Below are 57,671 nucleotides of genomic sequence, written 5' to 3'. Positions count from 1 at the left end.
CCGGATTGCAGGATTATCCGGATTACCCTTTCATCAAACCGTACATCAACCAGGAAAAGAAGGATGCCGGCTGGACAGGGGTCAGAAAATTCGAAGAATTCAGCATCAAGGGACCGAACCGGGTTGTTACTTTAGCATTGAAAGCCCCCTTCCTCAAAACCGGCCAAGGTTTCCTCGTCGTCAACGTATCCGCCGATGCAATCAATAATTCTATTGAAAGCATGTACAGCCAGGATGTCAGCTATATCCATATTCTTGACCAAGGCGGCAGCGATGTTCTTCCGGTCTCCGAAGCAGAGAAGAAGCAAAATGTCGTTTCACAGGCCATTTCTCCCGTGACCGGCTGGGAGTACCAGAGCGGGCTGATTAACGGAAAGTGGGTTAACGTGGCGAATCAGCTTTTCAACATCTGGTTTATGCTGGGAATCTTGATGATTTTAGCTGGAGTGGCGTGGATCGTGTATGCTGCCAAAAAAAACTATAAGCCAATTGAGCAGATTGTGTCCCAGGTGCAGAAATTTTCTCAAAATAAAGCTACAACCCTGCTGCATGGGAACGGGCAGGACGAATTTACCTTTCTCCAGTCGGCCATTAACCAGATGCTGGAGCAATCCAACAGCTACCAACGGCAGCACCGCGAAGATCTTCATGTGAAAAAGGCTTATTTGTTCCAGCAGTTGATGGAGGGACAGCATTTCTCAAGACCTGAAGAATGGGAGGTCATGCGGGATGCGATGCAGCTGAATGATTTTGCTGAACGACAAGTTGCATGCGTCATCGAAATCGATAAATATACGCAGTTCTGTGGCCAGTTTACCCAGCAGGACCAGTATTTGATGAAATTTGCGCTGAAAAGCGTCATCCAGGAAACAGCCCAGGAGCATGGGGGTTTTGTGTGGACCGAGTGGATCGCGAATGACGCATTGGGAGTGCTTTTGCAAATCGAAGAGCTGCAGGACCCACAGAAGCAGGTTACAGAGATTTTGGATCATGCCAGGAAGTGGGTGGAGGAGCATTTGAAGCTCACGGTGACGGTTGGTGCGGGCGGGGCCGCCTATAACCTGGAAGAAATTCCGGACTCTTATGCTCAAGCGCAGCAGGCTTTGAAATATAAAATGATTCTGGGTAATAACCGGATCATTTTCTATAATCTGCTCGCTAAGGAGGAGCACGGCGCCATGTTCGATTATTTTCAGCTGGTGCATTCGATCGCTCAGTCATTCAGGCTTGGAAAAGAGGAGTGGCGGGAGAAACACAAGACGCTGATCCGCAGCATTGAACAAAATATATTGAGCAGCGATCATATCATAAGCCTGGCGGATTATTTGATTTACTCCATCGGACGCGAAATGGATAAAATGACAAAGGAATACCAGGAGCTGTGGGAACATAAAGGGCGGCCTTCCCTACTGGAGGCAATTCAGTTATCGGATACGCTGGAGCAGGTAGAGGTGAACTTCGAGCAGACTCTGGAGCAATTTTACGGGGAGCTTCAGAAGGCTCAGGTGACACGGAATCATTCCGAAACGATCCGAAGTGTACGTGAATATATGGACCGGGAATTTGCCAATCCCGATCTGTCCCTGGACTTTTTAAGCGATCTGTTCAACCTTTCTTCCAAAATGCTCAGCAAATTATTCAAGGAGGAAACCGGACAGAAGTTTGTGGATTATTTGATCGAGCTCAGAATCGGCCATGCCCAGACCCTTCTTACGGAAACGGATCAGACAATCCAGGAAATTGCCGAAGAAGTAGGATATGTGAATGCGATATCGTTTGGACGGATGTTTAAAAAGATCGTGTGCCTGTCTCCAGGCGAATACCGTGACCACATGATCCGGAGAAATAAAGATATGACCGCGCTTTAATAGCCGGAAGGCAAGCTTCCGTCCGATTTTCTTTGTCCCGCTGGATGCTGTCCTTGCGGGATTTTTGTTGTTTACGCAGGATTGGAAAGGAATGAAAAAAGGTTTGCCGGAGAAAAAAGTTTACCAGAGCGGAACAGTCGCTTTTAGCGGTATCTATGACTCTCTTAGGGAAATAAGTTGGCTCCGAGAAACATGTATATTGAACGGAATCAGTCCATGCCTATAACATGAGAGCAACAAAACGTGAAGGAGAGTCGGCAGGTATGGAAGTGACAAGCAGCAAAGCGGTTCCGCCGAATCCGTCTGAACGGGTTGCCCCGCGGAAGAGGGCAGGGACAAGCGCAGGCCGGAAAATCATGAAGCATTGGCAGTTTTATTTGCTGGTCTTTCTCCCTCTGCTTTACATCATTATTTTTAAGTACATTCCCATGTTCGGCGTGATCATTGCTTTTAAGGAGTACAACGTCGTACAGGGGATACTCGGAAGCCCATGGGCCGGACTGAAATATTTCAAGCAACTGTTTGAGGTTCCATTCTTCTGGCAGTATTTTAAAAACACGCTGGAAATATCGCTTTACGGCATGGCCATCGGATTTCCCGCACCTATTATTTTGGCTCTCGCCCTTAATGAAATCAGGAATGGCGTATTCAAGAAATCGGTACAAATGGTTACCTACGCTCCCTATTTCATATCAACGGTGGTTATCGTGTCCATTTTGATCGTTAATTTATCCCCTAATGTGGGACTGCTGAGCAATGCCTTCAGGGCGCTCGGATGGGAACCGATCGATTTTATGGGCAAGGCCGGATTTTTCAAAACGATTTATGTCTTCTCCGATGTATGGCAGTTTACAGGCTACGGGGCCATCATTTATATTGCTGCTTTATCCGGCGTGAATCCGGATTTATATGAGGCTGCCAAGGTGGACGGGGCTTCACGGTTTCAAAAAATTATCAATATCGATATTCCAAGCCTGATTCCGGTCATCGTCATTTTGCTTATCCTGAACCTGGGACAGATGATGAGCCTTGGCTTCGAAAAGATTTATTTGATGCAAAATCCTTTAAATCAGAATACATCCGAGGTCATTTCCACCTATGTGTACAAGGTCGGTCTGTTGGGAGCCAATTTCAGCTTCTCGGCCGCGATCGGATTGTTTAATTCGGTCATCAATTTTGTTCTGCTGATCCTGGTGAATTTCATTTCCAAAAAAATATCATCCAACAGTTTATGGTAAGGAGGGCTGCATGTTGAATAAAACATCGATACGGGATTCAGTAACAGACAAGTTCTTTCTTGGCATCGTCTATATTTTTCTATCTCTTGTTCTCCTTCTGATTTTGTTCCCGCTGCTGCATATTTTAAGCGCTTCATTCAGCTCGCCATCGGCTGTGACTTCAGGAAAAGTATGGCTCTGGCCGGTTGATTTCAGTTTGATTGGATACAAGGCCGTTTTCCAAAATTCCGATATTCTCGTTGGCTTCGGCAACTCGTTTTTTTATACCATCGTGGGTACGCTGGTCAATGTTTCCTTTACCGCCATGCTTGCCTATCCGCTCGCCCGCAAAACCTTTTACGGACGCGGTCTCATTATGATACTGCTCGTCTTCACGATGTTCTTCGACGGGGGGCTGATCCCCAACTATTTGCTGGTCAAATCCCTTGGCATGGTGAATACGAGATGGGCGATGATCATTCCTGGGGCGCTTGCCGTATTTCAGGTCATTATCGCACGGACCTTCTTCCAATCAATTCCGGAAGAGCTGGCCGAAGCCGCTGACATGGATGGCTGCAGCGATATGAGGTTTTTTCTGCGGATTGTGCTGCCGCTCTCCAAGCCGATTTTGGCCGTATTGTTTCTCATGTATGCCGTCGGGCATTGGAACGCTTACTTTAATGCACTGATTTATTTGAAGGACAGCAGCATGTTCCCGCTGCAAATTTTCCTGCGGAACATTCTGATCCTGAATTCGGAAAACTCAGATATGCTGACCAATGTGAACAGCCTGCTTGTCCAGCAGGGACTCAAAGATTTGCTTAAATATTCACTAATCGTTGTATCCACCGCTCCGGTCCTGATCATTTATCCATTTGTCCAAAAGCACTTTGTCAAAGGGGTCATGATCGGATCGTTAAAGGGCTGATTTTCTTTGATTAATTTAAGGAGGTGTGTGCCGGACATTTTGGAGCGAAGGGGCCTTTTCTTGAGGAGGCAGTATTTGAGATCATTACTCATAAGGGGGAGTTCTTTTGAAAAAACGGGTATTTATCGGAATCAGTATCATGATGATTTTATCTCTTCTACTATCTGCATGCGGCAGTTCCCAAAAGAAACAGGAAGATGCCGTGACTTCTTCATCCGATCCGAACAAACCGACAACGCTGACCGTATTTGCTCCGCAAAACGTGGGCATTGAGAACCTGGACGTGAACAAGCTTTCCAAATACATCGAAGAGAAGCTGAACATCAAATTCAATTGGAATACGGTGCCGGATGCAGCCTTCAGCGATAAAAAGCTGCTGCTTCTGGCAAGCGGAGACTATCCCGCCGTCATTATGAATGCCGGAATATCCAAAGCGGATCAAATTAAGTACGGTCAGCAGGGTGCTTTTCTTCCGTTAAACGATTTGATCGATCAGTATGCCCCGAATATCAAAAAAGCAATGGAGAGTGTGTCCTACCTGAAGCAGGGGATGGTGGCACCGGACGGAAATATATATGCGCTGCCCAAGCTGAATGAATGTCTGCACTGCACGTATGGGCAAAGAATGTGGATTAATACGGAATGGCTGAAAAAGCTCGGGCTGACCATGCCGACGACTACGGATGAATTTTATAATGTCCTGAAAGCTTTCAAAGAAAAGGATCCGAACGGCAACGGCAAAGCGGATGAAGTTCCTTTTACAACTTCAACCTCGGATAACGTCTGGGGCGGCGGCGTCGATACATTCCTGATGAACGCCTTTATTTATGACAACAGTTCGGATTATTTAAGTGTGAAGGACGGCAAGGTTGTCTTTTCACCGGCCCAGCCGGAATGGAAAGAAGGGCTTAAATATTTGCGGAAGCTGTTTGCGGAGGGTCTGATGGACAAAGGCGTCTTCACCCAAAATAATGATGCGGTGAAGCAGATGGCCAATAAGCCGGACGCGGATGTAGGGGCTGTAGGTTATGCCCTGATCAGCAGCGTTTTCGATGTTAATGATGCCCATCCGAGACATAAGGATTATGACGTGGTTCCACCGCTCAAAGGACCGGATGGAGTGCAGTTGGCCGGATACAGCGTAGGAGCGGGTGACGGTCAGTTCGTCATCACGAATAAGGCAACCAAAGAACAGCAGATTGCAGCGGTCAAGCTGGCAGATTTCCTCTGGTCCGAAGAAGGGACTGTTATGCAATCCTGGGGCTTTGAAGGGGAAGGCTGGAAAAAGGCAGACAGCAGTCAAAAGGACTACAATGGTGAACCAGCGAAATACGAAGTGATCGCCAAAGCGGCTTCAGATAATGGGGAGACCAAGCCGGATGACTACTGGTGGCAGCTTGGAACGATGCAGATGCTCAACTCTGTACGTGAGTCTTTTGTAGCGCCTGCTGATCCGCTCGGGAACGGGGCTTTTGAATACCGCTTATGGCTAGCAGCCAAAAAATATGAGCCATTTGCAAAGCCTGAAGTGGTGTATCCGTCCGATACCTTCGTAGATCCTACGGATGCGTTAACGATAGCCCAAATGCAGAAGACGCTATCGGACTATGTTAAATCGAATCTGGCCCAATTCGTGACGGGCAATAAAGATCTCGATAAGGATTGGGATAGTTATTTGGCCGGGTTTAAGGGGCTGCAGCTGGAACAATATTTGGCGATTTACCAAAAGTCGCTAAAGAAATAGGGGATGAAGTCTAGGATACCTGCGGTATGCGGCAGGTATCCTGTTTTTCTGAAGAGAATGTAATAGGCAAGCATAAAAACTGGAGGGATGGAACGATGAATGAAAGCATTAAGTATGCCGCACAGGTAAAACCGTCAGAAAGACAGCTGGCGGTACAGGAAATGGAATTTTATTCGTTTATTCATTTTACGATCAATACATATACCGATGAAGAGTGGGGAACGGGGGAAGAGGATCCGTCGATCTTTAATCCTGCTGAGCTGGATGCAGATCAGTGGGTGGAGGCTGTTAAATCTGCGGGTATGAAGGGACTGATTCTGACCTGCAAGCATCATGATGGTTTTTGTTTGTGGCCAAGCCGTTATACAGAGCATTCCGTCAAGAACAGCCAATGGAAGAACGGACTAGGAGATGTGGTTCGTGAAGTATCCGATGCCTGCCGTAGGGGAGGAATCAAATTCGGCATCTATCTTTCTCCATGGGACAGACATGAACCTACCTATGGTGATTCGGAGGTATATAATCAATATTTTAAAAACCAGCTGCGCGAGCTCCTTACCGAATATGGAGATATTTTCTGCGTCTGGTTTGACGGTGCTTGCGGGGAAGGGCCAAACGGCAAGCGGCAGGTCTATGACTGGGATGCGTATTATGCACTGATCCGTGAGCTTCAGCCGGAAGCCTGCATTTCGGTATGCGGTCCGGATATCCGCTGGTGCGGGAATGAAGCAGGGCACTGCCGGAGCTCGGAATGGAGTGTCGTTCCGGCCTCCATTCAAGACAACGAGAAAATCCATGAGAATTCGCAGCAGCAGGACGACCGGGAGTTTGCCCGGAAATTCAGCTCCGAGGACGAGGACCTGGGCAGCAGGGAGATCATTCTTGATACCCCGAAACTGATCTGGTATCCGGCGGAAGTGAATACGTCGATCCGTCCGGGGTGGTTTTATCATGCGTCTGAGGATGACAAGGTAAAATCACTGGAGGAGCTTTTGCATGTGTATGAGGGATCTGTTGGCGGCAATGCAACATTTCTGCTGAATTTGCCGCCGGATCGCCGCGGACTTATTCATGAGAATGATGTAAGAAGACTGCAGGAGCTGGGAGATGCAATCCAGCATAGATATAGCGTCAATTTGGCGTCGGAGGCTGCTGCAAGTGCGTCTGAATCGGCAGAGGGACATGAAGCTAAGCAGGCAGTGGACGGCAGCCGCGACTCATTCTGGGCGCCACTTCAAGGTACGGAGCAGGCTTGGATCGAAATTGACTTAGGACAGGAAACGGCGTTTGACAGTGTCATCCTGCAGGAGTACCGCTACAGCCAGCGGATCGAACGTTTCACGCTCGAATGCAAGACCGGCGGTGAATGGTCAACGATTTATAACGGAACCGTGGTGGGCTACAAAAAAATATGCGGATTCGAAGCCGTCAGCAGCCGCTATCTGCGTCTGAACATCTCCGTATCGCGGTGGTGGCCGAATCTTTCCACGTTTGAGGTGTACAGCAGCGATACGAACGCATGATCTGAGCGGGCTGATATGTTATGATAAAGGGACAATTATAGTTTGCCTAGATTCATAACGAAATTAGCTCGAGGGACGTGAATACAAATGGATTTATTCTCTTTCCAGCAGGAGTCAGAGCCGAGCAGCAGGCTGCTAGCTGACCGGATGCGTCCGACCAATCTGGATGAATATATCGGGCAGGAACATATTATCGGCCCCGGCAAGCTGCTGCGCCGGGCGATTGATGCGGATCAGGTATCTTCGATTCTTCTGTATGGCCCGCCGGGATGTGGTAAAACAACATTGGCCAACATCATTTCGCAAAAAACGCAGGCGGATTTCGTTAAGCTGAACGCGGTCGATGCATCTGTCAAGGATGTGCGCGAGATTATTGACCGCGCACAAAGCAATAAAGCGATGTATGGTACGAAGACCATATTATTTCTGGACGAGGTACACCGCTTTAACAGCTCGCGGCAGGATGCGCTGCTGCCGGCTGTCGAGAAGGGTACGATTATTTTTATCGGGGCAACGACGGAGAACCCGTTTCATTATGTGAACGGGGCCTTGATGAGCCGCTCCACCTTGTTCCAGCTGCAGCCTCTGACGAAGGAGCATTCTCTGATCGCGATGAAGCGGGCGCTTTCAGATTCGGACAAGGGTCTCGGTTTCATGAAGCTGAAGGTTGACGATGAAGCGCTGGAACATATTGCTTCAATGGCGAATGGAGATATCCGGAGAGCACTTAATGCGCTGGAGCTTGCAGCCATGACTACGCCACCGGAAGAGGATGGCACCGTCCATGTCACGTTAGAAGTAGCGGAGGAGTCTATCAGGCGCCCAACGGTACGAGCGGACGAGTCGACGCAATACGATGTGTTGTCCGCGTTTCATAAAAGTATCCGCGGATCCAGCGATGCTGCGCTGTTCTGGTTTCTGTACGCGGTCGAGAAGCTGGGGATGGATCCGATGGTATTCATCCGCCGTCTGATTGCTGCCAGCAGCGAAGATATTGGTCTTGCCAATCCCCAAGCCATGGTCCAAGCGGTAAGCGCGCTGGATGCATATCGGAACAACGGTTGGCCGGAAGCAAAACTCAATATTGCCCAGGCGATATTATTCGCAGTGGAGAGTCCGAAATCTAATGCCGTATATACGGCAATTTCACGTGCGATGACAGCAATTGATGAGCTGAAATCGCCGGAGGTGCCGATGCATCTGCGGGATACTCACTACAAAGGCGCCGTGAAGCTTGGACATGAGGGTTATAAGTACCCGCATGACTTCCCTGGTCATTACGTTAAGCAGGATTATCTGCCGAAAGAGATCTCACGGCGGGTATTTTATCAGGCGACAGAACAGGGGAACGAGTCCAAAATCCAGATCAATCAGCAGCGCCGGCGTAATCAGTTTCTTTCCGGGGAAGAATAATAGCTTTACAGGGAAATATTCAAAGAATGAGCAGGATTCTATCGTATTCATAGAGAATATTTTGCACAGACGAAAAAGCCACTGCCGCAGGTTCACTGGGCAATGGCTCAAGGTCTGTGCATTATTTTTTTTGTGTAACGGGAATCTTGTAAGGAATTTTCTCCACTTTATCAATGGTGCCTCCACCGAGACAATCATCCCCATGGTAGAAGACAACAGCTTGACCGGGTGTAATGGCTTTTTGCTGCTGAGCAAACTGTACATGGACAGTTCCATCTTCCAGCCATTCCAGCGTAACCTGCTGATCGGGCTGCCGATAGCGGAACTTGGCCGTGCAGCTGAAAGGTTCTTTGGGCACATTCCCTTCACCTGCAATCCAGTTCACGCCTGTGGCAATTAGACCTGTTGAGTACATGCTGGGATGCTTGTCTCCCTGTACGACATACAAAATGTTCTGCTGCAAATCTTTGTCGGCCACGAACCAAGGCTCGCCGTTACCGGAACCACCAATACCAAGGCCCTGACGCTGACCAAGGGTGTAATACATCAGGCCGTCATGGCGACCCTTGATTTCACCGGTAGCAATATCCACCATTTTCCCGGATTGGGCAGGGAGATACTGGCTTAAGAACTCCTTGAAATTGCGTTCACCAATGAAGCAGACGCCGGTGCTGTCTTTCTTCTTGGCTGTATACAGACCTGCGGCTTCCGCAATGCGGCGCACCTCCGGCTTGGGTAAATGACCGATCGGGAACATGGCCTTGGAAAGCTGCTGCTGATTGAGCGCATTCAGGAAGTAGGTCTGGTCTTTGTTGCTGTCCACGCCGCGAAGGAGTTTTAAGACGCCGTCTTCTTCAACGACACGGGCATAGTGACCTGTGGCTACATAATCAGCACCGAGATCGAGCGCTTTATTGAGAAATTCACCAAACTTGATTTCACGGTTGCACATCACGTCAGGATTTGGTGTGCGTCCAGACTTATATTCATCCAGGAAATAGGAAAATACTTTATCGAAATATTCCTTTTCGAAGTTGACCGTGTAATAGGGAATATCTATCTGTTCGCAAACACGGCGCACATCCTCTGCATCCTGCTCAGCGGTGCAAACCCCGAATTCATCGGTGTCATCCCAGTTTTTCATGAAAATCCCGATGACATCGTAGCCTTGCTCCTTCAGCAGGAGTGCAGTGACCGAGGAATCGACGCCGCCGGACATACCGACGACAACGCGTGTATTTTGATTGTTGTTTGACAAGAGTAATCACCATTTCTATTTGAAATTGTGCCCATATCGTATTTTAACACAACCTGCACCGGATCACATCAGAAAAGCTTTGTCCGCGGCAGGAGAACATTTTGCAGTTTTGTCATTGTTGATTTAAGATTAAAGAATTGATCAGTCTCAGCGAAGTTGAACGATTATTTCATCGAAAGAAAAAAACCGCAGAAAACAGTCTGTCTACTGAGGAGATACTCCAATAGACGTTTTTCTTACCAAATAGCTGCCAGGTATGTTAACATAAGCAAAGGGTTATGATCGGAATACGCAGATATGTTTTTTATAACTCAGGTCTGTCTATTGATCCGTTTATATACTATGGGTTAAACTAAAGTTTCTTTTGCCATCAACCTGATCAAAGGCATTATTTTGTGATGGTTTTTCGCATCTTTAGTTCATTCTATATAGAAAACATGAATTTTTGAAAGAGGTGCCACCTTTGAAGATATCAACAAAAGGGCGTTATGGCCTGACTATAATGATGGAGCTTGCAGCAAAATACGGTGAAGGCCCCATCTCTCTGAAGAGCATTGCTGAGAAAAATCAACTTTCCGAACATTATTTGGAGCAGCTAATTGCTCCGCTGCGGAATGCGGGCCTGGTAAAAAGCATCCGCGGTGCATACGGCGGTTATATTCTTTCCCGCGAATCCAGCGAAATTACCGCCGGGGATGTGATCCGCGTTCTTGAGGGACCGATCTCTCCGGTTGATTTTACAGAAGAAGATGATCCTGCCAAGCGCAACTTATGGCTGCGCATCCGTGATGGCATTGCCAGCGTGCTTGATTCGACCACGCTGTTTGATCTTATATCCTACCAGGAGCAGGACGCGGCAGATAACTACATGTTCTACATTTAAAAAGGAGATGCAATAATGAATTCCATTTACTTGGATCATGCGGCATCCACACCCATACATCCGCAAGTAGCCGAAGAAATGATGAAAGTGATGACCGGGCAGTTCGGGAATGCTTCAAGCATCCATGCTTTTGGCCGTTCCGCTAAGCGCACGGTGAGCAGTGCCAGGGATATGATTGCAAAATCTTTGGGCTGCCATCCTGATGAACTGGTATTTACCGGGGGCGGAACGGAAAGCGATAATCTTGCCCTGTTCGGTGCCTTATCCGCATTAAGCGGTTCAGGCAAGCACATTATTACGTCATCAATCGAGCATCATGCAGTTCTGCATGCCTGCGAAGAGCTGGAGAAGCTGGGATACCGCGTAACTTATCTGCCTGTTGATTCCGCCGGACGGGTTCGGATAGAGGATGTGGAGAACGCTCTGACGGAAGAAACGGTGCTGATCAGCATCATGTATGCCAACAACGAAGTTGGTACAGTGCAGCCGATCACGGAAATTGGAGAGCTTGCGAGAAACCGCGGCATTATTTTTCATGTGGATGCAGTACAGGCTTTAGGTGCTGTTCCAATATCCTGCCATGATTTGCCTGTAGATCTCATGAGCTTTTCTGCTCATAAAATTAATGGACCCCAGGGCGTTGGTGCTCTGTATATCCGCCGTGGGATTCATCTTGCACCGAGACAGCACGGAGGGGTTCAGGAGAAGAAACGCCGTGCAGGGACGGAAAATATGGCGGGAATCGCCGGTTTTGGTCAGGCTGTACGGATCGCGGCCGCCCATTTGGAGGAACGCAGAGATCATGATCTCATGCTGCGGCATACGTTTATTCGCATGCTGGAACAGGAACTTGGAAAAGACTCGTTTATCATCAATGGACATTCCTCTGAATTTTTACCCCACATTCTGAATATCAGCTTCCCGGATACAGACACAGAGACTCTCCTGATGAACCTGGACATGGAAGGCATTGCGGCAGCCAGCGGCTCAGCGTGCACCTCGGGTTCCCTTGAAGTTTCTCACGTACTCCAGGCTATGAAACTTCCACAAAATGTTTTGCGCTCTGCGATTCGTTTTAGCTTTGGATTGGGTAATACTACTGAAGATATGGAATACACCGCCCAAAAAATTGCAACCATTCTTCGTCGTTTACGTAATAGAAGTTAGGGATTCTCTATGTATGGACAAGGAGGGAGGAGTGTTCCATACCATCCGGAAAATCAAAGGATTGATGCTGCCACGCATCAGTCCCGCGCAGGCGGGATTCCTTGGTTTTAATCTAAATAGGGATAGGTGGGATCCTGGCCATGAAGTTCCAAGAATTGATCGGACTTGCCGTTTTTGATGTTGAAGAAGGCAAGGAGATCGGCAAAATCAGCGATGTTATGATCAGCGAGGACTGGAAGATTCAAGCTTTGGAGCTTGAAGGCAAAGGGTTCTTTTCCAGCTCGGCTAAGTCAGTGTCCTGGGAGGACATCATGGCTTACGGCGAAGATGCTGTGATGATTCGTAATCAACAGGCTGTTCGAAAGACGGGGGCCGACGACATACACTACACCTATCTTCTGGGTAAAAATAAATTTAAGGATTTAAATGTATTGACGGAGGATGGCGTCCTGCTGGGTAAAGTAACGGACGTTTATTTTGACCAGGAAATGGGAAATACAATACTAGGTCTTGAAATCAGTGACGGCTTCGTCTCGGATTTAATGGAAGGCCGCAAGTGGCTGCCGCTTACACAGGACATGTCCATCGGTAAAAATGCGATCATGGTACCTCCAATGAGCGAGGAGCGCTTGGAGAAAACCATTCATTCTGTTAACGGATAGGTGATAAATGAATATGAGATGTCCCAACTGCAATTCCAAAGATATCGGTAAAATCGGCTCACACCAGTTTTATTGCTGGGGCTGTTTTATCGAACTGACAGTCAACGGAGAGAAAATGTCCGTCTACCAGGTAGAGGAAGATGGAACGCTCAGTTCACTGGATGATTTGTTCTTCGAGGAGATCCCTCAGGATTTCCCACAGATTCATGCATCCAATTGAAAGTGAACTTATGAACAAGCATGTTTGTTAGAAAGAAACCCATCACTAGCGCCCGCTTGCGGCGCACGTTAGTGATGGGTTTCTTTTGTCATGCCGCGGCCGCTTCGTGTATAGATTGAAGGTTAATTTTTTCCTTTCGTACATATAATAACGTGTACAGCAAGTCCGAAAGGAGGAAACCGCATGGAGAAGATGATCGCAAACAAATGGTTCCGTCTTTTGATTTGGGTCATTCTCAGCCTTATTGCACTCTATTTTATCTGGATGCTACGGCCCATGTTCATGAATATATACCACTTTTTCAAAGCGATTCTGGCTCCGTTCATTGTGTCCATGATCATCTCTTATGTGCTGAATCCGGTTGTCTGTATGCTGGCTGACCGCAAAATGCCCCGAGGGATCGCGGTGCTGCTTATCTATGCAGTCTTTCTGACTTGTCTAGCCGTCATCCTTATCAACATGATACCGATACTGGTGGAGCAGATGGAGGAACTGAATGAGCATCTGCCGGAGATGACCATGCATGCCCAGAGCCTAATGACCCGGCTGGATCAAAAGCTGCTGCCGGACGGAGTAATGGCCGGCGTGGATCAGTGGTTTTTGCAGTGGGAAGACAGGCTTGCAAAAGGCATTTCCGATTTTATTGACAATATTGGGACGACCATTAATGTGGTCCTGAATCTTTTCATCATACCGTTTCTCATTTTCTATATACTCAAGGACTTCGATGTATTTGAAAGAACCATTGTTTCCTACCTGCCCCGTTCAAGGAGAAAAGCGATGGTAAGCCTTTTGAAAGAAATTGATCTTGCGCTCGGGAATTATGTGCGTGGACAGTTTCTGGTCTGCTTGATCATTGGTGTTCTAGCTTATATCGGATACATGCTGATTGGCATGCAGTATGCGCTGCTGATGGCGAGTATCGTCGCCGTCTTCAATATTGTTCCATACCTTGGACCATTTCTGGGGGCAGCTCCGGCCGTGGTCATGGCTTCCACGATTTCCTGGAAGATGGTGCTATTGGTCATTGTCGTTAATTGGATCTGTCAACTTCTGGAGAGTAATGTGATATCGCCTCAGGTGGTCGGTAAAAAGCTCCATCTGCACCCGATTGTGATTATATTTGCGCTTTTGGTCGGCGGAGAGCTCGCAGGCATCGTGGGTCTTATTTTGGCGGTTCCGGTTTTCGCGGTATTTAAAGTGCTTCTCCAGCATTTTTTTGCCTATTATGTGAAGCGGAAAACCGTCTGAGATGCCTCATTGACATTCATTAGCGCCGCCGATATACTTGTAGTCAGTTGATTAAAATGGACAAAACGGCGATGAAATGAAGTACGGCAGAAAGCTCCTTGTGACAGAGAACGGGTTCCTTCACGTTAAATCGTGTTGGCTGCAAGAATCCGCATGTGGGCTGCTGACCGGAAAGCTGATTTCGGAGTGCGGATAAAACCCGCCGGTTGGCCCCGTTATAGGCTTTTACGAGGAGATCGCTCTTTAGGGAACAAGCGGATGCATGATACCGTGGAAGCTCTGAGCGATAACCAGGGTGGTACCGCGATTATGATCGTCCCTGAAATTTATTCAGGGGCTTTTTTATGTTGTTTTCCCAAGACCTGAAATAAAAAATTAAATTGATGCTGGAGGCTGTATACCATGAAAGCAAGTGAAATCCGTTCCAAATGGCTGGAATTTTTCGCAAGTAAAGGACACAAAATTGAACCGAGCTCCCCGCTCGTTCCACACAATGACCCATCCCTACTATGGATCAATGCTGGTATGGCGCCGCTCAAGCCTTATTTTGACGGACGGATCATCCCTGAGAATCCACGTCTGACGAACTCGCAGAAATGTATTCGTACCAATGATATCGAGAATGTCGGCAAAACCCGCCGTCACCATACGTTTTTCGAAATGCTCGGAAATTTCTCGATTGGAGATTATTTTAAAGAAGAAGCCATTACGTGGGCATGGGAGTTTCTGACCGGCAAAGAATGGATTGGCTTTGATCCTGAACGCCTGTCTGTAACGGTATATCCCGAGGATGAGGAAGCCTTCAAGCTCTGGAATGAGAAAATTGGATTGCCGGCTGAGCGTATTGTGAAGCTGGAAGATAATTTCTGGGATATCGGCGAAGGTCCTTGCGGTCCATGTACTGAAATCTTCTACGACCGCGGTGATGCATATGGAGATTTGTCCGATCCTGAAATGTTCCCGGGCGGAGAAAACGAACGCTTCCTGGAAGTGTGGAACCTCGTATTCTCCCAATTCAACCATAACAAGGACGGTTCCTATACACCGCTTCCTAATAAGAATATCGATACGGGCGCTGGCCTGGAACGTTTTGCTTCCATTTTGCAAAATGTGGATTCGAACTTTGACACAGATCTGTTCCAGCCGATCATCCAGCAAACAGCCAAGCTTGCAGGCGTCAGCTATAACGACAGCGTGGAAAAAGACGTTGCGCTTAAGGTCATTGCCGACCATGTCCGTACGGTTGCCTTTGCGGTAGCTGACGGGGTGCTTCCTTCCAATGAAGGACGTGGTTACGTCATCCGCCGCTTGCTCCGCCGCGCTGTACGCTATGGCAAGGTGCTGGGTCTGGATCGTCCGTTCCTCTATACGCTGACCGAAACCGTTGGCAATATTATGGGCGTGTATTACCCAGAGGTTGTCGAAAAACGTGAGTTTATTGAAAAGGTCATCCGTACCGAGGAAGAACGTTTCCATGAGACATTATCCGATGGCCTTGCCATTCTCGAAGACATCAGTAAAAAAGCGCTGGAAGACAGCAGCAAAATGATCAGCGGTTCTGATGCATTCAAGCTGTATGATACCTACGGATTCCCGCTTGATTTGACCGAGGACTATGCAATGGAGCATGGCCTTTCCGTTGACCGTGAAGGCTTCGATGCTTCCATGCAGGAGCAGCGTGACCGTGCGCGTGCAGCCCGACAAGATAACGGTGGCATGAAAATTCAAGGCGGCGTACTCTCTGACTATACGGTTAAAAGTGAGTTTGTTGGATATAATGACACCGTAACGGATTCGAAAGTTTTGGCGATCATTGTGAATGATGCCATGGTGGATACTGCCGGCGAAGGTCAGACTTGCCAGGTTGTCCTGGATGTGACTCCATTCTATGCTGAAAGCGGCGGTCAGGTCAGTGACCAAGGACTCTTGCGCGGTGGAAGCGTGACTGCGAAAGTGGAAGGTCTTTATAAAGCTCCGCACGGACAGCATGTTCATGTCGTAACGGTTGAAGCCGGTGAACTGAAGGTCGGCGAAACCGTAAAAGCGGAAGTGGATCAAGCCAAGCGCCGCGATACTGTTAAGAATCACACAGCAACGCATCTCCTGCACAAGGCTCTAAAAGAAGTGCTGGGCGAGCATGTAAACCAGGCAGGATCATTGGTGGAGCCGCAGCGTCTGCGCTTTGACTTCTCGCATTTCGGCAGCATAACTCCGGAGGAGCTCACAGATATTGAACAACGCGTCAATGAACAGATTTGGAACGGTATTCATGTAAATATCGAGCTCAAGCCAATTGATGAGGCCAGATCGATGGGAGCCATGGCTCTTTTCGGTGAAAAATACGGTGATATTGTACGTGTCGTTCAGGTAGGAGATTACAGCCTAGAGCTTTGCGGCGGATGTCATGTCAGCAACACATCGGAGATTGGTATCTTCAAGCTCGTGAGTGAAAGCGGCATTGGTTCAGGCGTACGCCGGATCGAAGCCGTAACAGGCCGCTCCGCATACCAGTTCATTGAAGGCCAGCTTGATCTGTTGAAACAGTCTGCTGAATTGCTGAAATCCAATCTGAATGATGTACCGAAGCGTATTGAGTCCGTACATGCCCAGATGAAGGAACTTGGCCGGGAAAATGAATCACTGCAAAGCAAGCTAAGCTTGATTGAAGCAGGCCAACTGACGGATCAGGTGAAAACAGTAGGGGGCAAAGAGCTATTGGCAGTCCGCGTCAGTGTGGGCAGCATGGATGGATTACGGAACCTTGCTGACGAGCTTAAGAATAAACTTCCATCGGCTGTACTGGTTCTGGGCGCGGCGATCGAAGACAAAGTCAATTTCGTCGTATCCGTACCTCAGGAGCAGATCAAGTCGGGACTGCATGCTGGCAAACTCGTTAAGGAAATCGCTTCGGTTTGCGGCGGCGGCGGTGGTGGACGTCCGGATATGGCACAGGCTGGAGCTAAGGATGCAAGCAAGCTTGATGAGGCACTGAAGTTGGCAGAAGAGCTTGTAGCACAGGCATAAAAGCAAATATATTGAGGATAATGCATGAATCCAAAAAAAGTGGTTCATGCATTATCCTTCGATTAAAATAGATTGTATGACAAATAAATTCGAATAAAATTCGTTTTATTTGTCCCTGAAGTTTCCTTACAACGGGATGAGTATGTTATATTAGAAGAAGATATGAAGCCTAAGAATCAATTCGTCAAAGTGTGCTCAAGGCATGCATTTGAAGAAGCGAGGTGTCACAAATGGACTCCATGGATAAGACAATGAAGTTTAATGTCAAAGGCGATGAGAAGGAAGCTTCCTCCAAGGATATCCTTCTTACGGTTTATGACGCGCTGGTTGAGAAGGAATACAATCCAATTAACCAGATTGTCGGCTATCTCCTATCGGGAGATCCCGCTTACATTCCGCGCCATAACAATGCCAGAAGCTTGGTGAGAAAAAAAGAGCGTGATGAGTTGATTGAAGAGCTGGTCCGGTTCTACTTAGCCAATCACCGATAGGAGAGCTTTATGAGGATCTTGGGATTGGACTACGGCGACCGCAAAATTGGTGTTGCCGTCAGTGATTTATTCGGATGGACTGCCCAGGGACTAGAGGTGGTAGAACGCCGGCGTGACGGTGCCGAGATGCAGCGTATTGCGGATCTGGTCCGCGAGTATGAGGTCGAGGAGCTCGTTGTCGGACTGCCAAAGAACATGAACGGCAGCATTGGTCCCCGAGGTGAAATCTGTATCGATTTCGCTGACAAGCTTAAAGAAATGCTGGAATTACCCGTCCACCTGTGGGATGAACGGCTGACAACCGTGTCTGCCGAGCGGACGCTGATTGAGGCTGACGTCAGCCGGAAGAAGCGAAAGCAAGTTGTGGATAAAATGGCTGCAAGCTTGATTTTGCAAAATTATTTGGACTCAAAGACTAAAGGGTGAGGGTGATAACAGATGACCAATGAGCGTGACTATTTTGAGGAAGAACCGGATATTATTTATATTCCTGACGACGAAGGTAACGAGGAAGAATTCGAAGTCATCATGAAATTTGAGGTAGATGGATCAGACTCCAAATACATGATGGTTGTTCCGCTGGAAGCAGCGGACGATGATTCTGATGAGGTTTACGCATTCCGTTATGAAGAAGACGGAGACGATCTCAAGCTCTACATGATTGAAGATGATGAAGAGTGGCAGATCGTGGAGGAAACCTTCAACACCTTAGTTGCTGAACTTGATGGAGGTAATGATCATGAATGATTTTTCTGCAGACCAGGCTGCCTGGACTTCCGTTTTGAAGGAAGCTTTCGGCCCGACTGTAGAGCTGGAAGACGAAGATGGTTCCATTGAAGTCTATGATCTTACAGCGGAATTTGAAGTAGGCGGCCAAACTTATGCGGTGCTGCAAAGCCCCGGAGATGAGGATGGCGAGTACAATATATTGAAAGTCGTTAAGGCACCAGACGGAAATCTTGAACTGGCGACCATTGATGACGATGATGAATGGGAAAACGTTACCGAGCTTTACGACGAAATGACTTTCCCGGACGACATTGAGAATTAATTTACAGATTTACAGCTTCCCGGAGTAGACAAAATTTCAAAATGAATAAACCTAAGAGGGCGGTGCAGACCGTCCTTTTTGGTTGTGAAGGGTTGGATTTTTCTTGAAAGCTGTCAAAGTTGTGATTGTTATTTTGGTCATTCTCCTGCTTGGAGCAGGCGGAGGGGCGTATTACATATGGAATGGCCTTCAGCCGGTTAAAGCGTCTGACCAGGCGACCAAATTCACGATTGAACCGGGCATGGGTACCTCGAAAATCGCCGATGTACTGTATAAGAATGGCCTCATTAAAAATGAATCTGTTTTTAAGGGCTATTTGAAGTGGAAAAATGAAGGCTCCCATTTTCAAGCCGGTGTTTATGAGGTTAAGCCTGGGGCCACATTCGATGAGCTTATTGCCAAGCTGAACAGTGGGGAAGTTGTGAAGGAAGCGATGACCCGTATTACCATTCCGGAAGGTTATACCATTGAGCAAATCGCGAAGAAGGTAAGTGAAGCAACCGGTACTTCAACGGAAGAATTTTTGAAGCTGGCAAATCACCCGGGAGATGAAGCGGTCGCTGCCTTTAAGGATGTTCCTGAAAGCGCTAATCTGAAGCATGCAGCAGAAGGATATTTATTCCCGGATACCTATGAATTTAAAAAAGGAACAAATGACAATGACATTTTTCATAGAATGATGGAGCAAATGCAAAGTAAACTGGACAATATTCCTGATTTGCAGCAAAAGCTTAAAGACCGGGGCATCACCCTGCATGAGCTTCTGACAATTGCATCGCTTGTTGAACGCGAGGTTGTGGTGGATGAAGAGCGGCCGCTGGTAGCCGGTGTCATCTATAACCGCCTGGATAAAAAAATGAAGCTTGAGATCGATGCCACGGTGCAGTATGCCCTGGCAGAGCCAAAGGAACGTCTGCTTTATAAAGATCTGAAGGTAGAGAGTCCATATAACACCTATTTGCATGATGGACTTCCGCCGGGACCTATTTGCAGTCCAAGCATCGCTTCCATCGAAGCGGCGCTGAGTCCTAAAGCATCCGATTATTTGTATTATGTCACCAAGAAGGACGGTTCGCATGAGCATTTGTTTGCCAAAACGTATCAGGAGCATTTAAAGAACATAAAGAAAAGCAATAGCACGACGAAATAAAAGAGGTGCCGTATGACTAAACAACATGAGCTTATGGTTACAGCCGGCTCATTGCAGGAATGCGCTGCATACATGGATGCGGGAGCAAGCGAACTGCTTATTGGTGATGCCTGTTACGGAATTAGAATGCCCGGATATTTTTCAGATTCGGATATTCGTGAAGCTGTGCGTCTGGGACAGGCCCGCAATGTCAAAGTAATGATGAGTATGACTAACATCATGACCAATGATATGCTCAGACTACTGCCGGACTATATTTTGTTTTTGAAGGATGCCGGCGTCCATGCGGTGGAATACAGCGATCCTTCCGTTCTTGCTGCAGTTAAAACTTATGCGCCTGAGATTAGGCTGCACTGGAACGGGGAGATGATGTCCACCAACTATGCCACAGCCAATTACTGGGGGCGTAAAGGAGCATCCCGCGTTGCTGCCGCCAAGGAGCTCAGCATGGATGAAATTCTGGAACTGAAGCAGCATCTGGAAATTGAAGCACAAGTTCAGGTACACGGTATGACGAATATGTACCATTCGAAGCGGAGACTGGTTGAAAGCTATATGATTCATCAGGGACGGCCAGTCAAGAACGGCAGTTTGGATAAAGACCGCGGATTGTTTCTCGTTGAGGCGGACCGCGTTCAGGAAAAGTATCCTATCTTCGAGGATGAACATGGAACGCATATTATGAGCTCGGATGATATCTGCATTTTGGAAGACCTTCATCTGCTGCTGCAGGCTGGAATCGAAAGCTTTAAGATTGATGGTTTTATGAAACCGGTATCCTATAATACCGCGGTAATTAAGGCATATCGATCGGCTATCGATGCTTATACGGCCGATCCCGGCAAGTATAAGTTCCGCGAAGAATGGCTGGATATGATCCGCGAGCTTCAGGACCCGGAGCGCGAGCTGACATTTGGATTCTTTTATAAGGAACAAGTCTACTAGGATGAAGAGGGAGGTGTCATAATCGTGGAGGAAGTGCTTTCTAAACCGATATACCGGGGGAAAAGGGTCCGTCTCGAAAAACCGGAACTGCTGGCACCTGCCGGAAATTTGGAAAAATTGAAATTCGCCATTCATTACGGCGCGGATGCTGTGTATATTGGCGGGCAAAAATACGGGCTGCGCTCGAATGCGGATAATTTTACATTTGAGGAAATGCGCGAAGGTGTGGAATTTGCAAAGAAATATGGGGCGAAGGTATTCGTGGCCACCAATATTTACGTGCATAATGAAGATATTGATGGCATTGAGCAGTATTTGCGCAGTCTCAATGATGCCGGGATATCGGCTATTATTGCTGCCGACCCGGCCATTATTGAAGTGGCACAGCGTGCCGTCCCATTACTTGAGGTGCATCTCAGTACGCAGCAGTCCACGTTAAACTGGCAGGCGGTGAAATTCTGGAAGGATGAGGGGCTTCCGCGCGTTGTTCTCGGCAGGGAAGCGAGTCTGGAAGAAATCGCAGAGATTAAAAACAATGTGGAGATCGAGATCGAAGCGTTTATTCATGGTGCGATGTGCTCATCGATCTCAGGCCGCTGCGTGCTGTCGAACCACTTTACAGACCGTGATTCCAATCGCGGCGGATGCTGCCAATCCTGCCGCTGGAAATATGATCTTTTTGAAGATGGCAGAGACCGTGAAGAAGAATCCGATATGGCGATGCAGCCAGCAGCTTTGAAACCGGGAATTACGCAGCTTCCTCTTTTTGAAGAAGAGGACCATGCCTTTACGATGGGATCCAAGGATCTGTGTATGCTTGAGCATATCCCGGATTTAATTGAAGTTGGCATCGACAGCTTTAAGATTGAAGGACGTATGAAATCCATACACTATGTAGCTACGGTCGTTAATGTATATCGCCAGGCGATTGATGCTTATTTTGAGGACCCGGACCATTATGTTCTTAAACCTGAGTGGCTGGATGATCTACATAAAGCTGCAAACCGCCCGCTGAATACCGGTTTCTTCTACGACATCCCAGATCATGAGGATCATATTTATGAGCCGGAGGAAAAGGCAGCTCCTTATGATTTTGCTGGACTGGTGCTCGAATATGATGAAGCTACCCAAACGGCGGTCATTCAACAGCGTAATTTCTTTAAACAAGGTCAGGAGATTGAGTTCTTTGGGCCAAAGGGAGCCTTTTTCAAGCAAACGGTGCATGAAATGTGGGATGAGGAGGGTCAACCTCTGGAAGCAGCCCGTCACCCGCTGCAGAGAATCCGCATGAAGGTAGATCAGCCGGTCGCATATTTCGACATGCTGCGCAGAAAACATTAGCAAGTCCCAGAAAATAAATTTTAGGCCGCTGACTCCTTGTGTACAGCGGTTTTTTTCATGCAAGAACGTATGGACCATTCGTATTAGGAAAATAGTTATAAAGAATTTTCCGAAAAACCAAAGGATAATGGTGGAAAATGTCGAAGAATAAAGTAGGTATTGCTTACATATTACGTGAGGCAAGAAATTAAAGTGGTAGGTGAGGAAATGGGAGAGGTTCAGAAGAAGGAACTTGAAGAAGGCAAGAAAAGCCGTTGGGGGAAACAGCGGAAGAAAGAGCAGCAGGAAGGGATAACTGCTACGGGTCAGGCTGATGCAAAAAAAGTGAAATTCAATTTGCGGAATGCGGGTTCCCGGATAGAGAAATTCAATCCTGCAAAATCAGTCGGTGTTAAGCTGTTTTTGATCTTTTTTATAGCGATTGTATCTTTTGTATTGATTCTAGGCCTAACGTCATACAGCAAGGCGAAAAGCACCATTAAGAATAATGCTGCTTCTGCGAACAAACAAACCATGATTCAAACATCACAGAAGCTTGATATTATTCTGAAGCAGTACGAGGATATTTCACTGCAAATCTTTTTTGATCCGGAAACACAATCATTGATTGATGATATGTCCTCATCAGAGATGAGTGCATATGATATGTTCGTTTTGAATGATAAGATCAGCAAAAAGCTGAGCAATCAGATTAACAGCAACAGTACGATTAAAGCCATCTATCTTGTTCCGCCGAAAGACGGACAGAATCCGATTATGGCTGGTAGCGGCGGCAGTGACATGAGTACGATTCGGGATGAAGTATGGTTCAAGCAAGCTCAGAGCCAGAGTAGACCCTATTGGGTTACATCGGAAAAGGGCAAGGATGGAGGGGAAAACTTCAAACTGGTCCGCCCTCTGCAAAGCTTAACTCGCGGAGGACAATCCTATGTGATCGTTATAGAACTGAAAACAGCTCTGATTGAGGATCAACTGAAGGCCATCAATTTGGGCACCGGCAGCAAGCTGCAGTTAATCTCTACCGATAACAAAGTGGCTGGTTCCAATCAAGACGATGAAGCAGGAGCTGCAACGAACTTTAATTTTATGAAAGATCAGAAAGACGCGGCTAACAGTTTTTATACGGAGGATACTCAGCGTCATAGTATCCTGGCCGTATATAACACCTTGGAAACGAACGGTTGGAAGCTGGTAGGTACAATTCCAACGGAACTGCTAGTGAAGGATGCTCAAGGCATCCTGTTCTTGACCCTAGGATTTGTATTGGTCGTAGTCATTATCGCCATCCTCATTGGATGGTGGATGATCCGTTTGATCGCAAGACCGTTAAGCCAGCTTAAGGATCTTATGATCGAAGGTTCAAAAGGAAATCTTAAAGTGCGGACAAATCATAAATCCTCCGATGAAATTGGTGAGCTGGGCATAAGCTTCAACCTGATGATGGATCAAATCACGAAGCTCGTACAGCAGACGAGCACAACTGCTCAAGCTGTTCTCGAAACGGCGAGTGAGCTGACGGATGCATCGAAAAAGACAGCTCTCTCTGCGAGAGAAATTGCTATAGCAACAGAGGAAATTGCCAATGGCGCGAGCAGCCTGGCTACTGAGGCGGAGCGCGGCAACGAGCTGACGGATAACATTTCGCGTCAAATGCAGCTTGTGGTGACGGCTAATGAAGAGATGGGCAGTGCAGCCCACCATGTCGAGCAATCCAGCGAGCTGGGTACGAAGCACTTGAGCAGTTTGATGGATAAGACGCATCAGACGGAAGACATGACGCGTTCTCTGATGCATAAAGTGGACAACCTGAAGCAAACGACAATGTCTGTTAATAAAGTCCTTGAGGTATTGCAGAATCTCACGAAGCAAACGAATATTCTGTCACTTAACGCAACGATTGAAGCAGCACGTGCGGGTGCCGCGGGCAGAGGATTTATGGTGGTCGCTGACGAGATCCGCCAATTGGCAGACCAGTCCAGACAATCGATTGATATGGTTGGCCAAATCACAGAGAAAATCATGAGTGAAATGAATGAAACGGTTGTGGCTTTACAGGAAGCGAATCCTTTATTCCAGCAGCAAATGGATTCGGTTAAAGAGACGAATGATATCTTTGTTTCTGTACAGGAGCAGATGGCTGATTTCACACAGCGCCTGGATTCCGTGACGCAATCGATCGAGACATTGAATCACTCGCAAGAAGTTCTGTCTGATGCCATGAGCAATGTCAGTGCGGTAGCCGAAGAGTCCTCCGCAACATCCGAAGAGGTTGCTTCGCTCAGTAATGAGCAGCAAAGCATCGGCAGCCAGCTGGTACAGTTATCGGGCAAACTCGAGAATGTGTCCAGTGAACTGAAGGAAACACTTTCACGATTCACGGTATAAGAAGAATATTTCGAAGAGTATTTGGAAATTACAGCTAAGAGGCTGTCCTCGAAGGTTACTGACCTTAAGGACAGCCTTTTGCTGTCTGCAGCGGTACACGGCATTGGTCCGATTGGAAGCCTTCAGAATAGGACATAATGGAAAAAACGTCGAAAAAGGGGACGGTGTATTTGTCATGTTTAAACAGAAACAGCGTGTCTTCTATGCACTGGTCATTCTGACAGGTATTCTGGTCGTTCTCATATTGAGATTGGCTTATATTCAGCTCATATCCCGTACCTCCAAGCTGCCGGACAGCGTATATACACTGCAGGAAATGTCGGTCTTCCAACGCGAGCGTGGAGTCGTGCTGGATTCCGGCAGGGGGAATATTTATGACCGGCAGGGGAAGCCCATTACAGGTGAAACCGTCTCTGCTGCCGTCCTATTTCCAATAGATAAAAAGTCTTTAAGCAATAAAGATGGCAGCATGGACTTGGTCGCCGCTGCTCTGGGTACCGATACGGCGAAGCTTACGAATATTTGGGATAAGCTCAGTGTGCCTGTTTTTTGGCAGGGAGTACTTAAAAACACACCACAGGCGCTAAATCAAAGCCAGGCCGAGCATATCTCCGCACTGAAGGTTAGCGGCATAGAAGTGCTTCCTTACACTCAAAGGTATGTAAACAAGCAAAGTGGTATGCAGTGGCTCGGTCACTTATCAGAGCTATCCGGTCAAAAGCATATGCCGCATACCGGCTTTGCATTCAAAGAAGGTGCTTCCGGTCTTGAGAAGACGCTGGAGCCGCTGCTGCGCGGCATAGGTCCCACGACCGCCTACTATTCCGTTGATGGTACAAACCGCTCGATTCCCGGCACGGGCATCCAATTAAAGTCACCTAACAATCCGTATTATCCGCTTCGGCTTCATACAACCATTGATCTCTCTCTTCAGCAACAAATCGAAGCGCTGACGCAGAAGGCGGGGATGAATGAAGGGGCTGTTATACTCCTGGATGCGAGCAATGCGGATGTGTTGGCTATGGTATCAAGGCCTTTTTATAATCCGCTCGATATCCATCCTGAACTCGGTGCCTGGAACAACAGGGCGGTACAGGCAGCTGCTCCGGGCTCTATTTTCAAAACCGTGGTGGCTGCGGCGGCGCTGGAAGCAGGAGTGACATCCACAGACGAATCATTCTATTGCTCAGGCGATTACGGCAAATATGGATTATCCTGCTGGAAACCCTCGGGACATGGATCTCTCACATTGGAACAGGCTTTCGCCGAATCCTGCAACATTGTATTTGCTCAGCTGTCGGAACGTCTGTCAGGGGAAGAGCTGGAGATCACAGCCAGCAGGCTAGGGCTTGGCCGTACCGTCGGGTGGGAAGCGAAGAATATGGCAGGGATGCCATTGCTGCAGCCATTGGATCATGAGGAAGCGGGAACCATTTATTCGAGTGAAGCCTCTACGCTCGATGGAGGCACAAGAGCCCAGTCCGGGATCGGGCAAAGGGATGTACGTGTAACCCCTTTGCAGGCAGCAAATTTGGTGGTCACGCTTTTACATGGGGGACAGGTTCGGGCACCACGTATTCTGGAGAGCCTTGTTTATGCGAATGGACAGGTCATGAAAGAATTCAAGCCGCATCTATCCCCTTCAGGAGCGGGAAGCATACGGCCAGAAACGGCCCGGCTGGTAAGCAGCTGGATGGAGAAGGTCGTTACAGATGGGACAGGTAAATCGCTGCTGAAAGCGAGGTGGAGGCTGGCAGGAAAATCAGGCACGGCGCAGGTTACGGTTCAGGGGCGGCAGCGTAACAACCAGTGGTTCATCGGGTATGGGCCTGTTGATCGGCCGAAATACGCTGCAGCCGTCCTGTTCCAAAATATGCCGACCGGAGGCAGTAATCAGGCTACAGCCTTATTCGGTGAGATTATGAATCTGCTTGCTTCTCAGAAATCGTAGGTTCCGGTGCTTTTGCGGCCATATCAAACGGGGAAACATCAAACTCTTCCTGCGGCAGTCGAATCCAGCGCTGCAAATACCCCTGCTGCAAAAGCTCTTTCAGCAAGATGAGCAGTACCGGTGACAGGATCAGGCCGGCAACGCCGAAGATGGAAAGTGAGATAATCATGAACGACAGCATGAGAAAGGCAGAGGAGATACCAATGGAATTACCGGTAATTCTTGGCTCCAGCAACTGCCGTGTCAGCAGGACAACGACGAGCAAAACGCAAAGTCCGATGGCAAGGCTGATATTTCCGACAATGAAAAGGTAAACGATCCATGGAATAAGGATGACCGGTACACCGACTAAAGGCAGAATATCAAAAACCGCACATACCAGTGCCAGTGACAACTCGTTGCCAGTACGCAGAATCAGAAGACCTATGTAAATCAGGACCAAGGTTATCAACACCATGATCATTTGGGCTTTTATGTATGAACCGATGGCTTTTAGAACGTAGGTTGTCAGGAACGTATAAGCATTTTTCAGGGTTTTAGGGGACTTGTCCTTGACAATTTTGCGCCATCCGCCAATTTCAGTACTGAGGAATAAGGCAAGAATAATCGCTACGCCAAAATTAGCCATAAATGATGAGAACGAGCTGAACAAGGATACCATATACTTTAAGAAGCTGGTGGCCCATCCGGTCGCGTAATCAGTGAAATTTTTGAAGTTTTCATTCATCTTATCAGTAATGTTCGGAGGCAGAGCTTCGATTTTATGCTGGAGAAATGCAGTTGTTTTGGTAAATGCCGATTGGATCATTTGTGTGTATTGGGGCAAATTATCTTGGACCTGGGCTATCTGGGAGACCACAATCAACCCGATGCCAAACAGGATGCCCAGAATGACAAGCACAAACAACAGGACCGAAATGGCTGCGGCGAGTGTCTTAGGGAGTCCTCGCCGGTGAAGGAATTTGGCAAGGGGCTCAATCATGAAAAAGACGAGAAAGGACAAAAAGACGGGGGCTGCGATCTGGTAAAGCTTGCTGAACACGTACATAATCAACAAGACGGTCAGCACAATCATCCCGATGTCTATAAAGGTCCTCCAGTATTTTTTGTACAGTGGAAGCATGTACGGACGTCACTCCTTAATGTTTGTATTTTAAGCATAACTAAATTTATAAAAAAACGCCTATTTCGCGAATGGCTGTGATAAAATAAAAGATAGCGTCTTTATATTTTTCATCGAACGTTTGATTTTTTATGCAGAAATGAGACGGGTTTCCTATACTGGTAACAGCCTTCCGCTCTTAGTTCATTCTATAGAGTAACCTGCCTTTCGGCAAGTCAAAGTCAATCAGAGAAAAGTGGGGATTATGACATGCAGACTTTGCTGCTTTGGTTGTTTTATATTTCATCTTTTTATGCGTTTATCCCCGGACTCATCACCCGTATTTTCGGGTTCCGCGTATTCCGGAAAGGTAGCGGTGAGCATGAATATGCGCTGACCTTTGATGACGGGCCTGACGCGGTGTATACGCCCAAGCTGCTTGATTTATTGAAGAAGTATGATGCAAAGGCGACCTTTTTCGTCGTTGGATCACATGCTGAGAACAATCCGGAGCTCGTAAAACGAATGCATGATGAAGGTCATCTTATCGGTATTCATAATTACATTCACAAATCGAATTGGCTGATGCGGCCAGCGACCGTGACGAAGCAAATTATGAAGACGGATAAGATTATTCACTCCATCACCGGAGAGCGTACGTCGTATTACCGTCCGCCGTGGGGAATCGTCAATCTCTTCGATTTGAAGAAACGCGGTGGCAAGTTTAAAATTGTGCTTTGGTCCGCCATGTTTGGGGATTGGAGAGAAAGAATCGGCGCGGATCGGTTAACGGAGCGGATTCTGAACAAGCTTCAGCCGGGAGAGGTACTTTTGCTTCATGATTGCGGCACGACGGCGGGTGCAAATCCCGATGCTCCACAGCAGATGCTGATTGCTCTAGAACGGGTGCTTCAAGAAGCAGAACAACGCGGGTTGAAGAGTATCCGGATTGACGAAATGATTAAGGCCAAGGAAAATGCTCCTGAAAAGAAGCTTTCCCGCGGCAAACTTGCTGTCGTCAAGCTATGGCTGATTTGGGAAACCATTTTTCACAAAGTGTTCCGGCTTAAAACGGTTAATCCCCATGATCCCTTGCTCCATTACCGGCTGCGTAAATACAGTGGCCAGACCGTTGAGTTGGATGATGGGGAGCTGCTTCAAAAGGGCGATAAAGTCGTAGAACTGCATTTTGATAATGAGAAGCTTTTCCGCTTTGGAATCAGGTCGCGCTCGACGGTGCATTTGGCTATACAAATGATTCGTTCTATGGAGAAGGAGCTGCCGGTTTTGGCGCATCAAGTGATGGGGATCGCAAATGCGAAGAATGCCAAAGCTCTGTATGGTGTCACCATGGTAAACCGCGGACCACAACAGTTCGGATTTCAGGTTCTTGATTTGAAGGACGGGCTTTTTGCAAGATCATCACAGCTTTATTTGAAATTTTTATTAAGCGTCATTCATCCGTCTGGACAGTCTCGTCTTAAGGAACATACGCAACGGTTGATTCCTAAAATGATCTTAATGCCTATTAGCGTCTTAATGGAACGGTATGCTGAAAATGGATCCCACCGCCCTCATCATGAAATGAAACGCGAAAGAGGGAATCAACCGGAACAAACGAATGACAACAATGAACTCAGCTTGAGTGCCTCGGCACAAGGACTTGAAAGTTCAACACCCGCCATCTAATCCATTATAAAATAAGAGCTCCGCAAGCCAAATGCTTGCGGGGCTCTTTTATATGTATTCTCTTGAACTGAATTTTCTATTTTCTAGAAATAAATACTTGCATTCCCACTATAAATAGAATAATATATGCTTATAGGAACATTTGTTCTGATATAGTGAGGAGGGGATCTTCCGATGTTTAAGAAGCTGGAATGCGTATGTATTCATACCAAGGATATCGATAAATCTTTGGCATTCTATACCATCATGGGGCTAAAAGAGAACTGGAGAATTGAACGAGTTCTGGATAGTGGGTTTATATGGACGCTGGTTGGATTGGTATTCCCGGAACTTAACAGCTCGGAACTCGTTCTCAGCAACCATCCTCAGAATCAGTCTACCGAAATTGAAATCCTTGTTGATGACGTACAGGAAACATATAACGAATTGAGCAAGCATGAAGAGATCGAGTGGATTGGCTTGCCATTTGAGACGGAATCAGGGCATGTCGCTATTATGCAAGCTCCCGATGGCAATGTTTTTGTTTTAGTTGGGAAATAAACATAACGATCGCTGAAATAGGGTTATTCGAATGCAGTCAACTTCGATTGTCTTTGTAATCAGTTTCATAACAAGAGGTGCTCCGAAAGTGGATTTATCTTCGGATTGGTGGCATCTTTTTTATATGCAGACATGAAGAAGGGGAGTACCACTGGTGTGAAACACCAGCGGTACTCCCCTTTTGTGAGAAGATATTATATTAGATCTTTAAGATGCCGCCTTGGCTGGCGTTGGTTACAAGCTTGGAATAACGGGCAAGATAACCGGTTTTTACTTTCGGCTCAAAGCCTTTCCACTCGTTGGTACGGCGGGAAGCCATTTCTTCTTCGCTCACCAGCAGTTCGATCTTCCGGTTGTTCAGGTCAAGCTCGATGATGTCTCCGTCATGAACGAAAGCGATCGGTCCGCCTTCGGCAGCTTCCGGAGAAATATGGCCGATGCTGATGCCGCGGGATGCGCCGGAGAAACGTCCATCGGTAATCAGGCCGACTTTGGCGCCGAGTCCCATGCCCACGATCTGGGAAGTTGGAGCCAGCATTTCCGGCATGCCCGGTCCGCCCTTAGGACCTTCATAACGGATAACAACGACCATGCCTTCCTTGACTTTGCCGTTCGCGATGCCTTCGAGAGCTTGCTCCTGGGAGTCGAAGCAGATGGCTGGACCTTTATGATAGCCGCCAACCGAGGCATCAACAGCACCGACTTTGATGATCGAACCTTCCGGAGCCAGGTTACCGTACAATACAGCCAGACCACCGCGCTCGGAGTATGGCTGATCGATTGGATGAATGACATTCTTGTCTTGAATTTCACAGCCGGCCACGTTCTCAGCGATCGTTTTGCCGGTTACGGTCATGCAATCGCCAAACAATGCATCCGGTTTTTTGAGAAGCTCGTGCAACACGGCGCTAACGCCGCCCGCAATATGAACGTCCTCGATGAAGTAATCGGAAGCAGGTGCAAGCTTCGAGATATGAGGTACGCGGTTTGCGACTTCGTTAATCCGCTCCAGCGGATAGTCGATGCCTGCTTCCTGTGCAAGTGCCAGGGTATGCAGGACAGTGTTAGTGGATCCGCCCATGGCCATATCCAGCGCGAAAGCATTGTCGATCGATTCGCGGGTGACGATGTCGCGCGGTTTGAGGTCCATTTTCACGAGTTCCATCAGTTGGCGAGCTGATTGCTTAACGAATTCTTTACGCTCTTCAGCGACGGCGAGAATGGTTCCGTTACCCGGCATCGCAAGGCCAAGAGCCTCTGCGAGACAGTTCATGGAATTGGCCGTAAACATGCCGGAGCAGGAGCCGCAGGTCGGACAACCGTATTGTTCGAGCTCCATCAGCTCATCGTCGGTGATTTTGCCAACCTGGTGGGCGCCAACGCCTTCGAATACGGAAGTAAGGGAAAGTTTGCGGCCTTTGCTGTCTACGCCGGCTTTCATCGGTCCGCCGCTGACGAAGATCGTCGGAATGTTCACGCGCAGCGCGCCCATCAGCATGCCGGGAGTGATCTTGTCGCAGTTCGGAATGCAGACCATTCCGTCAAACCAGTGAGCGGAAACGACGGTTTCCAGGGAATCCGCTATAATCTCGCGGCTTGGAAGGGAATAGCGCATACCGATATGGCCCATTGCAATGCCATCATCAACGCCGATGGTGTTGAATTCGAAAGGAACGCCGCCAGCTTCGCGGATCGCTTCCTTCACGATTTTACCGAATTCCTGCAGATGGACATGTCCTGGAACGATGTCGATGTAGGAGTTACATACGGCGATAAACGGTTTGCCGAAATCCTCTTCTTTTACGCCGGCTGCACGCAGCAGACTACGGTGCGGAGCGCGGTCGAAGCCTTTTTTGATCATGTCTGAACGCATTTTATTAGCTGCCATGATGTCTCTTCCCCCTATTTAGTGAATGTTTAAACCCATCTCGCTTTAGCGCGGTTACCGAAAGAAGTGCCCGAATAAACGATTTTAAATGAGTCTATCACAAAATGAGAGGTTTTTCTAGCAACGAATAAAGGTTTTAGAGCTGTCAGGAGCTGGTAATAGCAAGAAAAAAGGCATTCCCAATCCGCATTCGGATGGAAGATGCCTTTTTTCAGCCGTTGTTATGCTTTACGCAAGCTTATATTAGTTTTTTCCGCCTTTGCGGCCGATTTCTTTATAGAAATCCTTGTCATGAGAATCGGAAGTCGCTTCTCCGCCTTTGCGGCCGATTTCCTGATAAAAATCTTTATCATGGGATTTGGAAGTGGCGTCCCCGCCTTTTTTACCGATTTCCTGATAGAAGTCTTTGTCATGGTTCTTAGCGGTTGCTTCTCCACCCATACGTCCAGCTTCTTCTCTACTCATTTTACCGTTATTATTACGTGCCATTACAAATCACTCCTTGGTAGTCGTTTTTTGTTATTGTTGCGCGCATCATTTACTTACCACCTACTAAATGGGGTGAAACAATTAATTTATGCAATCATTGGTAAATAACTCACTTGCAGCCTTGAACTGTGTAGCCCTGCATTTAGACATTTTTTTTACCAATGCTGGTTTAAGTGATATGAAGCCATAACCTTTACAGCGATCTGCCCAAAGCGAAACGTTCCAGCCGAATAATCCATGTGACTGGCGGCTCAATTACAGGATGTGCTATTTTTCGCACGACAGGCTGGGCAAGAGCGATCGTCAGCAAAATAGCCCCGGCGATGAGCAGAAGTGCTGCCGCCGGATGGTGGATGTAGCTATACAGCCCCGACATGGTGGCCAAGCGGATGATAAAGCCGTGAAGTAAGAATACGTACAACGTACGGCGTCCCAGATCGGTCAATTGGCTCTCCCGGAAAGGTATCCAAGCCAGGAATGCAGCACCCGATATCAGCTGGAGTCCATATAGAGCTACCCGGTACAATCCGGCGTACCATTCGTGATGCCCGAGCTGCGTGTAGGTCATGCTGCCAAAGAGCCAGCCTTCCGGAATATGCAGTCCCCACAGGGCGATAATGATGAAGAGAATGGCCGATGCAGCAGCAGCGATTCTCTTTTTTTGCTTGGTGAAAAATTGCACAAAAGTCTGAAACGAAAAATGATAGCCAATGACAAAGAAGGGCAGGTATACAAAAGTCCGGCTAAAGCTAAGCCAAGCCCCGTCCAACCGGAGATAGCCGACCAGTACACCCAAAATCAGCGAAAGAGTGATTTGTACTGCCGGGCTTAATTTATGCATTCCCAATGTCAGCAGGCGCCATCCTACATGACTCGCGAGAAACCAGAGCAGCAGATAAGGGGCAAAAAACGAATGATGAATGTTCTGTAATCGAAAGAACGTAAGATCCAGAAACGAATACAGGCTTTGAAAAATAATATACTGCAGGCCGATTTGCAGCAGTGTATTGCGTCCCTTGGCGCCCCTGAGTCCGCCTTTGGCAAAGTACCCGGTCACGAATACAAACAGCGGCATATGAAATGTGAATATCCACAGATACAGCGCATGCATACCGTCCATTTGACGAATGAGAGGCTCGATGGCGTTTCCTATAAAAACGGTCAGGATCAATACAAACCGTAGATTTAAAAAGTAGGTTTCTCCCTGTTTGGCTAGTGTCTTTTCCATGATGATTCCCTCCATTTTCTTTCACCTTTAAAATACTACGCTTTGAAGGGATATATTGTGATTTTAATCACATGGAAAAACGCTAACATTCAATCTAAGTGTGTCAAAGCGATGAAATTGTTACATATTGACAACAAAACCTCATCCGCTGACAATAGGTACAGACTTTAAAAACGGAGAGGGGACTATTATGCAGCAGGATACAGCACTTTTGGCACCTGAACTGGTTACTTTCGGCGAAAGCATGGGATTGTTTACGGCACAAGACTCCCGGGGATTGGAGTATGCTTCTACTCTGAACAAGTCATTTGGCGGGGCAGAAAGCAATGTAGCTATTGGAGTTGGCCGGTTAGGACATCGCGCAGGCTGGTTCGGTGCGCTTGGCAGCGATCCAATCGGGACGATGATATATAAAGCGATACGTGGCGAAGGCGTTGATGTGTCGCGTGCTGTACTGAGCAGCGATGCTCCGACTGGCCTGATGATCCGTGAAAACACAGCAGGAAAGTCTTCGGTATATTATTACCGTAAAGCTTCGGCTGCAAGCCAAATGAAGGCAGAGAATCTGGACGCCTCCTATATTCAGAGCTCGAAAATTCTTCACGTGACCGGCATTACTGCAGCCATTAGTCCTTCGGCTTTAGCTTGTGTGGAGAGAGCCATGGATATTGCGCGAAGCGCCGGAGTCAAAGTCAGCTTTGATCCCAATTTGAGGCTCAAGCTGTGGACGCTGGAGGAAGCGCGCGGCGTTCTCTTGCGATTAGCAGAGAAAGCGGATTACTTCCTGCCGGGGCTGGATGAATTGAAGCTTCTTTACGATGTGGAAGAGGATGAGGCTGTTTTTGCCGAGCTGTCCCGTCTGAATGCAGTTTCCATTATTAAGGGCGGACCGGAGTTGACCTATGTATTGGAGCATGGTACCCTGACGGAAGTTCCTTATTTTAAAGCGGATCAGGTGCTTGACACTGTCGGGGCGGGTGATGGCTTCTGTGCGGGCTTCATTGCCGGACTGCTTAAAGGACAAACAACGGTGGAAGCCGTGCGTCTTGGCAACCTGATGGGTTCCATGGTCATCCAAGCCGTGGGAGATTGGGAAGCGCTACCAACCTGGGAGCAGGTGGAAGCAAAGCTTGAGCGGAAGATGCATATCGAAAGATAATTTGGGTCTGCAGGATTTTAAAGTATTACATAATTTAATGATTATTATTGTGAAATTCCAGACATATTCAGCCATCGCTGCAATCGATAGACATCCCGGTGGGATTTCCATATAATGAGTGAAAAGGAGCGTTTGATAGTGAAAAAACTCCAGGTATTACAGAAGATTACCGATAACGGGGTTGTGGCTGTGCTGCGGGGGGATTCTGCGGATCAGGTTTTCGCCATGGCGGAAGCGGCCATAGCCGGTGGAATTAAAGTGATTGAAGTGACATTGACGGTACCAGGCGCACTCCAGGCGATTGAGAAGCTGAGCCGCTTGTACAGCTGGAAGACCAGTGATCCCGAAAAATTTGCTGTGATTGGGGCCGGCACCGTGCTGGAGCCTCAGACTGCACGAGCTGCAATTATGGCTGGTGCCGAGTTCGTGGTAGGGCCTTCGCTCAACCCGGAAACGGTTAAAATATGCAATCTGTACCGCATACCGATTATGCCTGGCGTCATGACGATAGCTGAAGTCCAGCATGCGCTGGAGCTTGGGGTCGATATTGTTAAGCTGTTCCCGGGTAATTTATATGAACCGGGAATAATCAAGACAATGAAAGGCCCTATGCCGCAGGCTAACTTTATGCCGACTGGCGGAGTTTCGCTCTCCAATCTGAAGGATTGGATCCACGGGGGAGCTGTAGCCGTAGGCATCGGCTCAGACTTAACTAACGAAGCGATAAAGACTGGAAATATGGATCTGGTGCGTGATAAGGCGCAGCAATATATGCAAGCTTACCGAGACGCCAAAAAATAGAGAGCGATGAACGTGACAAAAGCCCCTCCAGGGCAATGCGGCAGCTCGGCCGTGTCAAAGCGGCTTATGAAGTCAGCCTGCCGTCCCCATGGGAGGCAGGCTGATCATGTATCCAATACATTATCGAACAAAATTAGAAAGTAATGGCATGGAACCCGATCATATGTGGAGGTGCACAGAAAGTGCAGAAGATTGAAACATTAGCCTCTTGGATTGAACAGAGTGATAATATCGTCTTTTTTGGCGGAGCGGGTTCCTCTACAGAGAGTGGCATTCCCGATTTCCGCTCCGCCGCGGGCTTGTACCAGACCGAGCAGCATTCTCCTTATCCACCCGAGCTTATGCTCAGCCGCTCTTTTTTCGTCAAGATGCCCGAAATCTTTTTTGATTTTTACCGCAGTAAAATGCTTCATCCGGATGCTCAGCCCAACGGCTGCCACCGGCTTCTGGCTAAGCTGGAGAAACAGGGGAAGCTGAAGGCCGTGGTGACGCAAAATATCGATGGACTGCATCAAAAGGCAGGCAGTAAAGAGGTTCTTGAGCTGCATGGCTCGGTGCACCGTAATTATTGCATGGGCTGCAGAAGCTTTTTCGGACTGGAACAGGTGATGGCCAGTAAGCATCTGGTTCCACGTTGCCCATATTGCCAAGGAATTGTGAAACCGGATGTGGTGCTTTATGAGGAAGCACTTGACCAGCAAGTGCTCATCAGCTCCATGGATGCGATCACGAATGCGGATCTGCTCATCGTCGGAGGGACGTCATTGACGGTTCATCCGGCAGCAGAGCTTGTATCTTATTTTGAAGGGCCGCGTTCGGTACTGCTCAATATGGACCCGACGCCTTATGACCAGAAGGCCAACCTGATGATCAAAGATAAAATTGGGGAAGTTATGGATCAGGTTAGTCGAATTCTCGGCATCTGAAGGTATTCAAACAGGGTTCAATGAGCTTTGTAATCGGTTTCTTGTCAAACCAAGCGAAAAAGAGATATGATATTTTCCAAGTAATGGCACCTTATCATAGAAAGGCGGATTGCAATGGTATATACACCTAGCGAAGCACGGTATGAAGAGATGGTTTATAACCGCTGCGGCCGGTCGGGACTCAAGCTTCCGGCCATATCTCTTGGCCTTTGGCATAATTTCGGCGGAGTGGATACGTTTGAGAATGCCCGCAATATGGTCACGCGAGCGTTTGATCTGGGCATTACCCATTTTGATTTGGCGAATAATTATGGCCCGCCTCCAGGCTCCGCCGAGGAAACCTTTGGAAGAATTCTCAAGCAGGACTTGAAGGGCTATCGGGATGAGCTGATCATCTCCTCCAAAGCTGGATACTATATGTGGCCGGGACCTTATGGCGAGTGGGGCTCCCGTAAAAATCTGATTTCCAGCCTTGATCAAAGCCTGAAACGGCTGGATCTGGACTATGTTGATATTTTTTATTCCCATCGATTCGATCCGAACACGCCGCTTGAGGAGACCATGATGGCACTGGATCATATCGTGCGTTCGGGCAAGGCGTTATATGTCGGTATTTCTAACTATACGGCCGAGAAGACGGCGGAAGCCATATCGATACTAAAATCTTTAGGTACCCCGCTGCTTATTCACCAGCCTAGCTACTCGATGCTCAACCGCTGGATTGAGAACGGCCTCCAGGACGTGCTTGATGAGAATGGTGTGGGCAGTATTGCTTTCACACCTCTTCAACAAGGCCTGCTTACCAATAAATATTTGAATGGTGTTCCGGATGATTCCCGGGCTGCGAGTTCATCCGTATTTTTAAACGTCAATGATATTACACCTGAGGTTCAACGTAAAATACGCGCATTGAACCAGCTTGCGGCGGCCCGCGGTCAAAGTCTGGCGCAGCTTGCTCTGGCTTGGGCGCTTCGCGGAGGCAAAGTCACTTCTGCCTTAATTGGCGCCAGCCGCGTCAGCCAGATTGAAGATAACGTCGCCGCCTTGAAAAATCTCGAGTTCAGCAGCGAAGAGCTGGACCGTATCGAGGCGATTTTGAAAACGGAAAGCGAGTCATAAATATCCTGCTCAAGACCAACGGCTTGAAGCCCGCATGCTCCTGATGGAGCATGCGGGCTTTTTTGCGAATGGAATGAAATTACGTACGGGTTAATAGAGACAGTCATGCAGAGATGTGGGGGAGGTTGCGACGAGCGTACGATAATGGCTTGGCGCATGACCGCATAGCCGCTTAAACTGACGCGAGAAGTATAAGGCATCGGTGAGCCCGACCGAGGCTGCGACCTGTTCAATCGAGAGCTCCGGCCTTTCTCTGAGGAGCTGGCGGGACTTATCGATCCGGAGCTTTAGAAGATACGTAACTGGAGACATACCGGTCTCTTTTTTGAAAATACGGGATAGGTATGCCCGGTTGTAGCCGAGACTTTCACACATTTGTTCAATCGATACGGGATGTGAGTATTGAGCGGACATATAGTGGATCATTTGCTTAACGGTCCTCTGCACCTGAGATTCGGTTCCTGTCAGACGGATTTCGCTGGTCAGAATCTCCCTGGCTTCGGAAAAAACAAGATAGAGATAACCAAGCGCAGCCATGTCTGCACTTTCCTTTTTACTATAAAAGGCATCCGCTATCCGTTTGATTGATGAGGGGATGAGGCTGTCGCTGCTGGTGAAAAGAACGGATTGCCCGCCGGAGAAGCCGGCTGAGTCTGCAAGTGCCTGGGCCTCGCTTCCGGAAAAAGCAGTCCAGCGATAGCGCCAGGGATCATTTGCATCCGAGGCGTAGCTGACAAGCCGGCCTGGATGAATGAGAAAGCAGCTTCCTTCTCCGAGCTCATAGGTATGATGTTCAGTGCGAAACATCCCCCTACCGCTTTCCACGTAGTGAAGCAGATAGTAGTCATATATTTTTGGTCCGACGATATGCAGCGGCTTGGTCTGGCTTTCACCTGCAAACAGCACATGCAGAGGGCTTTTATCATGATAAACCGGATTGGATGCCACGCTGTAGCTTTCCTGAACTGCCATAAGAAAGACTCCTTTTTTGTTAAGGTGGGTAATGATAGATGAAGGATATTGCTATTATAATCTCCAAGGTCACATATATCCATATAGAACAAACATAATTGCATTACGAAAGGCAGCGCTATTTTCTATAATAAAGTCAGGAAGTAACCATAAGGAAAGGATGGTGCATCACTAATGAAAACAGAATTACTTAAAAAGCAGTTTATTGAAAAGTATGGAGACAGCAAGCATGACGTGGAGGTGTTTTTTGCTCCGGGCCGTGTGAATTTGATTGGGGAGCATATCGACTATAACGGAGGTTATGTCCTTCCCGCAGCCCTTGAATTTGGGACGACATTGCTGGCGCGCCTGCGTGATGATGAGAAGATCCATCTCGCAACAACCAATTTTCCATATGAAAAGGAATTCAGCCTGAAGGAACTGGGCAAGGAAAAAACCGGTGAATGGGTAGATTATGCGGTTGGCGTGATGGTAGAAAATAAAAAATCCGGCTGTCCGGTCACGACAGGCTATGACCTGCTCTATCATGGAGAGATCCCGAATGGCGCAGGCCTATCTTCCTCAGCTTCCATTGAAGTGGTGACTGCATTTGCACTGCAAACAATGGAGGGCTGTGAAACAGACACAGTAAAAATTTCGCTGCTTTCGCAGCGGGCAGAAAATCAATATGTTGGCGTGAACTGCGGCATTATGGATCAGTTTGCCGTAGCAAACGGCAAGCAGGATCATGCGATTTTGCTGATGTGCGATACGCTTGAATATACGCATGTACCATTCCGTACGGGTGCTTATAAAATTGTTATCGGCAATACCAACAAACGCAGAGGCCTGGTGGATTCGGCTTACAACGAGCGCAGACAGCAGTGTGAAGCGGCTTTGGAAATTCTGAAGAAGGACATTCATGCGCTCAAATATTTGGCACAGCTGAAACCGGATCAGTATGAAACACTGCAGGATCATATTCTGGATGAAACGGTAAGACGGCGGGCGAAGCATGTCGTTGAGGAAAACCAACGGGTGCTTGATTCCGTAGAAGCTTTGAAAAATAATGATCTGGATCAATTCGGCAAGCTGATGAACGAATCGCATGAATCATTGCGTTATTTATACGAGGTGAGCTGCGAAGAGCTTGATGTCATGGTTGAAGAAGCGCAGCGCACTCCCGGAACACTTGGAGCCCGTATGACAGGAGCAGGATTTGGGGGTTGCACAGTTTCCCTCGTGCATGAGGATTCGGTAGAGCAGTTCGTGCAGCAAGTAGGCCAAGCCTATCAGGAGCGTACAGGACTCAAGGCTGAATTCTATGTTTGCGGAACCGGCGACGGCGTAAAAGAACTGAAGGAGGACAAATAAGATGGCTATTTTGGTGACAGGCGGAGCGGGGTACATCGGCTCCCACACGGTAGCAGCTTTATTGGAACGCGGCGAAGAGGTTGTTGTACTCGATAATCTGCAAACGGGGCATCGTAATGCGCTGCTCGGCGGCAAGCTCTATGAAGGTGATCTGAGAGATAAGGAGCTTCTGGCGAAGCTGTTTAGCGAAAATACTATTGATGCCGTTATCCACTTTGCTGCCAATTCACTTGTCGGCGAGAGCATGCAGAAACCGGTGAAATACTACGACAACAACGTATACGGTACACTGTGCCTGCTGGAAGCAATGGATGCTGCGAATGTACGTAACATCGTATTTTCCTCCACAGCAGCGACGTACGGCGAGCCGGAACGTGTACCGATTATGGAAAACGACCGCACACAGCCGACTAACGTATATGGGGAAACCAAGCTCATGATGGAACGGATGATGTCCTGGTTTGATCAAGTACTTGGTATCAAATATGTGGCTCTGCGATATTTCAACGCGGCGGGTGCGCATGACGGCGGAAAAATTGGCGAGGATCACCGCCCGGAAAGCCATTTGATTCCGCTCGTGCTGCAAACGGCACTGAAGCAGCGGGAAAGCATTGCCGTGTTTGGCGACGATTATCCGACAGAAGACGGAACCTGCGTTCGCGACTATATTCATGTCAGCGATTTGGCCGATGCCCATCTCCGTGCCGTTGATTATCTGCGCAAAGGAGAAAGCAGCAATGTATTTAACCTCGGAATCGGCGAAGGGTTCTCGGTGAAGGATGTCATCGAAACGGCGAAGAAGGTGACGGGTTTAGAAATTCCTGTGGTCATGCAAGCACGGCGTGCCGGTGATCCGGCGGTACTGGTCGCATCTTCCCAAAAAGCCAGAGAAGTGCTTGGCTGGAACCCGTCCCGCGAAAAACTGGAAGACATCATTCAAAGCGCATGGAGCTGGCATCAGAGCCATCCGCAAGGCTACGGCGAAGAGTAAGGGGGAAGAGCATTGAACGCATTTGAAGCAACCAGAACAACACCGCAGCATGAAGCTCTTAAAGCAATCGATCTGCTCGTAAGCTTCGCGCTGGAACGGAGACTCATCGAACCGCTGGATGAAGATTACAGCCGCAATCTCCTGCTCGAGTTGTTTGGTTTCAGTGAGCCCTTTATGGGAGATGAGGCATTGGAGCGTCTGGAAGGGCCGCAGCCCACACTGGATGTATTGATTGATTACGGCTTCGGTATCGGTCTCATTCCGGAGAACACAGACACGTACCGCGATCTGCTGGATGCCAAAATTATGGGCAATCTAATGGCACGGCCTTCCGAGGTGATCCGGGAGTTCGAAAGTTTGGAGGCGGTCCAGGGCATTGAGGCAGCAACGGATCGCTTTTACCACCTGTCGATTGATTCCAACTACATCCGTATGGATCGGGTAAACAAAAACGTGTATTGGGAGCATGAATCGGAATACGGTACCATCGAAATGACGATAAATTTATCCAAGCCGGAAAAAAGCCCGAAGGAAATCGCCATGGCGAAGCTGCTGCCGCCTCCGGTGTATCCAAAATGCCAGCTATGCCGTGAAAACGTCGGGTATGCAGGACGGGTAAACCATCCAGCACGGCAGAATCTCCGTGCAATCCCGCTCTCGTTGAACGGAGAACCGTGGTTATTCCAGTACTCGCCTTATGTGTATTATAACGAGCATTGCATTGTGTTCCATCATGATCATGTGCCGATGAAGCTCACCAAAGACAGTCTGCGGCGGCTTCTGGCATTTGTGAACCTGTATCCGCATTACTTTATCGGCTCGAACGCCGATCTTCCGATCGTGGGCGGATCCATTCTGACCCATGACCATTTTCAAGGGGGGCGGCATACGTTCCCGATTCAAAATGCGCCGAAGGAAGCGGTATTCACACATTCGGACTACTCGGGTGTGTCGGTGAGTATCGTGAAATGGCCGATGTCCGTACTCCGTCTAACCGGACAAGACAGCGGCGTTCTGCTCGAGCTGGCGGATATGATTTATGAATCGTGGAAGCAGTACAGTGATCCGGAAGTTGATATCCTGGCATTCAGCGAAGAGAATGGGGAAAAGATACCACATAACACGGTAACCCCGATCGTGCATCGAACACCGGATGGTAGCTATGAAATGGATCTGGTGCTCCGGAACAACCGTACCAGTGAGGAGTATCCCGCGGGTATTTTCCATCCGCATGAAGAAATGCATCACATTAAAAAGGAAAATATCGGCCTGATTGAAGTGATGGGGCTTGCTATTTTGCCGGGAAGACTGAAAGAGGAGCTGGATCTTACTTCTGATATTCTTGCAGGTGACAGCGATCTGTACGATGCTATGATACACCAGAAGGACCATTTCCTGAAGCTGCATCAGCCTTGGATTGAAGAGCTTATTGCAAAGTTTGGCACGGAACGGAGCAAGGAAGAAGCCTGGAAGCTCGTCCAGTCCGAAGTTGGAAGTATTTTTGTTGAAATACTGGGTCATGCAGGTGTTTATAAGAGAACCCAAGCGGGCAAGGAAGCTTTCCACCGATTTGTTTCGCATATTGGATGTGTTCAGGCTCATTAATTTCATTTTAATTGTATATCTGTCAAGGTATTAATCATATAAACCGCTCATTTCCGCGTATTCGGATAAGGGCGGTTTGTTTCTTGTCCGCACAGAGGGTTATAATAAACGGGTAGTATCTATTTTTTTGACCTGGAGGCGATTTTGCGTGAATCCATTTGAATTCCATAATCCAACCAAGCTGATCTTTGGCAAAGGTAAGCTTGATACATTAAAGACAGAAGTGCCGAAGTACGGCAAGAACGTTTTGCTCGTTTACGGTGGCGGCAGCATTAAGCGTAGCGGCTTGTACGATCAAGTAAACGGCCTTTTGAAGGAAATCGGCGCAGAGGTGACAGAACTCAGCGGCGTTGAACCCAATCCACGCTTGTCCACGGTACATAAGGGTGTAGACCTGTGTCGTGAGAAAAATATTGACCTTATTCTGGCGGTTGGCGGCGGCAGTGTCATCGACTGTGCGAAAGCCATTGCGGTGGGTGCCAAATATGACGGAGATATGTGGGACTTTGTAGAGCGCAAAGCAGCGGCCAAAGATGCACTTCCGCTGGGTACCGTCCTCACCATTGCCGCAACCGGTTCCGAGATGAATGCGGGTTCGGTCATTACCAACGAGAAGACACAGGAGAAAATGGGCTGGGGCAGTCCTCATGCTTTCCCTGTATTTTCAATTCTGGATCCGGTTAACACCTTCACGCTGCCTAAAGATCAAACGGTCTATGGCATGGTGGATATGATGTCCCACGTGCTGGAGCATTACTTCCATTCCGAGAAGAATACCCCGGTACAAGACGGTTTCTGCGAAACGATTCTCCGTACAGTTATTGATACGGCACCACGTCTGATCGATGATCTGGAGAACTACGAGGACCGTTCGACGATTATGTACTGCGGAACGATGGCCCTGAACGGCATCCTGAATATGGGTTATGCAGGGGACTGGGCGACCCATAATATTGAGCATGCGGTGTCAGCAGTCTATGATATTCCACATGGCGGCGGACTTGCGATCCTGTTCCCGAACTGGATGAAATATAACCTTCATACGAACCCTGCGCGCTTCAAACAGCTGGCGGTCAATGTATTCCATATTGATCCATCCGGCAAAACCGATGAGGAAGTTGGAAAAGAAGGCATTCAGGCATTAAGCGACTTCTGGAGCTCAATTGGCGCACCCAGCCGCTTGGCGGACTATGACATCGACGACAGCCAAATTGACGTGATGGCAGAGAAAACCGTTCGCTTCGGGCCTTTCGGCAAATTCAGAACCTTGAATAAAGAAGATGTGGTAGAAATTTATAAAATGTCTCTGTAAAATATCCGATCAACGATCAATAGAACATAAAAAGGACTTCCCTGCCGGGAGGTCCTTTTTGTTTATGGCTATTTGTTCTTTCTGCCTATCTTCATTCTACGGTTCTTTCACCACAACAACCATGCTGTCAAAAAACTTGTCATCCACGTATACCAGCAGTCTCCAAAGTCCGGATTCAGGCAGCTGCATGGAGCTTGGCAGGGTTGTATGCCATTCACTTCCGCTGAGCCTGGTTTCCAGCAAGGTAAGGACATCCGTGGAGCCCTGCTTGACTGCATTGACGCGTATTTGCTTTGCCTGTTTTTCAACGTTAAACAAATGCCACAGAAACTTGTTTGGTTTGCCCGCTGTAAAGCCGCTGGACACATATCCCATCCTCATGTTATTTCCGGTTATCACCGAATTCTCAAACTCAAAACTCGATGCGATCTGCCAATCGGAATCGGGGATTTCAAAGACGACATCGCCTTTCCTTTCTCCGTCAATCTTGACATCGAATCTCCAGGTTCCGGCAAAAGGCAGCGCGAAATCGGAACCGAACCGGATTGAATCTTTATTGCTCATGGTTCGGTCAATGGCCGTTTCAGGCAGCTCAGTTACTGTCATTCCGGTGCTCCGTTCCGTAGCGGTGATTTGAATGGTTGATTGCTGAAGCTGTTCATAAGGGATATTCAGCAGCCAGTAACAGCTTGATGCCCAGCCAGCCTGATAGTCTCCTCCGGGGATTGCTTCGATTAATGGGATGGAGTGCTGCATATACACCGAATGAGGCTCCCATGCTTTGGCATCATCATTCCTGAGCCATAGTCCAGCCAAATCGGTAGAGCTGTCCGTGCCCAGTCTTCCTGTGACGGCCAAAATTAGTACAACCGCCATTACAACGGCCATGCCGATGATAGCGGTAGCTTGGAGCGGTTTGGCTGCACGGTACTGCTTTTGCTTCCGCAGCCGCTGCTGGAGTACCTGCTGCTCCATTTGAGGTGTGAACATCGGCTTGTCAAATGGAGGTGTTTTCAGCTGCTCGTACCACTGTGGTTTCGTCTCATTGCTCATCATGCAGGTCTCCTTTCATCGCTTTTTCCATCCGCTTTCTTGCACGGTGTATCCGGGATTTGACCGTCCCTTGGGCAATGCCAAGCAGCTCTGCGATATCAGAATACGCCATTTCGTAATGGGCATCGAGAAGCAGCACCTCCCGGTATTTGGCAGGCAGCTGCAGCACATGGTGCCAGATGCTTTGTGTTTGCAGCTGGTCCAAATATTCTGTCTCGGCTGAGCTGACCATACTGCGATGAAAAATTTGCTCCATCAGAACCACTTTCCTCACGCTGTGTGATTTCAGCCAGTTCCGGCTCAAGTTGCGAGCCATGGCCAGCAGCCAGGTTTTGGGCGAGCTACGCCTCTCAAACCCCCTCCAGTGTTCGTAAGCTTTCAAAAAAACTTCCTGTGATATATCGTCAGCGGCTTCCCTGTTCCTCGTTAAGAAAAAGGCGAAGTTCCAGACATCCTGCGAATAACTGCGCATGAGATCGCACAGCGCGTCATACGGGTCATCGGCAATCATGAGATCAGCCAGGCCATCCATGTTCATCCCTCCCGTAAAGTAGACAACTGACCTGCAATAAAGTTCCCTTATTCTGCAAAATTCTTTACAATATTTTATCAAGCAGGAAAGATTTGAAACAAGATCGAACCTTAATACGTATATCTTTATATAGACAGTTTGGAACATATTTAGGAGGATGCTACCATGGAAACGCTGTTTTGGAGCTGTCTGGCAGGCGGAATCCTGTTTGCGGCGGTCAGCGTGCTGCTGGGCGATCTGGTCAGCCATGCACTCGACGGGCTGCTCGATTTTATGTCAGTCGACTTCCTGAAGCCAATGGTCATCGCAAGCGCAGTAACGGTGTTTGGCGGAGCGGGCATTTTATTGGCGCATTATACGGATTGGAGCGGCTTTGTAGTGGTTTTGCTGTCGGTGGTTATCGCTGTTGTGATTTCAGCGCTTGTCTACTTTTTTTATGTCAAGCCCATGGATAACAGTGAAAATTCCACCGGGTATTCCATCCGCGAGCTTTCCGGTCGCATTGGCGAGGTCACGATTCCGATTCCCGAGACGGGATACGGTGAGGTCATGATCAGACTCGGTGCCGGAAATACGCTGCATATTGCTTCAAGCCTTGAGCGCCACCAGCTGTCTGCCGGTACACGGGTAGTCGTCGTGGATGTGCAAGACGGGGTACTTCGTGTCACTAATCTAGATGAGAGAAGAGGAGATGTTGTTTAATGGATTTGCCTGAGTACCTGATTATTCCGATTATTGTTGTAGGGGTTATTTTTGTTTTGGGTTTGGCTTTCTGGGCCCGCTATAAGACGGTGGGACCGGATGAGGCCATGATCGTGACGGGATCCTTTTTAGGCAGTAAAAACATCTCGGAGGATGACTCCGGACGTAAAATTAAAATTGTTCGTGGGGGCGGCGCATTTATTCTGCCGGTCTTCCAGCAATCGGAGTTTATCTCGCTGCTTTCCCATAAGCTGGACGTTTCGACACCTGAGGTATACACCGAACAGGGAGTGCCGGTTATTGCTGATGGCGTAGCGATCATCAAGGTTGGAGGCAGCATCGAAGACGTAGCCACCGCGGCAGAGCAGTTCATTGGTAAGCCAATAGAAGCGCTGAAGGGCGAAGCACAGGAAGTGCTTGAAGGACATCTGCGTGCGATTCTGGGCTCCATGACCGTAGAGGAAGTATATCGGAACCGGGATAAGTTTGCGCAGGAGGTTCAAGGGGTGGCGGCACGCGATTTGAAGAAAATGGGCCTTCAGATCGTATCTTTTACCATTAAGGATGTGCGCGATAAGCAGGGATATCTGGATGCTCTCGGTAAACCGCGGATCGCAGCAGTCAAACGGGATGCCGAAATAGCAGAAGCTGAGGCGGTGCGCGACGCACGGATTCAAAAGGCGAATGCGGAAGAGCAGGGTCAGAAGGCGGAGCTGCTGCGTGATACCAACATCGCCGAAGCCTCGAAGGAGAAAGAGCTTAAGGTCGCGTCCTTTAAGAAAGATCAGGACACGGCTAAGGCGGAAGCGGATCAGGCCTACCATATTCAGGAAGCACGTGCTAAACAAACCATGGTCGAAGAGCAGATGAAGGTGGAACTGGTTCGTAAAGACCGGGAGATCGATCTGCAGGAAAAAGAAATTGTGGTACGTCAGAAGCAGTACGACGCGGAAGTGAAGAAAAAGGCGGATGCCGACCGCTATGCAGTCGAACAGGCGGCCGAAGCAGATAAAGCGCGCAGAATGCGCGAAGCCGACGCATTGCAATATTCCATCGAAACGCAGGCCAGAGCCTCTGCAGAGCAGAAACGTCTGGAAGGTCAGGCTGTTGCCGATGCAGAGCGGGCCAAAGGTACAGCTGAAGCTGAAGTCGTCCGTCTGCGCGGTTTGGCTGAAGCGGAAGCAAAAGAGAAGCTGGCGGAAGCCTTCCAAAAATTCGGCGAAGCAGCAGTGCTCGATATTATCGTCAAGATGCTGCCAGAGCTGGCAGGGAAAATCGCCCAGCCGCTCTCTTCGATCGACAAGCTTACCGTGGTCGATACAGGCAAAGGCGAAGGCGCAGCACGCGTGAGCAACTATGTGACGGAACTGATGTCAACGGCACCTGAAATGCTGAAAAATGTGTCCGGCATCGACGTCGAGAGCCTGATCAAGAATCTGACCAGCAAATCGAAACCTGCTCCGGCGGTTGCCCAGCAATCACCTCATGAACTGGTCAGTCTGGAAGCGGGCGCAGCACAGGAATAGATTTGGTGATGGCATTTTCGTCGTACATTGTTTCTCACATATTCAAATAAAGGAAAAGCGCATTCCCTTCTGGGAATGCGCTTTTTTAGATATAAGAACGAAAGGTATATACTCTTCGCCTTGATTTGATCCGGCTGATTACTCAGCTGCAGGCACAGTTCAGCACCGGCTTGCGTGCCGCAGTCGTTTCGTCCAGACGGGTAACCGGCGTGTCGTAAGGGGCGTTCAGGAGCAGTTCCGGCTGCTCTTCGGCTTCCTTGGCAATTTGAATCATTGTATCGATGAATGCATCCAGGGTATCTTTGCTTTCTGTTTCCGTCGGTTCGATCATCATGCACTCTTCTACGTTAAGCGGGAAGTAAATGGTTGGCGGATGATATCCGAAATCGAGCAGCCGCTTCGCGACGTCCAAGGTGCGTATACCGTATTTTTTCAGCGGTGTACCGGACATGACAAACTCATGCTTGCAGATGCCCGGATAGGGAACATCGAAATAGGGCTCGAGTCGTTTCATCATGTAGTTGGCGTTCAGCACGGCGCATTCGGATACGCGGCGCAGACCTTCCGGACCATAGCTTCGCATATAGGTGTATGCACGCACCAGGATACCGAAGTTACCGTAGTAGGCCTTCACGCGGCCAATGGATTGGTCGTTCCCGCCTTCTAGAGTGAATGCTCCATTTTCAGCTATTGAAACGAATGGACGCGGAAGGAACGGTACGAGCAGACTCTTCACGCCGACAGGACCAGCTCCTGGCCCCCCGCCGCCATGCGGCGTGCTCATCGTTTTATGGAGGTTCAGATGCACTACGTCAAAGCCCATGTCTCCAGGACGGGTAATACCCATAATGGCATTGGAGTTGGCGCCGTCATAGTACAGCAAGCCGCCAGCTTCATGAACGATAGCAGCAATCTCCTGAATTTGTTCTTCGAACAGACCAAGCGTATTCGGGTTGGTCAGCATCAGGGCAGCCGTATCGCTTCCTACAGCTGCGCGGAGTGCATCCAGATCGACAAGTCCTTTATCCGTAGACGGAATGGTAATGGTCTGTAGGCCGGCAACGGAAGCACTTGCCGGATTAGTGCCATGTGACGAATCAGGTACGATGACCTTGTCGCGATGTTCTCCGCGGCTTTCATGGTAAGCACGGATCATCATCAAACCGGTCCACTCGCCGTGAGCACCGGCGGCAGGCTGCAATGTGACTGCATCCATGCCTGTGAGTGCGGCCAGGTCTACCTGCAGCTGATACAGCAGCTCCAAAGCTCCCTGAATGCTTTCTTCGGGCTGATAAGGGTGAATTTTAGCGAATCCGGCATAACGGGCCACATCTTCATTGACCTTCGGATTATATTTCATCGTGCAGGAGCCCAAAGGATAGAACCCGTTATCTACACCGAAATTGCGGCGGGAGAGCTCCGTGTAATGGCGGATGACATCCACTTCATAAACTTCCGGCAAAGCCGCAGGCTCGCTGCGCAGCATGGAGGCTGGAATGACGGACGCAGCATCCAGGGCAGGCACGTCGAGTTCCGGCAGGGAATAGGCAATGCGGCCGGGGTGACTAAGCTCAAATATCAATGCTTTTTCCTGTATCATAAACAGCCCTCCAGCCGTGATGTGAATTGGTCTATCTGTTCCTTGGTTCTGCGTTCCGTGACAGCAATCAGCATATGGCCTTCAAGCTCCGGATAAGAGTGGCCCAGGTCATAGCCACCGAGGAAGCCTTCTTCCAGCAGTTTGGAATTTACTGCGGAAGCGGAAATGCCATCAGGCAGTTTAACAACAAACTCGTTGAAGTAAGGGGATGTAAACGGCATTGTCACTCCTGGCACATCTGCAAGGCGCTTTGCGGCGTAATGGCTTTTCTGCAGATTCAACTGGCTGACCTCGATCATGCCCTGCTTGCCCATTACAGACATGTATACGGAAGCGCAGAGCGCAAGCAGCGCCTGGTTTGAGCAGATGTTCGAGGTCGCCTTCTCACGGCGGATATGCTGTTCACGGGCCTGCAGCGTCAGCACAAAGCCACGCTTGCCGTTTCGGTCGACCGTCTGGCCTACAATGCGGCCTGGCATTCTGCGCATATGATCCTTCGAAACAGCGAAGAATCCGCATGTCGGACCGCCGAGAGAGGAAGAAATACCAAGCGGCTGTGCGTCTCCGACGACGATGTCTGCGCCGAGCTTGCCGGGGGCTTCCAGAAGTCCGAGAGATATTGGATTCGTACTTACGATCATCAGGCCTTTTTGAGCATGCACCAGTTCACCGATGGAAGTGAGATCCTCGATCGAGCCGAAGAAGTTAGGATTTTGCACCAGAACGGCTGCGGTGTCATCAGCAATAGCCTTCGCAAGCTCATCCATATCCGTCACGCCATTTTTCGTGCCCACCTCAATGATTTCAAGACCAAGACCATGCGCATAGGTGAGAAGCACCTGCCTCGATTCCGGATGAACTGCGGTGGAAACCACGAGCTTGCTGCGCTTGGTGGCGGCACTTGCCAGCGAACCAGCTTCAGCAAGAGCGGTTGCACCGTCATACATACTGGCGTTGGCTACAGCCATACCTGTCAGCTCACAAATATAAGATTGAAATTCAAAAATGGCCTGCAGCTCGCCTTGGCTGACTTCAGGCTGATAGGGCGTATAAGCAGTGTAGAATTCGGATCTCGATACGACATGGTTAATCACTGAGGGAACATGATGGTCATACAGGCCGGCACCAAGGAAGCTTGGGTACTGGTCGGTATTGGCGTTTTTGGCGGCTAGTGCGGATAGATGGCTGGTGAGGGCATATTCGTCCAAACCTTTGGAGACAGGCAGTTCGCCCTTAAAACGGATTTCTTCAGGAATATCTTTAAACAGCTCTTCAATAGAGTTCACTCCGACGGTTTTCAGCATATCCTGCTGATCCTGCTCGGTCATAGGCAGATAACGGTGCTTCACTTGGAGTCAGCTCCTTTTTGGGCTCTTTTATAAAAGGGAACACTTACAACTTCAGCTTTCAGTCGTTTGCCGCGGACATCCACTTCAACCTGTGTGCCGATTGCGGCATGACCACTCTCAATCAGAGCAAGCCCCAGATTTCGCTTTAGCGTGGGAGACTGCGTTCCTGTAGTAATTTCACCTATCTGCGTGTCACCGGAGTATACCGGATAATGCGAGCGCGGGATTCCCCGATCGATCATTTCGATCCCAACCAATTTACGTGGTACACCATCATTTTTTTGCTGCCGAAGGGTCTCTTTGCCAATAAAATCATCGGCCTGGTTCAGTTTCACGAAAAAACCGATGCCGCCTTCCAGCGGGGAAATATCTCGGGACAGCTCTTGTCCGTAAAGAGGCAGCTTGGCTTCAAAACGGAGCGTGTCGCGGGCACCGAGTCCAGCAGGAAGAAGACCATGGGCTTCACCGTGTTCAAGCAGTCCCTTCCATACAGCGGGAGCATCTCCAGCAGGCAGATAAATCTCAAAGCCATCTTCACCGGTATAACCGGTGCGTGAGATGAGTACTGATGCGCCGAGGAGGGGGACTTGCTGCAGGAAGTGAAATGCCCCGAGCTGAGTAAGATCCGTATCAACGAGCGGAGCGAGAATCTCCTCTGCTTTGGGTCCCTGAAGTGCAAGGAGAGCTGTTCCATCAGACTCATTCGTCATCTGAACTCCATCCATAAGATGCTGCTGCAGCCATTCCCAGTCCTTATCCAGGTTCGATGCATTCACGACCAGCATGTAAGACTGCCCGCCCAGCTTGTAAACCAGCAGATCATCGACCACGCCGCCATCCGGATAACACATCGCGCTGTACTGCGCCTGTCCGGAGGTAAGGGTGGTTACATCATTGACAGTCACATGCTGAATAAAACTTTCAGCCTGAGGACCACTCACCATGAATTCGCCCATATGCGATACATCGAATAAACCGGCGGCTTCACGGACAGCCTCATGCTCTTTATGAATACCGCTGAACTGGACAGGCAGCTCCCAGCCGCCAAAATCGATGCAGCGTACTCCGGATATTTCGGCGTAAAGAGGGTAAAGCGGGGTTCGTTTAAGCTCGGACACGAGATCACCTTCTCTTTTTATTTTTGAAAAATATAGAATTAATACGTTTTCAACCCAGCTGAACAATTCGTAATTGCAAGAAAAACAACCTCTAAAAATGCTCCATGCTTCTGCGAAAGTATGTCAGTAGACGTTTTTCGTAACACAAAAAGGACAGGCAGAAGAACAAGCATGCCGTTTTCTGGCATACTGATCTTCATGCTCTGTCCTTGGTACCTGAGAGTTACCTTGCTGATTCCGGGCAAAAAAAGGGATAACAAAAGGCGTTCATACGATTCCTGCACCGGCCAGCAAATTTCCCCTTGGGTGATTCTTTCGCTTAAGAATTCTCTCCAGAGATGCGTCCAATAATGGTCCTTTTGCCTGAGAGATTCACCCTTGCAAGGGCTTACTCCTTCGGCGTCACTAAGGTTCAGTAATCTCTCCCATTACCTTCATCCGCTATTGAATTGTCTTAATATCATTAATACTCAAAGGCCACTGTAATGTCAACAAGATTATAAGGGGAGACATGATCAGCGGCAAGGAGGAGGTATAAGTAAAAATACGGATTTCCATCCATTTTAGTGTATTGATTTCTAAATGGACACGGTACAATGTTTATAGAGTCATCCAAGCACGATTTATTTATTCCGGGAGGGATCAAGCGTGGAGAGAGTGGTCGGTGTCGATATCGGTTGTACGAAAATGTATCTTTATGCGCAGGTGAACGGGGAGCATGTGGAACAGAAAGTATCGACGGGGCTGGATTGTCCCAGGGAGCAGCTGAAGCATGATATTGACACCTTCCTTGAGGGTCTGCCTTTTGTGCCTGAAGGTCTTGGTATGGCAGTGCCGGGTCTTGTGGAGGGAGATAGCCGGGTGAAGCTTTCGGATATCAGTTCATTGACAGGCATAACGACAGATTATTTTGGCGGGGGAAGGTTTCCGGTCCGGTTCATCAATGATGTCAAAGCCGCTACTGTGGCGGAAACCGTTAATTACACGGACAAGGACACGATTGCTGTTATTATGGCAGGTTCCGGCATTGCGCTGGGCGTTTATTCGAAAGAACGCATGTTTAAAGGGGCGCACGGCTTTGCCGGAGAACTGGGGTATTGTGTAACATCAACGGAAAACGGGCCGAAAACTTTGGACAGCCTGGCAGGCGGCATCGGAATTTTGATGCAGGCAGGATGCGGTATTGAGGAATTTCTCGAACGGATAAGCAGCAAGGATTCAGGCACAGAGAAGCTCCTGACCGAGGCGGGTTTTCACTTCGGGCTGGCTTTGACGAATGTGATACATTTGTTCAATCCGGATGTAATCGTGATCGGTGGAAGTACGGCTACTTATCCCGGTTATATGGAGCAAGCGCTTGAAACCGCCCAAAAACATACACTGCCGGATATGTTCAACCACTGCTTGATCGCTCCGGCAAAAGACAACAAACGCATTGTAGCTCTCGGAGCTATGGAATATATGCGCAGCGGCATGCAGCTATAGGCGGGAATTTCCTGATGGATAAGGAAGCGGAGTCTTCTAATATTATATTTACATATATCTTGAAAAGGGGATTTCGGCGAAACATCAAAATGGGGGTTGTGTTATATTGACACCGCTGTTCGCTCTGCTTTATTCTAAAGGGGAATAGGATTGTAAATGGTTCCAGGATATCATGGATTTCCATATATTAGCGGATGAAAGCGAACGGGAGAGACTGCCCTGGAAAGGGCGGCACCGAAGGAGCAAGCTGCAGGTACGCACATACAGGCAGCTAATCTCTCAGGTACAAGGAACCGTCGCCGGACGCGGCTCTGGAGAGAGCGTCAGCCACCCAAGGGGAACGCGGAAACGTTGAATTTCCGTTTAAACTCTCAGGTACAAGGGACAGAGAAAAGGTGCTGCATACCTTTTTTTGCTGTCCTTTTTTTGCTGCCATGCGAAGACTTAACAATATCCTGACTTCAATATCCATACAGGAGCGTGGAAGACCTTGAGATTCAAAAATGTATTTTCCATCATTGGTCCGTCCATGGTAGGGCCTTCTAGTTCCCATACTGCCGGTGCCGTGCGCATCGGAAGAGTGGCTCGCCAGCTGCTCGGCTGTCAGCCGGAGAAGGCGCAAATCACGTTGTTCGGATCTTTTGCAGAGACGTATTGGGGACATGGAACGGATTTGGCTTTAACGGCCGGATTACTTAATTTTGATACGGATGATGAACGGATTCCGGAGGCGGATATCGAGGCAGAAAAGACTGGCATGAGCATGGAATGGGTGCAGGGAAAAGGCAACGGACCTCACCCGAACTCTGTAAAAATTACACTTTGGGCGGGAGAGAATAAGGCAGAGATTGTTGCAGCTTCCATCGGCGGCGGCACGATTGCGGTTTACTCCCTGAACGGTTTTGATGTACAGATTACCGGAGAGTATCCAACGATCGCCGTCACCCACTCTGATAGCCAGGGAGTGCTTGCCAACCTGACGGCTCTGCTCAGCCGGGAAGATATCAACATCGGTTATATGGATGTGGACCGCAAGGGACGCAGCGGAGCAGCCATGACGGTATTTGAGCTGGATTCGGCTCCTGCGGAGAACATCATCAAAGAGATGATTAATCAGCCGTTTATTTTGGAAGTGACGATGATAGACTTAACCCAAAGGAGCTAGTTGACCGATGAGATTTGAAACGCTGGAACAGCTGGCAGACATCTGCCTGAAGGAGAACAAAACAATTGCTGAAGTGATGATGGAGGATCAGGCCAAGGAAACCAATATCCCTGTGGATGAGGTATTCCGGCAGATGGCCGATTATTACCAGGTCATGAAGGAGGCCGTTCAGAAGGGGCTGACCGGCAACACGAAATCACGAAGCGGACTGACGGGCGGAGACGCTAAAAAGGTGGCGGATTACATGCAGCAGGGTGAGCCATGCCTTGGTGGGCCTTCTGCCACTGCGATGGCTTACGCACTTGCTGTTTCCGAAGTGAACGCTTCTATGGGAAGAATCATAGCCACGCCTACGGCGGGGTCATGCGGAATTATCCCTGGCGTGTTCGTCAGTACACAGGAACGTTTCGGCTGGGATGACGACAAGCTGGTTCACGGTTTATTCACTGCCGGTGCAATCGGATTTGTGATCGCCAATAACGCTTCCATCTCAGGAGCGGAAGGTGGATGCCAGGCCGAGGTTGGTTCGGCGATTGGTATGGCGGCCGGGGCCATGGTAGAGCTAAGAGGCGGATCACCACAGCAGGCGGTGCACGCTGTGGGTCTCGCCTTGAAAAACTGCCTTGGCCTAATCTGCGATCCGGTAGCCGGGCTTGTGGAAATACCCTGCATAGTGCGCAATGGCCTGGGTGCAGTTACTGCGCTGGCGGCTGCCGATATGGCTCTGGCCGGCGTGGGAAGTGTTATTCCCGCCGATGAGGTCATCGGCGTGATGCTGGAAGTCGGTAGTGCCATGCCGACCAAGCACCGGGAAACTGGCAAGGGCGGCTTGGCCGCAACACCTACGGGGCGGAAGCTGACAAAAGAATTGGTGGAGCAGCGCCGCAGAAAAGCCAAAGAAGCCAAGCAGCCGCCGTCAGACATGAATTAATGGCTCATCTACAGTACTAGTCATAGATGATTACACTAATCAAAGGAGAGTTGAAAAGAATGAGCAATGTGAAAGAGAACCGTTGGTACAGCAAGGATCATGAATGGGTTGAAAAGGTAAGCGGAAACGTCGTGCGGATCGGTATCAGCGATTTTGCACAGCATCAGCTGGGTGATATTGTGTTTGTAGAGCTCCCGGATGAAGGTACAGAGGTCAAAGCCGAGGAGACGATCGGAACGATTGAATCCGTAAAAACCGTATCGGATCTGTTCAGCCCTGTTGGCGGTCAAATCATGAAAATCAACTCAAACTTGAATGATGAGCCTGAACTCGTTAACAGCGAGCCTTATGAAGGCGGTTGGATGGCAGAGATTGAAGTCGAGGGAGAACTGGATGAGCATCTGTCGACACTGCTGAGTGCAGAGCAGTATGAGAAGTTCCTAGAAGAGTAATATCTGAGCGGAAAAACGGCGTGCTGGAATGACTTAGTCATCCGGCACGCCATTTTTTTATCTATTGATCTTCAATTTTATGTGGACGGAACACCCATGCACGGCTCAGGAAGTAATTAATGAAAACGCCTGCGGCTGTGACAAGGAGCTTGGCTGCCACAAGCGGCAGATGGCCTTCCAGCAGATACAGCAGGAGCGCTGTCCCTGCGGCTATGGCCGCATTCACAGCGGTAAAACGAAGCATCTGAACATAGTCGCGTGTTCGTTTTTGTCCGAAAGTCCAGCGACGGTTCCAGAAATAGCTGTTCAGCATTCCCGCCGCATAAGAAACGATTTGACCCGCTATGCTGCCGAGAAAGGAATGCATAAGGAAAAATACGATAAAGTCCACCACTGTATTCATCACGCCGACAATGCCAAAGCGAATGAAGCGTTTGACTTCATTCCGGCCCGCTTTTTCAATCATTAACGTTCCTCCCAACCTGGCAGCCTGCACTAGTTTTTCTGTCTCTATTATGTATTTTTTTTGAATCTATGTGCAACTGCTGCTCGCCCAATATGCTCTAAGCTATTCAGTTAGCTCGAATTTGGGCCGATATTACGCATATAAACCCTTGCAAATGGCAACAAAGACACATAGGATGTGTTGAAGGCGATTTTGCATACATCGAATGTCAATTATATGGTGGTGTATAAATCATGAATGAAAAAACAGATTATTATGATGGCCGTGATCTGGGCTGCAATTATTCCAGAACAGAAAGCATCTTTAAACTTTGGGCTCCGGGCGCGGTAAAAGTAACGCTGGCTCTCTATCAGGATGCGGGGAGCTATAATGCCCAAGGAGAGGTTACTGTTCATACGGACGGGCTGGAGATCGGCATGAAGAATTGGAAAGCCGGTGTCTGGTTTCTACGTTTCTATGGAGATCTCGCCGGTCGATACTATATGTATAAAATAGAAGGTCCGGACGGCAGTATTCGTTATGTAACAGACCCTTATTCCAAAGGTGTGAGCGCCAACGGGGCCAGATCGGCTGTTGTTGATTTGCAGTATTGGAGTCCTCCAGGGTGGGAGGGAGAAAAGCGGCCACCGTTAGAGGGACTTCAGGATACCGTGCTGTATGAGCTGCATGTACGGGATTTTTCGGCAGATACGGAATCAGGATTTGAATATCATGGAAAATTTAAATCCTTTACGGAAACCGGCCTTCGGGACAAGGAAGGAAACAAGGTGGGTATCGATCATCTGCAGGAGCTTGGTGTGACCCATGTTCATCTGCTCCCGGTATTTGATTTTAAAACGGTGAATGAGCTCCTTGTGGATGATCCCGATTCGACCGAAACGAAGTACAACTGGGGATATGACCCGCAGCATTTCAATGTGCCTGAGGGATCCTATGCGACCGATCCGCAAATTCCGGGAGTACGGATCCTTGAATTCAAGGAAATGATCATGGCATTACACCGTAAAGGTATCCGCGTCATTATGGACGTCGTTTATAATCACACCTTTGGCGTGGAAGACGGGCCTTTTGAGGCGATTGTACCCGGCTATTTTTACCGTAGGGATGCTCAGGGCAGACTGACGAATGGTTCCGGCGTGGGTAATGAAATGGCGACGGAGCGGCCGATGGTCCGGAAGTACATTTTGGACTCGGTCCGGTACTGGGCTGAGGAATATCACATCGACGGCTTCCGATTTGATCTAATGGGATTGATCGACACCGAGACGATTATCCAGGTCGCCAGGGAGCTGCACAGCGAGGTAGACCCTTCGATTTTAATCTATGGTGAACCATGGACAGGAGGCGATACGCCTCTGCAGCAGCAAACGTTGAAGGGCAGCCAAATGAATAAAGGCTTTGCCGTATTCAATGATCATTTTAGAGGAGCCATCAAAGGGGATAGCGATGGTGGAGGAAAAGGCTTTGCCACAGGTCAACCCGAAATGGAAGCGGCAATTCTTGAAGGGGTAAAAGGCGCGGTGCATGATTTTACCGCTTCCCCACTGGAAACGATAAATTATGTAACCGTCCACGATAACCTAAACCTGTGGGATAAAGTATTGACCACGCAGGGTCTTCGCAATGAGGCAGGATTCGAGGAGATC

At 48.7% G+C, this 57,671-nt stretch carries 49 protein-coding genes, 1 pseudogene and 3 riboswitches (2 of these 53 running past the window's edge); of the genes and pseudogenes, 38 read left to right on the top strand and 12 right to left on the bottom strand.

The window, feature by feature from the left end; translation table 11 throughout:
• The 6 genes from E6W40_RS17945 to E6W40_RS17920 all read left to right on the top strand — a co-directional run.
• On the top strand, window positions 1-1,868 hold the 3' portion of the coding sequence (locus E6W40_RS17945; protein WP_136606709.1) for a helix-turn-helix domain-containing protein. It extends 385 nt beyond the left edge of the window; only the last 1,868 of its 2,253 coding nucleotides appear in the window; its start codon lies off the left edge, out of view; its stop codon occupies window positions 1,866-1,868.
• A gap of 263 nt (window positions 1,869-2,131) precedes the next feature.
• Complete coding sequence (locus E6W40_RS17940) at window positions 2,132-3,106, top strand: ABC transporter permease (protein ID WP_136607063.1); 975 nt, start codon at window positions 2,132-2,134, stop codon at window positions 3,104-3,106.
• Window positions 3,107-3,116: 10 nt separating this feature from the next.
• A complete protein-coding gene (locus E6W40_RS17935; protein WP_425464928.1) occupies window positions 3,117-4,013 on the top strand; it encodes a carbohydrate ABC transporter permease in 897 nt (298 codons plus the stop codon).
• A 139-nt stretch (window positions 4,014-4,152) separates the two neighbouring features.
• Window positions 4,153-5,757, top strand: a complete 1,605-nt coding sequence (locus tag E6W40_RS17930; RefSeq protein ID WP_425464947.1) for an ABC transporter substrate-binding protein — start codon at window positions 4,153-4,155, stop codon at window positions 5,755-5,757.
• A gap of 95 nt (window positions 5,758-5,852) precedes the next feature.
• The gene (locus E6W40_RS17925; RefSeq protein WP_136606706.1) at window positions 5,853-7,280 is read left to right on the top strand and encodes an alpha-L-fucosidase; all 1,428 of its coding nucleotides are present in this window, start codon (window positions 5,853-5,855) and stop codon (window positions 7,278-7,280) included.
• 87 nt (window positions 7,281-7,367) lie between these two features.
• On the top strand, window positions 7,368-8,693 hold the full coding sequence (locus tag E6W40_RS17920; protein ID WP_136606705.1) for a replication-associated recombination protein A: 1,326 nt from the start codon (window positions 7,368-7,370) through the stop codon (window positions 8,691-8,693).
• Window positions 8,694-8,814: 121 nt separating this feature from the next.
• On the opposite strand, the gene mnmA is transcribed toward E6W40_RS17920, so the two are convergent.
• Window positions 8,815-9,951 (bottom strand): tRNA 2-thiouridine(34) synthase MnmA, encoded by a 1,137-nt coding sequence (gene mnmA, locus E6W40_RS17915; protein WP_136606704.1) that lies wholly within the window; start codon window positions 9,949-9,951, stop codon window positions 8,815-8,817.
• Between the two features lie 463 nt (window positions 9,952-10,414).
• On the opposite strand from mnmA, the gene cymR reads away from it, so the two are divergent.
• The 15 genes from cymR to E6W40_RS17840 all read left to right on the top strand — a co-directional run bounded on the left by cymR (window position 10,415) and on the right by E6W40_RS17840 (window position 26,472).
• Window positions 10,415-10,834, top strand: a complete 420-nt coding sequence (gene cymR / locus E6W40_RS17910; RefSeq protein ID WP_136606703.1) for a cysteine metabolism transcriptional regulator CymR — start codon at window positions 10,415-10,417, stop codon at window positions 10,832-10,834.
• Window positions 10,835-10,849: 15 nt separating this feature from the next.
• On the top strand, window positions 10,850-12,001 hold the full coding sequence (locus E6W40_RS17905; protein WP_136606702.1) for a cysteine desulfurase family protein: 1,152 nt from the start codon (window positions 10,850-10,852) through the stop codon (window positions 11,999-12,001).
• A 140-nt stretch (window positions 12,002-12,141) separates the two neighbouring features.
• Complete coding sequence (locus tag E6W40_RS17900) at window positions 12,142-12,663, top strand: PRC-barrel domain-containing protein (protein WP_136606701.1); 522 nt, start codon at window positions 12,142-12,144, stop codon at window positions 12,661-12,663.
• Between the two features lie 13 nt (window positions 12,664-12,676).
• Complete coding sequence (locus tag E6W40_RS17895) at window positions 12,677-12,883, top strand: hypothetical protein (protein ID WP_136606700.1); 207 nt, start codon at window positions 12,677-12,679, stop codon at window positions 12,881-12,883.
• Between the two features lie 183 nt (window positions 12,884-13,066).
• Window positions 13,067-14,134 carry an AI-2E family transporter gene (locus tag E6W40_RS17890; RefSeq protein WP_136606699.1) on the top strand — a complete coding sequence of 356 codons (1,068 nt, stop codon included), beginning with the start codon at window positions 13,067-13,069 and terminating at the stop codon, window positions 14,132-14,134.
• A 402-nt stretch (window positions 14,135-14,536) separates the two neighbouring features.
• A complete protein-coding gene (gene alaS / locus E6W40_RS17885; RefSeq protein ID WP_136606698.1) occupies window positions 14,537-17,158 on the top strand; it encodes an alanine--tRNA ligase in 2,622 nt (873 codons plus the stop codon).
• A gap of 230 nt (window positions 17,159-17,388) precedes the next feature.
• Window positions 17,389-17,649, top strand: a complete 261-nt coding sequence (locus E6W40_RS17880; RefSeq protein WP_127601893.1) for an IreB family regulatory phosphoprotein — start codon at window positions 17,389-17,391, stop codon at window positions 17,647-17,649.
• Between the two features lie 9 nt (window positions 17,650-17,658).
• Complete coding sequence (ruvX, locus tag E6W40_RS17875) at window positions 17,659-18,075, top strand: Holliday junction resolvase RuvX (protein ID WP_136606697.1); 417 nt, start codon at window positions 17,659-17,661, stop codon at window positions 18,073-18,075.
• A 12-nt stretch (window positions 18,076-18,087) separates the two neighbouring features.
• On the top strand, window positions 18,088-18,396 hold the full coding sequence (locus E6W40_RS17870; protein WP_136606696.1) for a DUF1292 domain-containing protein: 309 nt from the start codon (window positions 18,088-18,090) through the stop codon (window positions 18,394-18,396).
• On the top strand, window positions 18,389-18,700 hold the full coding sequence (locus tag E6W40_RS17865; protein ID WP_211147024.1) for a DUF1292 domain-containing protein: 312 nt from the start codon (window positions 18,389-18,391) through the stop codon (window positions 18,698-18,700). The genes E6W40_RS17870 and E6W40_RS17865 overlap by 8 nt, the downstream gene beginning before the upstream one ends.
• Before the next feature lie 103 nt (window positions 18,701-18,803).
• Window positions 18,804-19,850 (top strand): endolytic transglycosylase MltG, encoded by a 1,047-nt coding sequence (gene mltG, locus E6W40_RS17860; RefSeq protein ID WP_246073033.1) that lies wholly within the window; start codon window positions 18,804-18,806, stop codon window positions 19,848-19,850.
• Window positions 19,851-19,862: 12 nt separating this feature from the next.
• Window positions 19,863-20,795 (top strand): peptidase U32 family protein, encoded by a 933-nt coding sequence (locus E6W40_RS17855; protein WP_136606695.1) that lies wholly within the window; start codon window positions 19,863-19,865, stop codon window positions 20,793-20,795.
• Window positions 20,796-20,819: 24 nt separating this feature from the next.
• The gene (locus E6W40_RS17850) at window positions 20,820-22,136 is read left to right on the top strand and encodes a peptidase U32 family protein (RefSeq protein WP_136606694.1); all 1,317 of its coding nucleotides are present in this window, start codon (window positions 20,820-20,822) and stop codon (window positions 22,134-22,136) included.
• A 207-nt stretch (window positions 22,137-22,343) separates the two neighbouring features.
• On the top strand, window positions 22,344-24,521 hold the full coding sequence (locus tag E6W40_RS17845) for a methyl-accepting chemotaxis protein (RefSeq protein WP_136607060.1): 2,178 nt from the start codon (window positions 22,344-22,346) through the stop codon (window positions 24,519-24,521).
• Between the two features lie 175 nt (window positions 24,522-24,696).
• Window positions 24,697-26,472 (top strand): peptidoglycan D,D-transpeptidase FtsI family protein, encoded by a 1,776-nt coding sequence (locus E6W40_RS17840; RefSeq protein ID WP_136606693.1) that lies wholly within the window; start codon window positions 24,697-24,699, stop codon window positions 26,470-26,472.
• Here E6W40_RS17840 and E6W40_RS17835 read toward each other — a convergent pair.
• Window positions 26,441-27,595 (bottom strand): AI-2E family transporter, encoded by a 1,155-nt coding sequence (locus E6W40_RS17835; protein WP_136606692.1) that lies wholly within the window; start codon window positions 27,593-27,595, stop codon window positions 26,441-26,443. The genes E6W40_RS17840 and E6W40_RS17835 overlap by 32 nt on opposite strands.
• A gap of 249 nt (window positions 27,596-27,844) precedes the next feature.
• Here E6W40_RS17835 and E6W40_RS17830 point away from each other — a divergent pair, with 249 nt between their 5' ends.
• Window positions 27,845-29,263 carry a polysaccharide deacetylase family protein gene (locus E6W40_RS17830; RefSeq protein WP_136606691.1) on the top strand — a complete coding sequence of 473 codons (1,419 nt, stop codon included), beginning with the start codon at window positions 27,845-27,847 and terminating at the stop codon, window positions 29,261-29,263.
• Between the two features lie 174 nt (window positions 29,264-29,437).
• Entirely contained in the window at window positions 29,438-29,803 is a 366-nt protein-coding gene (locus E6W40_RS17825) for a VOC family protein (protein ID WP_136606690.1), read from the top strand.
• Between the two features lie 199 nt (window positions 29,804-30,002).
• Here the strand turns inward: E6W40_RS17825 and ilvD are convergent, their stop codons facing one another.
• The 3 genes and pseudogenes from ilvD to E6W40_RS17810 all read right to left on the bottom strand — a co-directional run bounded on the left by ilvD (window position 30,003) and on the right by E6W40_RS17810 (window position 33,408).
• Window positions 30,003-31,691: a dihydroxy-acid dehydratase gene (gene ilvD, locus E6W40_RS17820; protein WP_211147023.1), complete on the bottom strand. Its 1,689-nt coding sequence runs from the start codon at window positions 31,689-31,691 to the stop codon at window positions 30,003-30,005.
• 249 nt (window positions 31,692-31,940) lie between these two features.
• Window positions 31,941-32,180, bottom strand: a pseudogene (locus E6W40_RS17815) (KGG domain-containing protein); the annotation flags it as partial.
• A 193-nt stretch (window positions 32,181-32,373) separates the two neighbouring features.
• Entirely contained in the window at window positions 32,374-33,408 is a 1,035-nt protein-coding gene (locus E6W40_RS17810) for an acyltransferase family protein (protein ID WP_136606688.1), read from the bottom strand.
• Between the two features lie 190 nt (window positions 33,409-33,598).
• On the opposite strand from E6W40_RS17810, the gene E6W40_RS17805 reads away from it, so the two are divergent.
• The 4 genes from E6W40_RS17805 (at window position 33,599) to mgrA (ending at window position 37,413) form a co-directional block, all read left to right on the top strand.
• Window positions 33,599-34,567 (top strand): sugar kinase, encoded by a 969-nt coding sequence (locus E6W40_RS17805; protein WP_136606687.1) that lies wholly within the window; start codon window positions 33,599-33,601, stop codon window positions 34,565-34,567.
• A 138-nt stretch (window positions 34,568-34,705) separates the two neighbouring features.
• Window positions 34,706-35,368, top strand: coding sequence for a bifunctional 2-keto-4-hydroxyglutarate aldolase/2-keto-3-deoxy-6-phosphogluconate aldolase (locus E6W40_RS17800; protein ID WP_136606686.1), 663 nt, complete (start codon window positions 34,706-34,708; stop codon window positions 35,366-35,368).
• 182 nt (window positions 35,369-35,550) lie between these two features.
• Window positions 35,551-36,294, top strand: a complete 744-nt coding sequence (locus E6W40_RS17795; protein ID WP_246073032.1) for an NAD-dependent protein deacylase — start codon at window positions 35,551-35,553, stop codon at window positions 36,292-36,294.
• 114 nt (window positions 36,295-36,408) lie between these two features.
• Window positions 36,409-37,413 (top strand): L-glyceraldehyde 3-phosphate reductase, encoded by a 1,005-nt coding sequence (mgrA, locus tag E6W40_RS17790; RefSeq protein ID WP_136606684.1) that lies wholly within the window; start codon window positions 36,409-36,411, stop codon window positions 37,411-37,413.
• Between the two features lie 90 nt (window positions 37,414-37,503).
• On the opposite strand, the gene E6W40_RS17785 is transcribed toward mgrA, so the two are convergent.
• Entirely contained in the window at window positions 37,504-38,385 is an 882-nt protein-coding gene (locus E6W40_RS17785; protein ID WP_136606683.1) for an AraC family transcriptional regulator, read from the bottom strand.
• Window positions 38,386-38,559: 174 nt separating this feature from the next.
• On the opposite strand from E6W40_RS17785, the gene E6W40_RS17780 reads away from it, so the two are divergent.
• From E6W40_RS17780 to E6W40_RS17765, 4 genes are all read left to right on the top strand, one after another.
• A complete protein-coding gene (locus tag E6W40_RS17780; protein ID WP_136606682.1) occupies window positions 38,560-39,738 on the top strand; it encodes a galactokinase in 1,179 nt (392 codons plus the stop codon).
• A 1-nt stretch (window position 39,739) separates the two neighbouring features.
• Complete coding sequence (galE, locus tag E6W40_RS17775; RefSeq protein WP_136606681.1) at window positions 39,740-40,729, top strand: UDP-glucose 4-epimerase GalE; 990 nt, start codon at window positions 39,740-39,742, stop codon at window positions 40,727-40,729.
• 12 nt (window positions 40,730-40,741) lie between these two features.
• A complete protein-coding gene (locus E6W40_RS17770) occupies window positions 40,742-42,334 on the top strand; it encodes a UDP-glucose--hexose-1-phosphate uridylyltransferase (protein WP_136606680.1) in 1,593 nt (530 codons plus the stop codon).
• A 148-nt stretch (window positions 42,335-42,482) separates the two neighbouring features.
• Complete coding sequence (locus tag E6W40_RS17765; protein WP_136606679.1) at window positions 42,483-43,646, top strand: iron-containing alcohol dehydrogenase; 1,164 nt, start codon at window positions 42,483-42,485, stop codon at window positions 43,644-43,646.
• A 96-nt stretch (window positions 43,647-43,742) separates the two neighbouring features.
• Here E6W40_RS17765 and E6W40_RS17760 read toward each other — a convergent pair whose 3' ends face one another.
• Together E6W40_RS17760 and E6W40_RS17755 are read right to left on the bottom strand one after the other, a co-directional pair.
• The gene (locus tag E6W40_RS17760) at window positions 43,743-44,702 is read right to left on the bottom strand and encodes a DUF4871 domain-containing protein (protein ID WP_136606678.1); all 960 of its coding nucleotides are present in this window, start codon (window positions 44,700-44,702) and stop codon (window positions 43,743-43,745) included.
• Window positions 44,689-45,231: an RNA polymerase sigma factor gene (locus E6W40_RS17755; RefSeq protein WP_136606677.1), complete on the bottom strand. Its 543-nt coding sequence runs from the start codon at window positions 45,229-45,231 to the stop codon at window positions 44,689-44,691. Before E6W40_RS17755 ends, E6W40_RS17760 begins: the two co-directional genes overlap by 14 nt.
• Window positions 45,232-45,396: 165 nt before the next feature.
• On the opposite strand from E6W40_RS17755, the gene E6W40_RS17750 reads away from it, so the two are divergent.
• Complete coding sequence (locus E6W40_RS17750) at window positions 45,397-45,933, top strand: NfeD family membrane protein (protein ID WP_136606676.1); 537 nt, start codon at window positions 45,397-45,399, stop codon at window positions 45,931-45,933.
• Window positions 45,933-47,459, top strand: coding sequence for a flotillin lipid rafts scaffold protein FloT (locus E6W40_RS17745; protein WP_136606675.1), 1,527 nt, complete (start codon window positions 45,933-45,935; stop codon window positions 47,457-47,459). Before E6W40_RS17750 ends, E6W40_RS17745 begins: the two co-directional genes overlap by 1 nt.
• A gap of 142 nt (window positions 47,460-47,601) precedes the next feature.
• Here E6W40_RS17745 and gcvPB read toward each other — a convergent pair whose 3' ends face one another.
• From gcvPB to gcvT, 3 genes are read right to left on the bottom strand one after another with little or no spacing between them, the layout of a single operon-like run.
• Window positions 47,602-49,059 carry an aminomethyl-transferring glycine dehydrogenase subunit GcvPB gene (gene gcvPB, locus E6W40_RS17740; RefSeq protein WP_136606674.1) on the bottom strand — a complete coding sequence of 486 codons (1,458 nt, stop codon included), beginning with the start codon at window positions 49,057-49,059 and terminating at the stop codon, window positions 47,602-47,604.
• Window positions 49,056-50,387 (bottom strand): aminomethyl-transferring glycine dehydrogenase subunit GcvPA, encoded by a 1,332-nt coding sequence (gcvPA, locus tag E6W40_RS17735; protein WP_136607058.1) that lies wholly within the window; start codon window positions 50,385-50,387, stop codon window positions 49,056-49,058. Before gcvPA ends, gcvPB begins: the two co-directional genes overlap by 4 nt.
• A 17-nt stretch (window positions 50,388-50,404) precedes the next feature.
• Window positions 50,405-51,526 carry a glycine cleavage system aminomethyltransferase GcvT gene (gene gcvT / locus E6W40_RS17730; protein WP_136606673.1) on the bottom strand — a complete coding sequence of 374 codons (1,122 nt, stop codon included), beginning with the start codon at window positions 51,524-51,526 and terminating at the stop codon, window positions 50,405-50,407.
• Window positions 51,527-51,727: 201 nt separating this feature from the next.
• Window positions 51,728-51,864, bottom strand: a riboswitch (glycine riboswitch).
• Between the two features lie 3 nt (window positions 51,865-51,867).
• Window positions 51,868-51,964: riboswitch (glycine riboswitch) on the bottom strand.
• A gap of 210 nt (window positions 51,965-52,174) precedes the next feature.
• Here gcvT and E6W40_RS17725 point away from each other — a divergent pair.
• The 4 genes from E6W40_RS17725 (at window position 52,175) to gcvH (ending at window position 55,559) form a co-directional block, all read left to right on the top strand.
• Entirely contained in the window at window positions 52,175-53,011 is an 837-nt protein-coding gene (locus E6W40_RS17725; RefSeq protein WP_136606672.1) for an ROK family protein, read from the top strand.
• A 195-nt stretch (window positions 53,012-53,206) separates the two neighbouring features.
• Window positions 53,207-53,316, top strand: a riboswitch (glycine riboswitch).
• 185 nt (window positions 53,317-53,501) lie between these two features.
• Window positions 53,502-54,176 carry an L-serine ammonia-lyase, iron-sulfur-dependent subunit beta gene (gene sdaAB / locus E6W40_RS17720; RefSeq protein WP_136606671.1) on the top strand — a complete coding sequence of 225 codons (675 nt, stop codon included), beginning with the start codon at window positions 53,502-53,504 and terminating at the stop codon, window positions 54,174-54,176.
• Between the two features lie 7 nt (window positions 54,177-54,183).
• Entirely contained in the window at window positions 54,184-55,107 is a 924-nt protein-coding gene (sdaAA, locus tag E6W40_RS17715; protein ID WP_136606670.1) for an L-serine ammonia-lyase, iron-sulfur-dependent, subunit alpha, read from the top strand.
• Window positions 55,108-55,166: 59 nt separating this feature from the next.
• Window positions 55,167-55,559: a glycine cleavage system protein GcvH gene (gcvH, locus tag E6W40_RS17710; protein WP_136606669.1), complete on the top strand. Its 393-nt coding sequence runs from the start codon at window positions 55,167-55,169 to the stop codon at window positions 55,557-55,559.
• Between the two features lie 61 nt (window positions 55,560-55,620).
• Here gcvH and E6W40_RS17705 read toward each other — a convergent pair whose 3' ends face one another.
• Entirely contained in the window at window positions 55,621-56,025 is a 405-nt protein-coding gene (locus E6W40_RS17705; RefSeq protein WP_136606668.1) for a GtrA family protein, read from the bottom strand.
• A 233-nt stretch (window positions 56,026-56,258) separates the two neighbouring features.
• On the opposite strand from E6W40_RS17705, the gene pulA reads away from it, so the two are divergent.
• Window positions 56,259-57,671 carry the 5' portion of a type I pullulanase gene (gene pulA, locus E6W40_RS17700; protein WP_136606667.1) on the top strand. 930 nt of this gene lie beyond the right edge of the window, so 1,413 of the gene's 2,343 nt are visible here — the first part of the coding sequence; its start codon is at window positions 56,259-56,261; the stop codon falls past the right edge of the window.

Source organism: Paenibacillus dokdonensis, from assembly GCF_004916975.1.
GTDB classification, from domain to species: Bacteria; Bacillota; Bacilli; order Paenibacillales; family Paenibacillaceae; genus Paenibacillus_AQ; species Paenibacillus_AQ dokdonensis.
The sequence above is the reverse complement of the archived record's forward strand: the minus strand, read 5'-3'. Positions and strand labels throughout refer to the sequence as shown.

Bases quoted from the DNA above. Each gene is read 5' to 3' on its own strand.
- E6W40_RS17940 (WP_136607063.1), top strand. From the start codon at position 2,132: ATGGAAGTGACAAGCAGCAAAGCGGTTCCGCCGAATCCGTCTGAACGG.
- E6W40_RS17935 (WP_425464928.1), top strand. From the start codon at position 3,117: ATGTTGAATAAAACATCGATACGGGATTCAGTAACAGACAAGTTCTTT.
- E6W40_RS17930 (WP_425464947.1), top strand. From the start codon at position 4,153: ATGATGATTTTATCTCTTCTACTATCTGCATGCGGCAGTTCCCAAAAG.
- E6W40_RS17925 (WP_136606706.1), top strand. From the start codon at position 5,853: ATGAATGAAAGCATTAAGTATGCCGCACAGGTAAAACCGTCAGAAAGA.
- E6W40_RS17920 (WP_136606705.1), top strand. From the start codon at position 7,368: ATGGATTTATTCTCTTTCCAGCAGGAGTCAGAGCCGAGCAGCAGGCTG.
- E6W40_RS17905 (WP_136606702.1), top strand. From the start codon at position 10,850: ATGAATTCCATTTACTTGGATCATGCGGCATCCACACCCATACATCCG.
- E6W40_RS17900 (WP_136606701.1), top strand. From the start codon at position 12,142: ATGAAGTTCCAAGAATTGATCGGACTTGCCGTTTTTGATGTTGAAGAA.
- E6W40_RS17895 (WP_136606700.1), top strand. From the start codon at position 12,677: ATGAGATGTCCCAACTGCAATTCCAAAGATATCGGTAAAATCGGCTCA.
- E6W40_RS17890 (WP_136606699.1), top strand. From the start codon at position 13,067: ATGGAGAAGATGATCGCAAACAAATGGTTCCGTCTTTTGATTTGGGTC.
- alaS (WP_136606698.1), top strand. From the start codon at position 14,537: ATGAAAGCAAGTGAAATCCGTTCCAAATGGCTGGAATTTTTCGCAAGT.
- E6W40_RS17880 (WP_127601893.1), top strand. From the start codon at position 17,389: ATGGACTCCATGGATAAGACAATGAAGTTTAATGTCAAAGGCGATGAG.
- ruvX (WP_136606697.1), top strand. From the start codon at position 17,659: ATGAGGATCTTGGGATTGGACTACGGCGACCGCAAAATTGGTGTTGCC.
- E6W40_RS17870 (WP_136606696.1), top strand. From the start codon at position 18,088: ATGACCAATGAGCGTGACTATTTTGAGGAAGAACCGGATATTATTTAT.
- E6W40_RS17865 (WP_211147024.1), top strand. From the start codon at position 18,389: ATGAATGATTTTTCTGCAGACCAGGCTGCCTGGACTTCCGTTTTGAAG.
- E6W40_RS17855 (WP_136606695.1), top strand. From the start codon at position 19,863: ATGACTAAACAACATGAGCTTATGGTTACAGCCGGCTCATTGCAGGAA.
- E6W40_RS17845 (WP_136607060.1), top strand. From the start codon at position 22,344: ATGGGAGAGGTTCAGAAGAAGGAACTTGAAGAAGGCAAGAAAAGCCGT.
- E6W40_RS17840 (WP_136606693.1), top strand. From the start codon at position 24,697: ATGTTTAAACAGAAACAGCGTGTCTTCTATGCACTGGTCATTCTGACA.
- E6W40_RS17835 (WP_136606692.1), bottom strand. From the start codon at position 27,595: ATGCTTCCACTGTACAAAAAATACTGGAGGACCTTTATAGACATCGGG.
- E6W40_RS17830 (WP_136606691.1), top strand. From the start codon at position 27,845: ATGCAGACTTTGCTGCTTTGGTTGTTTTATATTTCATCTTTTTATGCG.
- E6W40_RS17825 (WP_136606690.1), top strand. From the start codon at position 29,438: ATGTTTAAGAAGCTGGAATGCGTATGTATTCATACCAAGGATATCGAT.
- ilvD (WP_211147023.1), bottom strand. From the start codon at position 31,691: ATGGCAGCTAATAAAATGCGTTCAGACATGATCAAAAAAGGCTTCGAC.
- E6W40_RS17810 (WP_136606688.1), bottom strand. From the start codon at position 33,408: ATGGAAAAGACACTAGCCAAACAGGGAGAAACCTACTTTTTAAATCTA.
- E6W40_RS17805 (WP_136606687.1), top strand. From the start codon at position 33,599: ATGCAGCAGGATACAGCACTTTTGGCACCTGAACTGGTTACTTTCGGC.
- mgrA (WP_136606684.1), top strand. From the start codon at position 36,409: ATGGTATATACACCTAGCGAAGCACGGTATGAAGAGATGGTTTATAAC.
- E6W40_RS17785 (WP_136606683.1), bottom strand. From the start codon at position 38,385: ATGGCAGTTCAGGAAAGCTACAGCGTGGCATCCAATCCGGTTTATCAT.
- E6W40_RS17780 (WP_136606682.1), top strand. From the start codon at position 38,560: ATGAAAACAGAATTACTTAAAAAGCAGTTTATTGAAAAGTATGGAGAC.
- galE (WP_136606681.1), top strand. From the start codon at position 39,740: ATGGCTATTTTGGTGACAGGCGGAGCGGGGTACATCGGCTCCCACACG.
- E6W40_RS17760 (WP_136606678.1), bottom strand. From the start codon at position 44,702: ATGATGAGCAATGAGACGAAACCACAGTGGTACGAGCAGCTGAAAACA.
- E6W40_RS17755 (WP_136606677.1), bottom strand. From the start codon at position 45,231: ATGGATGGCCTGGCTGATCTCATGATTGCCGATGACCCGTATGACGCG.
- E6W40_RS17750 (WP_136606676.1), top strand. From the start codon at position 45,397: ATGGAAACGCTGTTTTGGAGCTGTCTGGCAGGCGGAATCCTGTTTGCG.
- E6W40_RS17745 (WP_136606675.1), top strand. From the start codon at position 45,933: ATGGATTTGCCTGAGTACCTGATTATTCCGATTATTGTTGTAGGGGTT.
- gcvPB (WP_136606674.1), bottom strand. From the start codon at position 49,059: ATGATACAGGAAAAAGCATTGATATTTGAGCTTAGTCACCCCGGCCGC.
- gcvPA (WP_136607058.1), bottom strand. From the start codon at position 50,387: ATGACCGAGCAGGATCAGCAGGATATGCTGAAAACCGTCGGAGTGAAC.
- sdaAA (WP_136606670.1), top strand. From the start codon at position 54,184: ATGAGATTTGAAACGCTGGAACAGCTGGCAGACATCTGCCTGAAGGAG.
- gcvH (WP_136606669.1), top strand. From the start codon at position 55,167: ATGAGCAATGTGAAAGAGAACCGTTGGTACAGCAAGGATCATGAATGG.
- E6W40_RS17705 (WP_136606668.1), bottom strand. From the start codon at position 56,025: ATGATTGAAAAAGCGGGCCGGAATGAAGTCAAACGCTTCATTCGCTTT.